Source organism: Pseudomonas sp. HP_01, assembly GCF_055284355.1.
In genome coordinates this window covers 1-57671 of the sequence record NZ_JBTOPV010000017.1, presented here as the reverse complement: position 1 = coordinate 57671, position 57671 = coordinate 1, and the positions used below count along the sequence as shown (strand labels likewise).

Here is a 57671-nt window from a genome sequence, read left to right as displayed (position 1 = left end):
GCGATCATTCGCGTCTAAGCTGTGTCCGCACAGTGGACCGGCGACAGCTGACCACAGGCCCAGCAACAAGATTGTGCCCGGCAACGCAACCCTCTTGCAGACAAGCAGCCCCAGCGCTGTTTTCACCCGCAGGGTTGTATCCAATCCCTCCCACTCACGCGCGCGATCCTGCTCGACCTGTCTTCCTTTCCCCCGGCCACTCAGCCAGAAACCTCCCACGCTTCGGCGACCGGGCGTCTGCGTGCACCGCATCTATCGTCCACGTCGATCCCACGCCACGCCACTGCGTGACGGGTGACGCGCGATCGAAGGTGCGGCTGTGACCACACTGATAAATACACACCGTGGAACCTGACATGAGCACTGCACCCAGCCCGACTGCTTATAACTACAAGGTCGTCCGCCAGTTCGCCATCATGACGGTGGTCTGGGGCATCATCGGCATGGGCCTGGGCGTCTTCATCGCCTGCCAGCTCGTGTGGCCTGACCTGAATTTCGGTTTGCCGTGGACGACATTCGGTCGCCTGCGCCCCCTGCACACCAATCTGGTGATTTTCGCGTTCGGCGGCTGTGCGCTGTTCGGCACCTCCTATTACGTCGTCCAGCGGACCTGTCAGACGCGGCTGATTTCCGACGGCCTGGCGGCCTTTCATTTTTGGGGCTGGCAGGCGGTGATCATCGGCGCCATCGTCAGCCTGCCGATGGGCTACACCACCACCAAGGAATATGCCGAGCTCGAATGGCCGATCGCGATCCTGCTGACGATTGTCTGGATCGCCTACGGCGCGGTGTTCTTCGGCACCATCGTCAAACGCAAGACCAGACACATTTACGTCGCCAACTGGTTCTACGGTGCATTCATCGTGGTGACGGCGATGCTGCACATCGTCAATCACATCTCGCTGCCGGTGAGCCTGTTCAAGTCGTACTCGGCGTATGCCGGCGCCACGGACGCGATGATCCAGTGGTGGTACGGACACAACGCTGTGGGCTTTTTCCTGACCACCGGCTTTCTCGGGATGATGTATTACTTCGTGCCGAAACAGGCCGAACGCCCGATCTATTCCTATCGTCTGTCCATCGTGCATTTCTGGGCGCTCATCACCCTGTACATCTGGGCCGGCCCGCACCATTTGCACTACACCGCCCTGCCCGACTGGGCGCAATCACTGGGAATGGTGATGTCAATCATCCTGCTGGTGCCGAGCTGGGGCGGCATGATCAACGGCATGATGACCCTCTCGGGGGCGTGGCATAAGTTGCGCACCGACCCGATTCTGCGCTTCCTCGTGCTGTCGCTGGCGTTCTACGGAATGTCGACGTTCGAGGGGCCGATGATGGCGATCAAGACCGTCAATGCGCTTTCTCACTACACCGACTGGACCATCGGCCACGTTCACTCCGGCGCGCTGGGATGGGTGGCGATGATTACCATCGGCGCCGTCTACCACATGATCCCGAAACTCTACGGCCGCCGGCAGATGCACAGCGTCGCGCTGATCAACACGCACTTCTGGCTCGCCACAGTTGGCACCGTCCTCTACATCGCCGCGATGTGGGTCAACGGCATTACCCAAGGGCTGATGTGGCGGGCGATCAACGACGACGGCACCCTCACCTACTCGTTTGTCGAGGCCGTGCAGGCCAGCCATCCGGGGTACATCGTCCGCGCGTTGGGCGGCGCGATTTTCGCCAGCGGCATGCTGTTCATGGCCTACAACGTGTTCCGCACCATTCGCGCAGCGAACACGGACGAAGCCGAAGCCGCTGCGCAGATTGCTGTCGTGGGGGCGCACTGATGATCAAGCACGAAGCACTGGAAAAGAACATCGGCCTGCTGTCGATCTTCATGGTCATTGCCGTTGCGATCGGCGGGCTGACCCAGATCGTTCCGCTGTTTTTTCAGGACGTCACCACCCAGCCCGTCGAAGGCATGAAGCCGCGCCCGGCGCTGGGGCTCGAAGGCCGCGACGTCTATATCGCCAATGGCTGCGTGGGTTGCCATTCGCAGATGATCCGCCCGTTTCGCGCCGAGACCGAACGCTACGGGCATTACTCGGTGGCCGGGGAAAGTGTCTGGGATCACCCGTTTCTGTGGGGGTCCAAACGCACCGGGCCGGACCTGGCCCGGGTCGGCGGTCGCTACCCGGATGACTGGCACCGCGCCCATTTAAACAACCCGCGCGACCTGGTGCCGGAGTCGATCATGCCGGCCTACCCCTTCCTCGCGGACACCAAAATCGACGGCCAACTGACCGGCAAGAAGATGGAAGTACTGCGCAGCCTTGGCGTGCCATACACCGATGCCGACATCGCAGGTGCAGCCGAGGCAGTGAAGGGCAAGACCGAAATGGATGCGCTGGTGGCCTACCTTCAGGGCCTGGGCACCCTCATCAAGAGCAAGCGGTGATCGCCATGGACATGGGAACGATTCGAGGCCTGGGCACCGTTGTCGTAATGGTGGCCTTCATCGGTCTGGCGTTGTGGGTGTACAGCCCGCGGCGCAAGGCGGAATTCGACGATGCGACGCTGCTGCCGTTTGCCGATGATCCCGAGGCGATCGCACAGGTCAGGCAGGCGCAGGACCAGAGCAAAGCGCACGCACACTCGAAAGCCGAAACGAGCCCGAAACCATGAGCACCTTCTGGAGCATCTACGTCGCGGTACTGACGCTGGGCACGATCTTCGCGATGGGCTGGCTGCTGATCGCCACCCGCAAAGGCCAACGCGCCGACACCACCGATGAAACCGTCGGCCACGCCTTCGACGGCATCGAGGAGTACGACAACCCGCTGCCCAAGTGGTGGTTCTGGTTGTTCATCGGCACGATCATTTTTGCGCTGGGTTATCTGGTGCTTTACCCGGGCCTGGGCAACTGGAAGGGCTTGTTGCCGGGTTATGACTACGCCGACGACGACAAGAAAACCCGGTTTTCCGACGGCACCACGGGCTGGACTGGCGTGCATGAATGGGAGAAGGAGATGGCGCAGTCCGAAGCGCGCTTCGGACCAATCTTCGCCAAGTTCGCAGCGATGCCCATTGAAGAGGTGGCCAAAGATCCGCAAGCGCTGAAGATGGGCGGTCGATTGTTCGCGTCCAATTGCTCGGTCTGCCACGGCTCCGACGCCAAGGGCGCTTACGGTTTCCCCAACCTGGCCGACGCCGACTGGCGCTGGGGCGGCGATGCGCAGAGCATCAAAACCTCCATCATGAACGGCCGTCATGCGGTCATGCCGGCATGGGGTGCGGTGATCGGCGATCAGGGTGTGCGCGACGTGTCGGCTTACGTGCTGACGCAAATGAACGGGCGCACACTGCCGGCTGATGCGAATGCCGATCCGGCGGCGGGCCAGAAACTCTACGCCACCACCTGCGTCGCCTGCCACGGCCCGGAAGGCAAAGGCGTTGCCGCACTGGGTGCGCCAGACCTGACCCACCCCGGCGCGTTCATCTACGGCGCCAGTTTTGCCCAGCTGCAACAGACCATCCAGTACGGCCGCCAGGGGCAGATGCCGGCCCAGGCGTTGCTGCAAGGTAACGACCGGGTGCACCTGTTGGCCGCTTACGTGTATAGCCTGTCCCATGGGGAAGAACCGGCGCAAAAGCAGGAGTAAAAGGGCAGCACCGTTAAAGGGGTATACGGTCGCGCTCTACTGTAGGAGCGTGGCTCGTCCCGCGATCTGGCGCGAAGCGGCAGCCCATAAGGCGCCCGAGGTATATGGGATAGCTAACGGCCTCAGGTTGACGACTGCTTCGCAGCCGATCGCGGGACAAGCCACGCTCCTACACGTGATGCAGCCAGTTCCTGGCACCGTATTAGAAAATTTCATTGCTCCACTGTGGTAGGACGCGTTCATGAGCAACCAGATTCCGCTGCACAACGTCACGCCGTCGACTGACAAGGACAGCGACACGGTTGACCTGTATGCCTCGCGGGAGAACATCTACACGCGCGCGTTTACTGGCATGTTCCGTAATCTGCGCATGGGCGGCGGCGCTGTGCTGTTCCTGCTGTATTTCGGCACGGTCTGGCTCAATTGGGGCGCGCATCAGGCGGTGTGGTGGAACCTGCCGGAGCGCAAGTTCTACATCTTCGGCGCGACGTTCTGGCCGCAGGACTTCATTCTGCTGTCGGGCATCCTCATCGTCAGCGCGTTCGGGCTGTTCCTCATGACCGTATTCGCCGGGCGCGTCTGGTGCGGTTATACCTGCCCCCAGAGTGTCTGGACGTGGGTGTTCATGTGGTGCGAAAAGGTCACCGAAGGCGATCGCCATCAGCGCATCAAACTCGACAAGGCGCCCATGCACGCCAACAAATTCGCGCGCAAGTTCGCCAAGCACAGCCTCTGGCTGCTGATCGGCCTGGTCACCGGCCTGACCTTCGTCGGCTACTTCTCGCCCATCCGTGAACTGTTGGTGGATTTCTTCACCGGCCAGGCCGATGGCTGGTCGTATTTCTGGGTCGGCTTCTTCACCCTCGCCACCTACGTCAACGCCGGCTGGCTGCGCGAACAGGTGTGCATTCATATGTGCCCCTACGCGCGCTTTCAGAGCGTGATGTTCGACAAGGACACGCTGATCGTTTCCTACGACCCACGCCGCGGCGAGCCACGGGGTGCGCGCAAGAAGGAAACGGATTACAAGGCTGAAGGCCTCGGCGATTGCATCGATTGCACGATGTGCGTGCAGGTCTGCCCCACCGGCATCGACATCCGCGACGGCCTGCAGATCGAATGCATCGGTTGCGCAGCCTGCATCGACGCCTGCGACGCGATCATGGACAAGATGGACTACCCCCGCGGCTTGATCAGCTACACCACCGAACACAACCTTTCCGGGCAGGTGACCCATACACTGAGGCCACGGTTGATCGGCTACGCGGTCGTGCTACTGGTAATGATCGGCGTGCTCACCAGTGCCTTTTATACGCGCCCGCTGGTGGGTCTTGATGTCACCAAGGACCGGGTGCTGTACCGGGAAAACGCAGAGGGCCGGATCGAAAACGTCTACAGCCTGAAGGTCATGAACAAGGACCAGGTCGACCACACCTATATGCTCGACGCCACAGGATTGCCGGACCTGAAGCTGCAAGGCCGGCGCGAAATCAAGGTACCGGCCGGCGAGATCATCAGCCTGCCGGTGGAGCTGTCGGTGGCGCCCGAGCAACTGCCCTCGAGCAGCAACGACGTCAGTTTCATCCTCACGCAAATCAAGAACAGCGACATTGAGCACAGCGACACTGAAGTCCACGCCAAGAGCCGTTTCATCGGCCCGCCCATTCGCTGAGAGAGGTCGGAAATGACCCCAGTCACTGCAGCAAGTCCCTGGCACCGGCACCTATGGCCGTGGATCATCATCGCCATTCTGACCGGCTCAGTGGCATTGACCCTGGCCATGGTCACCATCGCCGTCACCCACCCGGACAACCTGGTCACCGACAACTATTACGAGGCTGGCAAAGGCATCAATCGCTCCCTCGATCGCGAGTTGCTGGGCCAGTCCCTCAACCTGCAAGCGCGCGTGGGCCTCGACGAGGTGACCGGCGAAGTGGACGTGCAACTGAGCGGCGCCAGCCAGCCGGAAACCCTGGTCCTGAACCTGATCTCCCCGACCCAGCCGGACAAGGACCGCAAAGTGGTGCTGGCGCGCACGCCTTCGCAGCCAGGGCGTTACGTCGGGCAGTTGAGCGACAGGGTCGAAGGCCGGCGCTTCGTCGAATTGCTGGGGGTGGAAAACACCCAGACCTGGCGCCTGTTCGAGGAAGAACGGATCGTTTCAGGGCAGCCACTGACCCTGGGCGACGAGCCGATTCAGGGCGCGGACAGGCATTGATGTGAAAGCCACTCAACTGACAGCCACCGCCATATCAACCCTGCGATCTTGCTATCACTGCTCGCTGCCGGTCCCGCCGGGCGGACGTTTCGTGTCTTCGGTGCTGGGTGAAGAGCGTGAGTTCTGCTGCCCGGGTTGTCAGGCCGTGGCCCACGCCATCGTCGCCGGCGGCCTGGAAAGCTACTACCTGCACCGCAGCGAAGCCTCGGTCAATCCTCAGGCCTTGCCGACGCCCCTGGCCGATGAACAAGCCCTCTTTGATCGTCCCGACGTGCAGGCGCCGTTTGTTCACCATGACACCCCCGCTGGCGATGTCGCCGGCGCTGTGGCTGAAACGACGCTGATGATCGAGGGCATTACCTGCGCGGCCTGCGGCTGGCTGATCGAGCGTCATCTGCGCACCTTGCCCGCCGTGGTCGAAGCGCGGCTGAACCTGTCCAGTCATCGCCTGCACCTGCGCTGGCATGACGTGGGGTTGCCCTTGAGCGAGGTGCTGTCGGAGCTGCGCAGCATCGGTTACGCCGCCCACCTCTATCAGGCGGATAAAGCGACCGAGCATCTGGCCCGGGAGAACCGCCGCAGCCTCAGACAACTGGGCGTCGCCGGGCTGCTGTGGTTTCAGGCGATGATGGCGACCATGGCGACCTGGCCGGAATTCAACATCGACCTCAGCCCCGAGATGCACACGATCCTGCGCTGGGTGGCGATGTTTCTGACGACGCCCATCGTGTTTTACAGCTGCGCGCCGTTTTTCAAAGGGGCATTGCGTGACCTGCGCGCGCGCCATCTGACCATGGACATTTCGGTGTCCCTGGCAATTGGCGCGGCGTACCTGGCCGGCATCTGGACGGCGGTCACCGGCGTTGGCGAGTTGTATTTCGACGCGGTCGGCATGTTCGCGCTTTTCCTGCTCACCGGCCGCTACCTCGAACGCCGGGCCCGGGAACGCACCCGCTTAGCGACCGAGCAACTGGTCAATCTGCTGCCGGCGTCCTGCCTGCGACTGGATGCGGACGGTCAGACCGAGCGCGTATTGACCGATCAACTGCGTTTGCACGATCAGGTGTTGGTACACCCCGGCGCGATGTTGCCGGCGGACGGCCGAATCATCGCGGGTCGGTCGAGCATCGATGAATCGCTGCTCACCGGCGAGTACCTGCCGCAGCCCCGTCAGGTGGGCGACGCGGTCACCGCCGGCACCGCCAATATCGAAAGCGTGCTGACCGTGGAAGTCCTCGCCCTCGGCACTGATACGCGGCTTTCTGCCGTCGTCCGACTGCTGGAGCGCGCACAATCGGAGAAACCGCCCCTGGCGCAGATGGCGGACCGCGCGGCGCAGTGCTTTTTGCTCATTTCGCTGGTGCTGGCGGCGTGTGTCGGCGTGGTCTGGTGGCAGCTCGATGCCGGCCGCGCATTCTGGATCGTACTGGCGATGCTGGTCGCCACCTGCCCTTGCGCCTTGTCGCTGGCGACGCCGACCGCACTGACAGCCGCCACCGGGACGCTGCACAGACTGGGGCTGCTGCTGACCCGTGGCCATGTGCTGGAGGGGCTGAACCGGATCGACACGGTGATCTTCGACAAGACCGGCACGCTGACCGAAGGGCGGCTGACGTTGAGGGCGATTCGCAGCCTCGGCACTCTGAGCATTGACGACTGTTTAAGCCTGGCGGCGGCGCTGGAAAGCCGTTCCGAACACCCGATCGCCCGGGCGTTCGGCAAGACGCCGCTCACCGCTGATGGAGTTGTCGCTACGCCGGGACTGGGGCTGGAAGGGATGGTTAACGGGCGGCAGTTGCGCATTGGTCAGCCCGGGTTTGTTTGCGCTTTGAGTGGCGTCGCTGTGCCATCCATGCCGGATGAGCCCGGTCAGTGGTTGTTGCTGGGGGATGACACCCAGGCACTCGCCTGGCTGGTGCTGGATGATCGGTTGCGGGACGACGCTGCAGGGTTGGTCGAGGCGTGCAAACGGCGCGGCTGGCAGACGTTGTTGTTGTCCGGCGACAGCTCGCCCATGGTGTCCAGCGTCGCGACTCAGTTGCAGATTGATGACGCCCGGGGCAACCTGCGGCCGGATGGCAAGCTCGCTATTCTTCAACAGTTGCGCGCCGAGGGCCGGACCATTCTGGTGATTGGCGACGGGGTCAATGATGTGCCGGTGCTCGCAGCCGCCGACATCAGCATCGCCATGGGTTCGTCGACCGATCTGGCCAAGACCAGCGCCGATGCGGTGCTGCTGTCGAATCGTCTGTACGTGTTGGTGGAGGCATTTGGCCTCGCTCGGCGCACGCGGCGGATCATTCTGGAAAACCTGGCCTGGGCCGGGTTGTATAACGGGCTGGTGCTGCCCTTCGCGGCGCTGGGCTGGGTGACACCATTGTGGGCCGCGGCGGGAATGTCGGTGAGCTCGCTGGTGGTGGTGTTGAACGCGTTGCGTCTGACGCGGATGAAGCCGCTTTCTGCAGAATCCATGGCTGCCCATCAGACGGTGACCCCATGAACACACGACCCGATCCGGAGGCCCGATGTCTGCGCTCTACATCATGATTCCGGTGGCGCTGCTGATTGTCGCGGTCGCGATTTACGTGTTTTTCTGGGCGGTGGACAGCGGTCAGTACGACGACCTCGACGGCCCGGCCCACAGCATCCTGTTCGAAGATCAGGACGCAGGCCATCAGGCTGGGGTTGATGAAGCGTCGGGGAAAAGCAAAGCGGATCATAAGAGGGATCTGACCCAGTGAGTCAGTTGGCTTATGCAGCGCGTTTGAGTAAGCCATCGCGAGCAAGCTCACTCCTACAGGGGGATGCGTTCTCATGTAGGCGTGAGCTTGCTCGCGATGGCGTACTAACACTCACCGGAACGCTTTCGGATAACACCCATGCATGACCTCCTTCCCCAACTCCTCTCCGCCCTCGTGCTGGGCCTGCTCGGCGGCGGCCATTGCCTGGGCATGTGCGGCGGGCTGATGGGCGCGCTCACTTTTGCCATCCCCCCGGAGCAACGCGGACGACGCCTGCGCCTGTTAATGGCCTACAACATCGGACGTGTTTTCAGCTACGCCTGCGCGGGATTGCTGACGGGCATGCTCGGCTGGGCGGTCGCCAACAGCCCGGGGGCGATGCTGTTGCGGGTGATCGCGGGGTTGCTGATGATCACCATGGGCCTGTACCTGGCCGGATGGTGGAGCGGTCTGACCCGCATCGAAGCGCTGGGCCGCGGGGTCTGGCGTTACCTGCAACCGCTCACCCGCCGCTTGATGCCGGTGTCGACGACGCCCCGGGCTTTACTGCTGGGCGCGGTGTGGGGCTGGCTGCCGTGCGGGTTGGTTTACAGCACGCTGTTGTGGTCGGCGAGCCAGGGCAATGCATTGCACAGCGCATTGTTGATGCTCGCGTTCGGCATCGGCACCTGGCCGGTGCTGCTCGCCACGGGCCTGGCCGCCGAACGCATCACCGCCCTGCTCCGTCGGCGCAGCGTGCGCGTGGCCGGCGGGTTGCTGGTGATTCTTTTCGGCCTGTGGACACTCCCCGGCCCGCATCAACAGTGGCTGATGGGGCACACGCCTCACACGATGAATCACGGGATGAATCACGGGATGAATCCGGCCATGGATCATGCAGGCATGGCACACGAGTAATCGCACTCCTCATCCGTTGACCCAGATCAATGCCCTCACCTGCGGCTTCCCTACACTTCCCGCACCGCCAGCCTTATCGGGAACGCCCCCATGCTCGACGACCTTCGTTGGGATTCTGAACTCATCCGCCGCTACGATCTGGCAGGGCCGCGTTACACGTCCTACCCCACCGCCGTGCAATTTCATACGCAGGTTGGCGCCTTCGAACTGCTGGACGGGCTGCGTGACAGCCGCAAGGCGTCGCGGCCGTTATCGCTTTACGTGCACATCCCGTTCTGCGCCAACATTTGCTACTACTGCGCCTGCAACAAAGTCATCACCAAGGACCGCAGTCGCGCCCGGGCCTATCTGCAGCGCCTCGAACGCGAGATCAGCCTGATCGCCGCCCACGTCGATGATCGTCAGGTGGTCGAGCAATTGCACTTCGGCGGCGGCACACCGACCTTTCTCAGTCACGTTGAACTGCGCCAGCTGATGGCTCATTTGCGCCAGCACTTCACCCTGCTGGATGACCACTCCGGCGACTACGGCATCGAGATTGATCCGCGCGAGGCGGACTGGTCGACCATGGGCCTGTTGCGCGAGCTGGGCTTCAACCGCGTCAGCCTCGGCGTGCAGGACCTTGATCCGCTGGTGCAGCGGGCGATCAACCGCCTGCAGAGCCTGGAAGAAACCCGCGCCATCGTCGAAGCCGCACGCACCCTGCAATTTCGCTCGGTGAACATCGACCTCATCTATGGCCTGCCGCTGCAGACGCCAGAGGGTTTCGCCCGCACGGTCGAGCACGTAATCGCCCTGCAGCCCGACCGGCTTTCGGTGTTCAACTACGCCCACCTGCCCGAGCGTTTCCCACCTCAGCGGCGGATCGACACGGCGCAGTTGCCCAGCCCGGAACAGAAGCTGGACATGCTCCAGCGCACCATCGAGCAACTGACCGGCGCGGGCTATCGCTACATCGGCATGGACCACTTTGCCCTGCCCGATGACGACCTCGCCATCGCCCAGGAAGAAGGCACGCTGCAGCGCAATTTTCAGGGCTACACCACCCATGGGCATTGCGATCTGATCGGTCTTGGCGTCTCGGCCATCAGCCAGATCGGCGAGCTCTATGCGCAGAACACCAGCGATCTGACCGAGTACCAGACCCTGCTGGCCAGCGACCAGCTGGCAACCAAACGTGGTCTGCGTTGCGACGAGGACGATCAGCTACGGCGCACCATCATCAGCCAACTGATCTGCCACCTCCGCCTGGATTTCGCCCCGATCGAGAACGAATTTTCCATCCACTTCCGCGAATATTTCAGCGAGCAGTGGCCGCAATTGCTGACCATGGCCACGGACGGGCTGATTCATATCGACCCGACAGGCATCACCGTCACCCCGGCGGGACGTCTGCTGGTGCGCTCGATCTGCATGGTGTTCGACGCCTATCTGGGCGCGCAGAACCGTCAGCGCTATTCCCAGGTGATATAGGCCCGGGTCATATAGGCCCAGGTGATATAGGAAGTTTCAGCTCGATGCGGAGGAATGATTTCGGGCCAAGGAAGGCGCGTGGTAGTCGCACGGCTGACCCCTGAGTTACCCTTACGACTTATGTGTGTTTCTTCACAAGGAATTAACCCGATGTCTGAGCCAGTCAAACAGCGCGCTCACACCCAGGCTCACTGCAAGGATTGCAGCCTGGCCCCGTTGTGCCTTCCGCTTTCATTGAACATGGAAGACATGGATGCACTGGACGAAATCGTCAAGCGCGGCCGCCCCTTGAAGAAAGGCGATTTACTGTTTCGCCAGGGCGACACCTTCGCTTCCGTTTACGCCGTCCGCTCCGGCGCGCTGAAAACCTTCAGCCTCAGCGACAGCGGCGAAGAACAACTCACCGGCTTTCACCTGCCCAGCGAACTGGTCGGGCTGTCCGGGATGGACGCCGAGGCGTATCCCGTCACGGCGCAGGCCCTGGAGACTACGTCAGTGTGCGAAATCCCCTTCGACCGGCTGGACGAATTGTCGGTGCAACTGCCGCAATTGCGTCGCCAGTTAATGCGGGTGATGAGCCGGGAAATCCGCGATGACCAACAGATGATGCTGCTGCTCTCAAAAAAGAACGCCGACGAGCGCATCGCCACCTTTCTGGTCAACCTCTCCGCCCGCTTCCGCGCCCGGGGTTTCTCCGCCAACCAGTTCCGCCTGAGCATGTCGCGCAACGAGATCGGCAACTACCTGGGCCTGGCGGTGGAAACCGTGTCCCGGGTGTTCACGCGCTTTCAGCAGAACGAGTTGATCGCCGCCGAGGGCAAGGAAATCCACATCCTCGACCCGATTCAGCTCTGCGCGCTGGCCGGGGGATCGCTGGAAAGCTGATGCATGATGGTCCGGGCGGGCTTAGACTGGCGTCTTTTGAGTCATGTCCTGCCCGAGATCCTTATGATTTTCGACGAAGTCAGCATCAAATCCCTCATCCGCCCTGTGGTGGACTTTCCAAAACCCGGTGTGATTTTTCGTGACATCACCCCGCTGTTCCAGTCACCCAAGGCCCTGCGCCTGGTCATCGACAGCTTCATCCAGCGTTACATCGACGCCGAGTTCACCCACGTCGGCGCCATGGACGCGCGCGGTTTTCTGATCGGCTCGATCGTCGCCTACGAACTGAACAAGCCGCTGGTGCTGTTTCGCAAGCAAGGGAAATTGCCGGCCGACGTGCTGGCCGAGGCCTATCAGACCGAATACGGCGAAGCGCTGCTGGAAGTTCACGCCGACAGCCTGTGCGACGGGGATTCGGTGGTGATGTTCGATGACCTGATCGCCACCGGCGGCACGCTGGTTGCCGCCGCCAACCTGATCCGCCGCATGGGCGCCAAGGTTCACGAAGCCGCTGCGATCATCGACCTGCCTGAACTGGGCGGCTCACAACGCCTGCGCGACATGCAAATCCCGACGTTCTGCCTGACCGAGTTTGCATTGACGGATAAGTAAAGCCGCTGCCGCCTACGGCCATCGATCCTCTTGATCGTGCCCACGCTCTGCGTGGGTATGCATCCCGTGATGCTCCGCGTCACCTTGTGCAGGGATTGAAACGTCGGGCGTCTGCCCCGGCGCATTCCCGGCTAAAGCCGGTCCCACTCAGTGCGCGGGAAGTCAGTAGGACCGGCTTCAGCCGGGAATAGGCCGGTGTGCACACCCTGGATTTGAAGTGTGCCACCTGCCCCCTTCCCGGCTAAAGCCGGTCCTACATCCGAGCTCATTCCGATAGATACACAGTGTCTTGAAGAGCGGGATTTTGCCTACAACTGAATCGGCTTGCGCCCTGCGAACGAGTGCGCCAGGGTGCCGCCGTCGACCAGCTCCAGCTCGCCACCCAGCGGCACGCCGTGGGCAATGCGCGAGGTGACCAGACCTTTATTGGTAAGAAGCTGAGCGATGTAGTGCGCCGTCGCTTCGCCTTCAACCGTCGGGTTGGTGGCGAGGATGACTTCGGTGAACGAGCCCTGCTCTTCGATCCTAGCGACCAGCTGCGGGATGCCAATGGCCTCAGGCCCCAGACCGTCCAGCGGCGACAAATGGCCCTTGAGCACGAAGTAGCGCCCTCGGTAACCGGTCTGCTCCACCGCATACACATCCATCGGGCCCTCAACCACGCACAGCAGCGTGTCGTCGCGACGGACGTCCGAGCATTGCGGGCAGAGTTCTTCCTCGGTGAGGGTGCGGCATTGTTTGCAATGACCGACGCCTTCCATCGCCTGACTTAGCGCCTGGGAAAGACGCGAGCCACCGCTGCGATCGCGCTCCAGCAGCTGCAACGCCATGCGCTGGGCGGTTTTCTGACCGACGCCAGGCAGGATGCGCAGGGAGTCGATCAACTGGCGAATCAGGGGGCTGAAGCTCATTGGAGAAACGTCCGACAAAAACACGAGACGCGGTTTATACCCGCGCCTCCGATTACCGTCAAATCAGGGTCATGAGACCTTGACCACCAGCTTGCCGAAGTTCTTGCCGTCGAGCAGGCCAATGAACGCGTCCGGCGCGTTCTCCAGGCCTTCCACGACGTCTTCGCGGAATTTCACCTTGCCGTCCTTCACCAGCGGAATCATGGCCTGCATGAATTCGTCCAGGCGGTGGTAATACTCTTCGTAGACGATGAAGCCCTGAATCTTCGCGCGCTTGGTCAGCAGCGTACGCATCAACAGCGGGAGCTTATTCTGCCCTTCTGGCTCGCTCTGCGCGTTGTAATGGGCGATCAGGCCGCACAACGGCACTCGCGCACGCTCATTGAGCAGCGGTATGACCGCTTCCAGCACCTTGCCGCCGACCAGCTCGAAATAGATGTCGATACCGTTCGGAACGGCCGCTTTCAACTGCTCGGCGAAGTCATCACTGCGGTGATCGATGCAGGCGTCAAAACCGAGCTCGTCGACCACATAGCGGCATTTGTCTTCGCCACCGGCAACGCCTACCACGCGCAGGCCGTTGAGCTTCGCCACCTGACCTACCACTGAGCCGACCGCCCCGGAAGCTGCCGCGACGACCAGCGTCTCGCCGGCCTTGGGATTGCCGATGTCCATCAACCCCATGTAACCGGTGATCCCCGGCATACCGAGCACACCGACCGCCATTGACGGGCTCGGCAGGTCCTTCGGCGCCATCAACAGATTGCTGCCATCAGAAATGCTGTGGGTCTGCCAGCCGGTCTGACCGACCACCAGATCGCCTTCCTTGAACTTCGGGTTGCGCGACTGCTCGACCACGCTGACCGCGCCGCCTTCCATCACTGCGTCGATTTGCACCGGTGCCGCGTAGGACGGCGCGTCGCTCATGCGACCGCGCATGTACGGGTCAAGGGACAGATAGAGCGTGCGCAATTGCACTTGGCCGTCTTGCAGCTCAGGCAGCGCCTCGCGCTCGAGTCGGAAGTTTTCCGGGGTCGGTGCGCCCTGGGGACGGGACGCCAGGACGACACGCTGGTTGAGGATCAATTCTTGGGTCATCGGAATGGGCTCCATGTTGAAAGGTTGCGGGGGTATTCAAAGCAGACCTTCGGCAGCCGGACGGGTTCGGTCGGATGTGGGGTTCCATATGACGCAGGTAATCCGGGGCGGACTTGGCGCCATCTCCAAACAAAAATGCCAGGCACGAGGGCCTGGCATTCGGGTGTCGCAAAAGCCGTCCGATCAGAACGGCATTTTCATGCCCGGCGGCAACTGCATGCCAGCGGTCATGCTGGCAGTCTTTTCCTGGCTGGCCGCTTCGATCTTGCGCACAGCGTCGTTGACGGCCGCGGCGATCAAGTCTTCGAGAATGTCCTTCTCTTCCTGCATCAGGCTGTCGTCCAGGCTGACGCGCTTGACGTCGTGACGCCCGGTCATGACCACGCTGACCAGACCGGCGCCGGATTGGCCCGTCACTTCGGCGTTGGCCAGCTCTTCTTGCATCTTGGCCATTTTTTCCTGCATTTGCTGAGCCTGCTTCATCAGGCCTGCCATGCCACCTTTCATCATGGGAGTTACTCCTCGGAAGTCATTGGTTAGAAAGTCGTTGAACAATAAGGGCGCCCTGTCAGCTTAGCGCCCCCGGGAATCATCGGGCGTGTACTTAAGCCTGCGTCGGCGCATCCACCGGAACAATGGTGTCATCGCGAATCGAGGCACCGAACTGCTGCATCATCTGCTGGATGAACGGATCGCCGTGGATTGCCGCCTCGGCCTGCTTCTGCCGATCGGCACGCCGACGCGCCGCTGCCTGAGCCGGGGTTTCCTGCTCGGGCTTGATCAGTTCGATACTCAGGTTGAGGGTGCGTTCATGGTATTGGTTCAGCGCGTCATTCAAGCGGCGCTGCTGGGTCGAGTTGAACAGCGCGCTGTGGGCCGGATCAAGGTGCAGCAGCCAGTTGTCGCCTTCCACCGAAATCAGCGTGCAGTTGGCGGCGATGCTGCCGGTCATCCCGGAGATCGGCAGTTTCGGGAACAGCTCAAGCCAGTCCGCCGCCAGCCCGGTGGCAGGCTTGGCGGCCGGCAGCAGCTCGGGTTTCTTCTCCACCGCTTCGACGGCTTCGTGGGCCAGGTCATCGAGATAGGCGAACGAGGCCGGATCGATGTCGATGTCCGGCTCGTTGTAGTCGTCATCGGGCGGCGGCTCATCGTCGCGCTCCATGGGCGCCGGCACATAAGGCGTTGCGTCGGGCACATGCTCGATCATCTGCGGGGTCACCGCATCGGCGGCGGCTTGCCGTTGCTCTGACGACTCGACTTCGGGCGCTTCAGGAACAGGGCTCGCGGGGACTGGCGCCGGCATTGGCGTCAGATCAGGCTGCTCGGCCACGGTGTCGAGGACGGCCTCAGGAACCTCGGCGACGGACGCGGACTGTGGGGACGGCTCGTCCTCGGCTTCAGGCTCTGATTCGGTCTCGGGCTCGGCGGCAGTCGCTGGCGCCACGACTTTTGGCGCGTTCCACGGCAGATCGATGTCTTCTTCAGTTTTTGCCGCCGCAGGCTCGGGCACTGCGACAGGCGCCGGCGTGTCGATGACAGGAGCCGGGGCGGTCTGTGGTCGGGATGCTGCGGATGCTGAACTCGCCACCGCTGTTTGGGAATCAACCGTGGCCGGGTTGATCCCCACTGACTTTAACGGCTGCGTCGGCGCGTTGTCGGCGTCTGCGGGCCGGAACGCCAGCATGCGCAGCAGCACCATCTCGAAACCGCCACGGGGGTCCGGCGCCAGCGGCAGATCGCGGCGACCGATCAGGCCCATCTGGTAATAGAACTGCACGTCTTCGGCGGGTAACGCCTGGGCCAGCGCCAGCACGCGATCACGATCGCCGTGGCCGTTATCGACACCTTCAGGCAGCGCCTGGGCGATGGCGACCCGGTGCAGCACGTTGAGGATCTCCGACAGCACGCCGCTCCAGTCAGGCCCCTGCTCGGCCAGATGACGCACGGCCTCAAGCAACGAACGGGCATCGCCCTCGATCAACGCGGCCAGCACGTCGAACACCTGGCCGTGATCCAGCGTACCGAGCATGGCGCGCACATCGGACGCCAGCACCTTGCCTTCGCCGAAGGCAATCGCCTGATCGGTGAGGCTCATGGCGTCACGCATCGAGCCATCGGCCGCGCGACCCAGCAGCCACAGCGCGTCGTCTTCGAACGGAACGTTTTCGACGCCAAGGACGTGGGTCAAGTGTTCAACTACACGCTCAGGCGTCATGTTTTTCAGGGAGAACTGCAGGCAGCGCGACAGAATGGTCGCCGGCAACTTCTGCGGGTCGGTGGTGGCGAGGATGAACTTGACGTAGGGCGGCGGCTCTTCCAGCGTCTTGAGCAAGGCGTTGAACGAGTGGCTGGAGAGCATGTGCACTTCGTCGATCAGGTAGACCTTGAAGCGGCCGCGGCTGGGCGCGTATTGCACGTTGTCGAGCAGCTCGCGGGTGTCTTCGACCTTGGTGCGGCTGGCGGCGTCGATCTCGATCAGGTCGACAAAGCGGCCCTCGTCGATCTCGCGGCACACCGAGCATTCGCCGCAGGGCGTTGACGTGATGCCGGTTTCACAGTTCAGGCACTTGGCGATGATCCGTGCGATGGTGGTCTTGCCGACCCCGCGGGTGCCAGTGAATAAATAGGCGTGGTGCAGGCGCTGGCTGTCCAGCGCGTTGATCAAGGCCTTGAGCACATGGGTCTGGCCGACCATTTCGCGGAACGAGCGCGGACGCCATTTACGTGCAAGAACCTGATAACTCATTGAAAACCATCGCGACTGGGTTGCGGAAGACCGCCAATGCTAGCGGAGCAGGGGCAAAATTGCATCTGGTGTCCGACGCTTATCGCTTTATTATGGCTGGCCTGGCTCCGCAAGACGGCTCCGCGAGACGGTTCCCTCACAAGGTCCCACACCTGGATTCCGAAGACACAGCAGGCAGGAAGCGTCGCACTGTTACTTCGAGGGATCCGGATGCGAGTGTGGGTGAGTGGCTTGGGACTTTCCAGTGCCCTGGGGTTATGGAGCGCGTCGGCGCTCGCTGACGGTACGCCGTTGCGCTTTGCCGTAGCCGACAGTTGGTCGATGCCGCTGATGCAGGTGGGCAGCAACGGGCCCGAGGCCGGCATTCTTTTCGACATCATGGAAAGCCTGGCCCGACAGATCGGCCAGACCGCTCAGTACCGCGTTTATCCACGGATGCGCATACAGGCGGCGACTGAGCGCGGTGAAGTCGATGTGCGCTGCTACGCCGCGCAGTCCTGGTTGCCGGATATGTCAGGCGACTACACCTGGAGCCTGCCGCTGCTGACCCAGCGCAACGTGCTCGTCGGCAGTGCCTACGACACCGCGCCCTTTCAGTTGAGCGCGATTCTCGGCGATCGCATCGGCACGGTGCTGGGCTATGCCTATCCCGTGCTGGACCCGCTGTTCGCTACGCGGGATCTGATCCGCGAAGACGCGAGGTTGCAGGAGCAGGTGCTGCCCAAGCTGTCCGCCCACCGCTACCGTTACGCCGTGGACACGCAGTGGTCGCTGGACTGGTACAACCGCGAGCAGACAACCGACGAGAAGCTCAGAGCCGTCTGGGTCATCGATGAACAGCCGGTGGGCTGCGTCGCCCGCAACGACCCGAGCGTGCCGGCGCAACGCATCATGCGCACGCTGCTGAGGATGAAGATGTCCGGGGAGATCGAACGGATTGTCCAGCACTATCAGGTGCATTCGGGGAATGCGGCGGATCCGTATTGAGCCTGTGCCGTTTTCCTGTTGTGGGGCGGGCTTTAGCCGGGAAGGCGTCATGTGACACACCGCAAGACTGATGGCGTTCCCACTGCCCTCTTCCCGGCTAAAGCTGGTCCCACTAACTAGATCGCGCGCATTGTAGGACCGGCTTTAGCCGGGAAGGCGTCATGTGACGCACCGCAAGACTGATGGCGTTCCCACTGCCCTCTTCCCGGCTAAAGCCAGTCCCACTGAAGGCGTGGATCTCACTGTAGCAATCCCGTCATATTCCCTCGCTAGGCTCCGGCGACACATGTTGTAACAACTCGACCTGCGAGCGCCCGCCATGAGCAAGAAACCGGAAGATCCAGCACAGGCTTCAGCCCCCCACGCGCCAGTAGATGGCAGCCGCCGACGCTTCCTCGGTGGCGTTGCGGTGCTGGGCGCAGGCGCGACCCTCAGCGGCGTGGTGGGCGCTGCCGAAGCGGGCGTCGCAGGCAAGGCGGCAGCGGACACCCTGCTGACCGGCCCGGCGCTGGACAAAGCGCTGCAGGACAACGTCAAAACCATCGTGGTCATCTACGGCGAAAACCGCAGCTTCAATAACCTGTTCGCCAACTTTCCCGGCGTCGAGCACCCGCTTTCCGCCGTGAAAGCCGACCAGTACCGCCAGCGCGACCGTGACGGCAAGGTCCTCGACACCCTGCCGCAGTGCTGGGGTGGCGTCTGCCAGATCGGCCCGCAAAGCGTTGACGGCGTGACCTACGCGACGGGCGTGCAGTACCAGGAAAACCTGCCCAACGCGCCCTTCCCCCTCAAAGGCCCGAGCGGCGAGGACCTGCCACTCAGCGTCGTCACCCGCGACCTGTGGCACGTGTTCTACCAAAACCAGATGCAGATCAACGGCGGCAAGAACGATGCGTTCGTGGCGTGGGCGGACTCCGGCGGCCTGACCATGGGCTACTACGCCCAGACGCAATATTCCCTGCGTTTGTGGGACGTCGCCAAAGAGTTCGTGCTCTGTGACAACTTCTTCCAGGGCGCTTTCGGTGGCTCTTTCCTCAATCACCAGTACCTGATCTCGGCCCGGGCGCCCTTCTACCCGGACGCCACGAACTCCCCGGCCAAGTCGCAGATCGCCGTGCTGGAAAGCAGCGATCCTCTGGACTATCGGCTCAAACCCCTTGAGAAATCACCGGCCAGCGCCATGACCGGCCCGCCGCAATTTGGCCCGAGCGCATTGACGCCGGACGGCTACGGCGTCAACACCATGGCCCCGCCCTACTGGCCGACGTGGCTGCGCGACAAGGAAAAACCGGACTATTCGCAGCCGGGGTTGGCCAACGTGCTGGTACCGCAGACCCATGACCACATCGGCGACAAGCTGTCGAAGAAGAACGTCGACTGGGCGTGGTACGCCGGCGCCTGGCAGGTGACGCTGGACGAGTACAAGGACTCGACCGGTATCCCGAAGATCCCGAACTTCCAGTACCACCATCAGCCGTTCAACTACTTCAAGCAGCAGGGCCCCGACAATCCGGCAGAGCGCAAGAAGCGCCTGCGCGACGGCGGCCTGGGCGACGAGTCTTCCACCAATAAATTCCTGGCCGACGCCGAAGCCGGCAAGCTGCCTGCCGTGACCTTCTACAAACCCCAGGGCAACCTCAACATGCACGCCGGTTACGCCGACGTGGCGGCCGGCGACCGACACATCGATCGCACGATCAAGGTGCTGCGCAACAGCCCGCAGTGGAAGAACATGGTGATCGTCATCACGGTCGATGAGAACGGCGGCTGGTGGGACCACGTTGCGCCGCCGAAGGGCGACCGCTGGGGACCGGGGACGCGGGTGCCGGCAATCGTCATCTCACCCTTCGCGCGCAAAGGCACAGTCGACCACACGGTGTACGACACCGCCTCGATCCTGCGTCTGATTACGCGAGTGCATGGATTGGAAAAACTGGAAGGATTGACCGAGCGCGACAACGCCATGGCCGCCCGGGGTCAGGCACCGATGGGCGATCTGAGCAATGCGCTGCAGTTTCCGGGGTAGCGCGGGGCGAATCCGCCGTTGGCACACCGTCAATGACGGTACACAACACCCAGTAGGAGCGCGCTTGCCCGCGAATGCGGTGGATCAGATACGCAGGTATCGCCAGACAGCCTGCTTTCGCCAGCAAGCCGGCTCCTGCGGTGGATTTACGTCGAACACGCAAGTGTCGTCGGGCCTGGAACCTGTAGGAGCGCGCTTGCCCGCGATTGCGGTGGTTCAGACACGCCCGTATCACCAGACAGATTGCTTTCGCCAGCAAGCCGGCTCCTACGGTGGATTTACGTCAAGCACGCAAGTGGCGTCGGGCCTGGAACCTGTAGGAGCGCGCTTGCCCGCGATTGCGGTGGTTCAGACACGCAGGTATCACCAGACAGATTGCTTTCGCCAGCAAGCCGGCTCCTGCGGACTCGTGACGTGTTGACTGGCCCACGTAGGCAATGTCGAAACCCAAGCTGGGGCGCATGTCCGGCACCAGTTGAGCGAAGAGGTAGATAACGAAGCGGTAAGTAGCGGCCACCAGGTCCGTAAATAACAGCACCATCAGCGCATTGACACGCATCATCGACATCCTTGCTGAAGTCCGTCGCCAGCGCGGCGGCAGGGGGCGACCCGGATAATCAGTGCTGGATCAACCAACAGGCTAGCGTAAAACGTGAGGGTTACTGGCAGGGAAACGCGTTTTTCAACGCCGCGACCACCAACACGGATTCATTCAGATGCAAGCTCTCGGGATGCGCTTGCAGGGACTGCACAATGATGCGCATCGACTGAATCATCGGAATGCCGCCTTCGGGCACGCACACCAGCCGTGGCAGTCCGCCCGCTTCGTGGAACAGATCCAGAGTGTCCATCGTCGCTTGCAGCACCCCGACGCAATGCCCGACACCCACGCCATTCTGCGCCACGCCGCCGCTCATGCTGTTGATGCCGTCCTGGCATTCGAGCAGCAACTTGTTGCCGTCCGCCAGAGCGCCAGCGCTGACGCACAGCGCGAATAACGCCGACGCGCCCGCGATCGATTTACCCATCAGCGTAGCCACAATTCCTTCACCGAATGATCCGACGCCTTACGCACCACAAGGCTGGCGCGCTCGCGGGTCGGGAGGATGTTTTCCAGCAGATTGGGCCGGTTGATGTCGTGCCAGATCTTGCGCGCCGCGTCCGGGGATTTCTCCGGCGGCAGGTCGGCCAGTTCACGAAAATAGGCGCCTCGCGCGCGAAACGCGGTGCGTTGCAGCATCAGAAAACGCTCGACGTACCAGCGCTCAATGTCGCCCTCTTCGGCGTCCAGATAAATTGAAAAATCGAAGAAATCCGAAACGATGCTGCCCGGTTTCTGCCCGTCATTGCCCTCGGTCTGCAACACGTTCAGCCCTTCGAAAATCAGGATGTCGGGCTGGCTGACCTTGAAGAACTGGTCAGGGACGATGTCGTAGCTAATGTGGGAATAGACCGGGGCGGTGATTTCCGGCGTGCCGGCCTTGAGGTCAGAGAGAAACTTGACCATGCGCTTGCGATCGTAGCTTTCCGGAAAGCCCTTGCGGTGCATGATGCCGTCGGCGACGAGCCGTGCGTTGGGGTGCAGAAAGCCGTCGGTGGTGATCAGGTCGACCCGGGGATGATCCGGCCAGCGCGCCATCAGCGCCTGCAGCACTCGGGCAAAAGTGCTCTTGCCGACCGCAACGCTGCCTGCCACCGCGACCACGTAGGTCTGGCGTTTTGCGGGGCGCCCGAGAAAGGTGTCCTTGATGCTGTCGAGATTGCGCGCGGCGCTGACGTGCAGATTGATCAGGCGCGACAACGGCAGGTAGATATTGGCGACATCCTCCAGCGAGATGTCCTCGTTCACGCCACGCAATGCGGCGAGGTCTTCTTCGGACAACGTCAATGGCGTACTGGCGCGCAGCCCCGCCCACTCCGCGCTGCTCATTACCAGATAGTCATCAGGGGCCATCAATCGCGTTCCAGTCAGGTGTCCGTATCAACAATGGTGCGAAGACTATCGTATTGGTCCAAATGGAGGGCAGATTTATTTGAATCTGCCAGGGCGATTGGCTGACTTCGTTGCCGTCATTTCCGCCAGATCCGCCGCCAGGGTTTCCAGCGTAGGCCGCATGATCAGAGGCGCCGGCGCGCCTTCGGGCGCTGGCAGCCCGAGGCGGTTATGCCAGATCGTCGGCAGCCCCACCTTCGCCGTGCCGAACAGATCGTAGGCCGAACCCGCGACAAACACGGCATGGCTGGCATCGACACTCAAAGTGTCCAGCGCCAGACGATAAGGCGCGGGGTCCGGCTTATAAAAACCGGCTTTCTCCGATGTAACGACCACATCGAACGGGATACCCAACACGTCCGCCGCGAGTTGGCCCAGGCGCTCCGAACAGTTGGTGACGATACCGAGCTTGTAATGAGGCTTCAGGGATTCGAGGACCGCCTTGGCTTCCGGCCAGGGCTGCAACTCCCCGAAGCGCCGATCGAGTTCTGCGGCTGCATGCTTGCCAAGGCCGACTTCCAGAGCCGCCTCCTCGACCAGCGTGTCGTAAGGGCGATAGCGCCCGCAGCCATAGGTCGCCTTCAGGTAGGCCATGCGCCAGGTGCGGCCCAACTCTTCGGATCCGGCGACTGAATTCCACAGGGTCCAGGAGTCCAGCAAGGCGGTGAGCAGGTCGAAAAGTACGAGTTGGATGGGGGCTGTTGGGTGGAGGGGTGATGGGGTGTCGGTTGTCATTGTTGTTATTCCTGAGCCGAGGGGTGGCGTGCGATGGATGCCCGGCCAGTCGCCTTGACTGGGCGTCGGATACGTATCAGCGAGTGCCCCATTCTAAGCTGCGTATAAGGCGATGAACCGCACGTGGCTTAACTCTATGGTTCAGCGTTGCTTAAGGATCATTCGCTCAAGCTCGGGTTCCGACGAGCCACGCGATGAGAAAATAACAACGTTAAGACACGCAGCCAGTTGCCAACAAGACAGGGATGAGAAATTTGAGAGAGTTGAAGTGATCGAGACCGCCAGGAGTGCGGATGATCAATACTCGTCATGGCGACGAGGGTTCGTTATGGAGGCAACCCCACCAGCCACACCCCGGCACACAATGTTCCCGCTGTGGCTGCTGCCTTCCGGCTCTGACCAGGTTCACGGGTAATCGTTGCGGGGGGACCGATGGGGTCACCATAACGACGCTCGCCAGTGGCGAGCCGCGCCATTGTACCGGTCTCGCGCGAAGTTACAACCTCTTGTTTCAGATTAAGATTTTGAGCGTCGTCAGCCCCTCGCCGCCTGCGCGATGCAGCGGCTGAGTAGCCAAATGCGGCACAATGGCGCCTGGATTTTCACCTCCCGCAAGCAAGCGTCTGGCCCCTGCCCGGCCCCCGCCAGGGCGCAAGACACAGGAATCACCAATGCATTTCGCGCTCACCCGCCATGAATCCCTCTCCCCCACCCAACAGCGCCAACTGCTGGAGATCGAGCTGCTCCCGGAGCAGATCCGCCACGTGGGCGACATTCATGGCGGTCTGCACACGCTGACCGCACGTCCCGTTGCCGACAGGCAGGGCTTTGTGTTGCTGATGGACGACATCCCGCGGGGCTTTTTTGTGCTCAAGCGCGGCTCGCTGCTGCCGGATTGGGCACGCGAACGCGAGCACGTGACGACCACGCTGCACGCGCTGATGATCGATCGTCGGTTTCAGGGTCAGGGGTTGGGCAAGCAGTGCCTGCGCGCGCTGCCGGCGGTGGCGCGGGATTTATGGCCAGACACTGCCCAGTTGATGCTGGCGGTAGAGGCTGGTAATCACCCGGCGCGCCAGTTGTACCTGGCGCTGGGTTGGCAGGCGTTGCCCGAACGCGATGCGGATCAGCCCGGCTTTGAGCGGTTGATGCGTCTCACACTGTAACGCTCACTGCGCCAGTGATTGCAACTGCCGGATCCTGCTGCTGCGATCGACGCTCATCCAGTGTTCCAGAGCGCTGACGTTCATGGGCCGCGCTACGAGGAAGCCTTGCACTTCGTGGCAACCCAGCTCGCAGAGGATTTCGTAGACGCCTTCGGTTTCGGCGCCTTCCGCGACGACGCGGTAGCCAAGGCGCTTGGCCAGAACGACGATGGCTTCCACCAGGTCGCGATCCTTGTCGTTGCTGTCGATGTTTTCCACCAGTGACTTGTCGAGCTTGACCGAGGTGGCCGGCAATTGCCGCAGGTAGGTCCAGTTGCTGTAACCGGTGCCGAAGTCATCAATGGCGATGTCGATGTTCAATCCGCGCAAGCGCTCCAACTGCAACCGGGTCACTTCAGGGTTGTCGCACAAGGCGCTTTCGGTGAATTCAAGCTCGAAGCCACTCGGGTCGAGACCGCTGACCGTCAGTTGCTCGAACAGCGCGTCGCTGAACGATGAGTTGGCGAGATCGATTGCCGACACGTTCATCGCCACTTTGAAGGCATAGCCCTGCGCCTGCCAGATGGCTGCCTGGGCAACAGCCTTTTTCAACACCCAGAGGCTGAGCGAGCGAATCAACGCGGTCTTTTCCGCCAGCGGAATGAATTCCGCAGGACTGATCGCTCCCAGCACCGGATGCTGCCACCGCAGCAGCGCTTCGACGGTCACGATGCGACCGGTCGCCACTTCCAGTCTCGGCTGGTAGACCAGCGACAGCTGATCCGGGCTGCGCACGGCTTCGGCCAGCGAAGCCAGCAGCAGAAAAGCCCGTTGCTGGGCGAAGTCCAGGTGCGGCTCGTACCAGCGCCAACCTGTCGACTTGCCGCGGGCCTCGTCCGCCGCGCTGACCACCAGCCGAATCCAGTCGCGCTCTTGGCATCGGTCCAGGCCCAACGGCAGCACGCCGATGCCGACGTCCATCTGAATGGGGATGTTGCGGCAGATCAGCGGCCGCCGGAAATGCTCCAGCAACTGCCGAAACAGCAGCTCGGCCTCCTCCGGGCGGGCGTTGCGGGTGATCAGCGCGATACGCGTTGGACTGACCTTGTACAGCGCGGTGTTGGCCGGCAACTGGCTGCGGCAGTTCTCGATCATGCAGCGCACCAGCTCCTGGGCGAAGCTGTAACCCAGCGCTTTGACGATGCTGTCGAGAAACGCCGGCGCCACCATGTCCAGCGCGATCAGCGCATATTTGCGCCGATCGGCCAGCGCCGTAAGGTCTTCTTCCAGGCGCAGGCGATTAAACAGTCCAGTGGGCTGATCGACAAAGCTGGCACTGCGCAGGTTGTTGAGTCGTTGCATCACCAACTGGCCGTACATATCCAGCATGAGCCGATCACGCGCATCCAGCGGCGTCCGGGATTTGTTGTCGATGATGCACAGCGTACCCAGGGCCAGGCCATCGGCGGTCACCAGTGGCACCCCTGCATAGAAGCGAATGTGCGGCTCACCGGTCACCAGCGGGTTATCGCTGAAGCGCGGGTCAAGCATCGCGTCAGGGACCTGAAACATTTTGTTGCTGAGGATGGTGTAGGCGCAGAAGGCAACCTCGCGGGGCGTCTCCCGCTCTTCCATGCCTGCCCGTGCGCGAAACCACTGGCGATGCTCGCTGACGATGGAAACGAGGGCGATGGGGACCTCAAAGTAATGGGTCACCATCGTAATGACATGGTCGAGCACATCGTCCGCCGTCGCATCGATAAGCCCCATGTGGGTGATGCGCGACAGCCGGGAACGCTCGTTTTTGGGAAGTGGAGCACCAGTGGCCATGACTGAAATCCCTTTTAGACCGCTTCGCCAATCGCTTTGCCGGTAGTGTCAAAACGATATGTACAGGAAAAATAGCACTGCTTTCTCCGCGGTGCAGGCGTCGCGGACAAGCGGCGACATCCGTTCACCGCTTCGTACCAATGGCTTTTCAGCATTCAATCACATGAGTGAATCACTGCACCTGCAGCACTTCATCAGCCTTGCCGCCCGCGCCTTGTATGACCAGATGGATGAAGTGCAGCTTGGTGATGACCGCCGGGGGCAGCACAAACGGATAGAAATCCGCCTGGCCCATGGCGCGGGACAGCTCGTTAAGCATGCCGGCCAGTTCGATCCACGCATTGACGAACGAGAGGAACGCCGGACCGCCCGGATGCTGAGGGTCGTAGAGGGTTTCCAGGGGGAACGGCTGGTAGTCGAGGTCCATGTCCCGGGCGCTCATGCCCAGGCTCAGCGCGGTGTCGACGGCGTCCATCATGTGCAGGTAATGCGCCCAGGTTTCGGCCCAGTCTTCCCACGGATGCATGGTCGCGTAGGCGCTGACGAAACTCTGCTGCCAGTCGGCCGGCGCGCCGTTCTGGTAGTGATGATCCAGGGCGTCGGCGTAGCTGGCGCGGTCGTCGCCGAACAGGTTACGGAAACCGTCCTGCCAGTAGGTGTCGGCGATCAGGCGGTCCCAGTAGTAATGCCCCACTTCATGACGGAAATGCCCGAGCAGCGTGCGATAGGGTTCGTGCATCTGCACGCGAACCTTCTCACGAATCGCGTCGTCAGCTTCTTCGACATTGAGGGTGATGAGGCCATTGGCATGGCCGGTGGTTGGCAGGTTGCCTTCCAGGTCGACGCCCAGGAATTCGAAGGCGAGCCCGCGCTCTTCATCAACGCTTTTGGGGATGACCTGAAGGCCGAGGGTGATCAACTGCGCAACGAGCCGGCGCTTGGCGGTCTCGATCTTGCCCCAGCGCTCGGGGTTTTCCGGCACAGACAGGTCGGGGATGGTCTTGTTGAGGCTACAGGCGACGCAGAATTCTCCGGCGTTGAGCGCCGGGAATACCCAATTGCACGCCGCCGCTGTGTCGAGGTTGGCGCAACGGCGGTAGAGCCCGGCCTGGGGCTCGTCGGTGAGACGCCAGGTCTGTGCCTCGGGAGCCGGTTCCAGTGCGGCAATCTTGCTCTGCTCCGGGAGATAGCCCAGCGCTGCCGAGCAGGCCAGGCACTGGCTGTTGCGGAAAAACACCGACTGCCCGCAATGGCATTGCCAGACCTTGCTGTTGCGCTTGGTCTCTCCGGCGAACGGCGCCGCGATCCGTGTGCTGAGTTGCTCGAAGAACTGGAACATGGCGATATCCTGATGGGGCTGCAAGCACTAGATCGTCAAGGGTGGCGGGGGTTCCGTTTTTTGCGCAGTCTTCACTCCCGCCTAACGGCGGAACATTTCGCCTTCGGCGACTTACTTTTGAAAAGCACCAAAAGTAAGCAAAAGTGCCTGCTCCTGGTTTGGCCCTTCCTTCGTCAGGGTTCCCTCACTCCGACGACGCTCCGTGGACTCGCGCCGAACGGACATCCATGTCCTAGCGGCGCTCTCGCGGCATCCATGCCGCTCGGCCCACTCCGCGTCGTCTGCGTTCGGCCTGCACCCAAGTCGCGATTGGCGGTGTCTGGAACTTCGATGTAAGAAGATCAAAAAGCAGATCAGAAGCAGATCAGAAGCAGATCAGAAGCAGATCAGAAGCAGATCAAGGGCTTCCCGGCTAAAGCCGGTCCCACGGGGTGCGCGTTTGTTTCAGCTGATCGCTGATCGTTCCCACGCTCTGCGTGGTAACGCCGCCTCGGACGCTCCGCGTCCCTGGATGACGCGAAGCGTCTTGGGGATGCGTGCCCACGCGGAGCGTGGGTACGATCAACTGGTGAACTGCGAAATTGATGGTGGCTGAACCGGCCCCTTCCCGGCTAAAGCCGGTCCCACTAATAGCAGCGCGTACATTCCGCGAGAGTCGCGGCAGACCTCGACCGTAGGACCGGCTTTAGCCGGGAAGCTGTTGATCTGCTTTTGATCTTCAAATGCAAAAGGCTCAGTCACCACCAATCGCGACTTGGGTGCAGGCTGAACGCAGGTCTCGCGCAGTGGGCCGAGCCGCATGGATGCGGCGAGAGCGCCGTCAGGACATGGATGTCCGTTCGGCGCGGGCACACGGAGCGAGACCGGAGTGAGGGAACCCCGAGGAACGAGGGGCCCAACCAGGAGCACAAGCCCTTGGTTACTTGGGGCTTTATCAAGTAACTCGCCGAAGGCGAAACCGAGGCCGTTAAGCCGACGCCTTTGATCTTGATCTAGCTTAAATCAACGCCATGCTGCTTCAGAAACCCCACAAACGCTTCTTCGTCGAACACCTTCAAGCCCAGCTCGTTGGCCTTGGTCAACTTCGAGCCCGCCCCAGGCCCGGCCACCACCGTGTGGGTCTTCGCCGAGACCGAACCGGACACCTTCGCCCCCAGCCCCTCCAGCTTCTCCTTCGCCACATCCCGACTCATCAACTCCAGCGAACCGGTCAAGACCCACGTCTGCCCTGCCAGCGGCAGCCCCTCGACCACCTTCTTCTCGCTCTGCCAGTGCATGCCGAAATCCTTCAGCTGCTGCTCGATCGCCATGGCCCGCTGCGCATGCTCCGGCACATCGAAAAACGCCCTCACCGCCTGCGCCTGCTTCTCCGGCAGCGTCTGCCGCATATCCAGCCAGTCCGCCTTCACGACTGCCTCTAGGGTGCCGAACTTGTCCGCCAGCTTCTGCGCCGCACCCGGTCCCACCGACGGAATGTTCAGCTTATCCAGCATGCCGCCCAAGGTCGCACTCGCTGCGAACTCCGCGCCCAGATCGCCCGTGTCCTGCAGCTCCATCTGGCATTCGCCGAGCAACGCCCCGATCACGGTCTGGTTGTGCTCGTCTTCGAAGAAACTGTGGATCTCATGGGCGACTTCCAGGCCCACGTCCGGCAGATACGTCAGCACCTCCGGCAGGGCGACAATCACCCGATCCAGCGAACCCAACGAGCGCGCCAGCACCTTGGCTGTCTCCTCGCCGACATCCGGAATGCCCAGCGCATAGATGAAGCGCGCCAGCGTCGGCTGCTTGCTGTCGTCGATGGCCTTGAGCAGCTTCTTGCTGGAGATGTCGGCGAAACCTTCCAGATCGATGATCTGCTCGTACTTCAGCTTGTACAGATCGGCGGGCGAACCGATGAGCTTTTCGTCCACCAGTTGTTCGATGGTTTTGTCGCCCAGCCCCTCGATGTCCATCGCCCGGCGCGAGACGTAATGGATGATCGCCTGCTTTAGCTGCGCGCCGCAGGCCAGGCGGCCGACGCAGCGGTAGACCGCGCCTTCGCTGATGGTTTCCTTGCCCTTGCTGCGTTTGATCAGTTGCGTACGCTCGACCTGCGAGCCACACACCGGGCAGCTTTGCGGGATCTCGACGGCGCGGGCGTCTGTCGGACGGCGCTCCTGGACCACCTGCACCACCTGGGGAATCACGTCCCCTGCGCGGCGGATGACCACCGTGTCGCCGATCATCAGGCCCAGGCGCGCCACTTCATCCATGTTGTGCAGCGTCGCGTTGGCGACGGTGACACCGGCGACTTTTACCGGTCTCAAACGAGCCACCGGCGTGACGGCGCCAGTGCGGCCGACCTGGAATTCCACGTCGAGCAGCTCGGTGAGTTCTTCCATGGCCGGGAATTTGTGGGCGATGGCCCAGCGTGGTTCACGGGCGCGGAAACCCAGCTCGCGCTGGGCGGCAACGCTGTTGACCTTGAACACCACGCCGTCGATTTCGTACGGGAGCGTGAGACGTTTCTCGCCGATGTCGTGGTAGTACGTCAGGCAGTCTTCGATGCCGTGGGCGATTTTCATCTCGCGGCTGATCGGCATGCCCCACTCTTTCAGCTGCTGGAGGTTGCCGGTGTGGGTGTCGGCGATGTCGTGGGACACCTGGCCGATGCCGTAGCAGCAGAATTCCAGCGGGCGGTTGGCGGTGATTTTCGAATCCAGCTGGCGCAGGCTGCCGGCTGCCGCGTTGCGCGGGTTGGCGAAGGTCTTGCCGCCGACTTCCAGCTGGCTGGCATTAAGACGCTCAAAGCCGGCCTTGGACATGAACACTTCGCCGCGCACTTCGAGGGTCTCCGGCCAGCCCTTGCCGTGCAGCTTCAGCGGGATGTTGCGCACGGTGCGCACGTTGACGCTGATGTCTTCGCCGGTGGTGCCGTCGCCGCGAGTAGCGCCCCGCACCAACGCGCCGTTCTGATACAGCAGGCTGACCGCCAGGCCGTCGAGTTTCGGCTCGCAGCTGTATTCCACCTTCTTCGAAGCCGCTGGCAGGTCCAGCCCTTCGTTGACCCGACGATCGAACTCGAGCATGTCGTTTTCTTCGAAGGCGTTGCCCAGGCTCAGCATGGGGACTTCGTGACGCACCTGAGTAAACGCCGACAGCGCCGCGCTGCCCACCCGCTGAGTCGGCGAGTCAGGCGTCACCAGATGCGGGTTCTCCGCCTCCAGCGCCTTCAGCTCGTGGAACAGCCGGTCGTACTCGACGTCCGGAATGCTCGGCTCGTCGAGGACGTGATAGCGGTAATTGTGCTGATCCAGCTCAGCGCGCAGTTCAAGGATGCGGGTTTCGGCGGCTTTCATAAGTGTGTTCTCGAAATGCAAAAGAGCAGCCGAAGCTGCTCAATCGTGGTACGTGCATAACCTGTGGGAGCGTGGCTTGTCCCGCGATCGGCTGCGCAGCAGTCGCAACTCATCCAACGCGGTGTAGCTGAAATACCTCATCCGTCAGATCTACTGCCGCTTCGCGCCAGATCGCGGGACAAGCCACGCTCCTACAGGATTGCATCGTCCAATAAACGTGCAGCCAATCAGCGACGCTGGGTCAGGGCGCGGCGTTCGAACTCGACGATGCGCTGACGGTAATGCTCGATGGTCTGCGCGGTCATGACGCTGCGTTGATCGTCTTTCAATTCACCGTTCAACTCGTGGGCCAGCTTGCGAGCGGCGGCAACCATGACATCAAACGCCTGCTTCGGATGACGCGGCCCTGGCAGACCCAGGAAGAAACTCACAGCGCGAGTGCTGAAGTGGTCGATGTCGTCCAGATCGAACACGCCCGGCTTGACCGCATTGGCCATCGAGAACAGCACTTCGCCGTTGCCGGCCATGCTTTCGTGACGGTGGAAGATGTCCATCTCGCCAAAGCGCAGACCGCTCTCCAGAATGTTCTGCAACAGCGCCGGACCTTTGAAGCCGCTTTCGTCACGGGAGATCACGCTGATCACCAGCACTTCTTCCACCGGTGGCAGGTCCTTGTCTTCGGTGATGCGCTGGTTCGGCTTGTCGTCCGGGAAATCGTCGTCGCGGGCACTGAACAGATCAGGGCCGGCGCTCAGGTTCAGGTCACCCTGATGCGGCTCGTCCTTGCGCTTGCCGCGTCGCGGTTCACGTTCGGCGCGCTCGCGGGGTGCTGCGCTCATCGTGGGCAGGTCATGCTCGTCGAGTTTGGGTTCTTTATGGGTGTCCAGGACGCGCGCAGGGCCCAACACTTCGGCGGACGTCGGTTCGTCGTCGTCCGGCGCATTGGAGAAGCTGCGGTCCAGCCTGAATTTCAATTTGCCCTTGCCGCCGCGCATACGGCGCCAGCCGTCAAACAGAATACCGGCAATGACAATAATGCCGATGACGATCAGCCACTCTCGCAGACCGATTTCCATGTAGTCCCGTGCCTCTAATGAAATTCTGAAAATTAAGGGCGCAAACCCCTTTAAAACGTGGAGCCAACTCTATGTTCTGAATGGCCTTTTACCCACGCGAAATGGAAAAGTGGACATTAAGCTAGCACGACCAAAGGCAACTTTACACCGTCTGTTACATCTGGCAGGTCACAAGCATCTGTCACGCCGCGACGATGGTTCCTGTACTGGACGTCCGTGCGCCACTTTTCCCTGCAAATCTGCATGATCGCCACGCGATCAACTGCGCATCCCGCTACGACTCCACCAGCGCCATCGCCTCCTCTACGTCCACCGCCACCAGCCGTGAACAACCCGGTTCGTGCATGGTGACCCCCATCAACTGATCAGCCATTTCCATGGCGATCTTGTTGTGGGTGATGTAGATGAACTGCACCGTCTGCGACATCTCTTTGACCAACCGGGCGTAGCGCCCCACGTTGGCGTCGTCCAGCGGTGCATCGACCTCGTCGAGCATGCAGAACGGCGCCGGGTTGAGTTTGAAGATGGCAAAAACCAGCGCCAGCGCGGTCAGGGCTTTCTCACCCCCGGACAGCAAATGGATCGTGCTGTTTTTCTTGCCGGGAGGGCGCGCCATGATTGTCACCCCTGTATCGAGTAAATCTTCGCCCGTCAGTTCCAAGTAAGCGCTGCCACCACCGAAAACTTTTGGAAAAAGTGCCTGAATTCCGCCGTTTATCTGATCAAAGGTCTCCTTGAAACGGTTGCGGGTTTCCTTGTCGATTTTGCGGATCACGTTTTCCAGGGTGTCCAGCGCTTCGACCAGATCGGCGTCCTGGGCGTCCAGATAGCGTTTGCGTTCGGACTGCTGTTGATACTCGTCGATGGCGGCTAGGTTGATCGCGCCCAGACGCTGAATCCGCGCGGCGATGCGTTCCAGCTCTTCTTCGGCGGCCTTCTCGTTCGCCTCGGGGGTGAGCGTCGCCAGCACGCCATCCAGATCGTAGCCGTCTTCGTGCAGTTGCTCCTGAAGCGCCTTGCGTCGCACGGTCAGCGATTGCCATTCCAGGCGCTGTTGTTCCAGTTGCCCACGCAGCAACTGCGATTGCTGCTCGGCCTGGGTACGACGTTTTTCCGCTTCGCGCAGTTCGCGGTCAGCGTCTTCCAGGGCGTTCTTGGCGGTGCGCATCTCTTCGTCGACGACCATGCGCTTTTCCAGCAGCTCTTCGAGCTTCATGCGCAATTCTTCCAGCGGCGCAGCGCCCTCCTCCAGATTCAGGCTCAGTTGCTCGCGCTTCTCGGTCAGGCGCTCGGACTGCATCTCCAGCCGCTCCAGGGCCTGACGCGTGGAATCATGCTGCGCGCGCAGCGATCCCAGGCGTACGGCCAGCTGGTTGGCGTGATCCTTATGCTGGCGGGCTTCCTGACGCACCCGGTCCAGCCGCTCGCGCAGACTGTCGCGCTGGGCGAGCAGCAACTCGCGCTGTTCGGTGTCCAGCGCCATGCTGTCGAGGGCGTCCTGCAACTGCAGGCGGGATTCGCCGAGGGTTTCCTGCTCCATGGCCCGCTGTTCGGCGAGCTCCGTCAACTCTTCGTCGAGCCGCGTGCGGCGCAGGGTCAACTGCTCGACCTTGGCTTTGGCGGCGGACAACTGCGCCTTGAGCTCGCTCTGCTGGCGGGCTTCGTCCTGCAAGCGGCGGCGCAATTGCTCACGGTTGTCTTCCTGAGTGCGTTGCTGTTCGCGCTGCGTTAACAGTTGCTCATCCAGCGCGGCCAGGGTCGCCTCACGTTCGTCGCGCTCGGCTTCCAGGCGCTGCAATTCCTGCCCCCGCGCCAGCACGCCGCTTTCGGCTTCGCTGGCGCGGCGCACACGGAGAAAATCCCGCCCGACCCAATAGCCGTCGCGGCTGATCAAGCTTTCACCGGCGCCCAGTTGGCCGCGCATCGCCAGGGCATCGTCGAGGGTTTCGACGGGTTTGACCTGGCCCAGCCAGTGGGTCAGATCGACCTGCGTATCGACCTTGTCCAGCAGGCTGCCAGGGATGCGCGTGACATCAGCGCCGGGACTCACCAGGCGCAGGTCGCCCTGACTGAATCCGGCCAGATCCAGCCCGGCGAAATCATCCACCAGCACCGCATTCAGGTCGGCGCCCAGCACGGTTTCCACGGCCATTTCCCAGCCCGCCTCGACCCGCAGCCCTTCGGCCAGACGCGGACGCTCACTGAGTTGATGATCGCGCAGCCATTCGGCGGTGCCTGTGCCCGGATCAAGTGCCGCCTGTTGCAGCGCCTCCAGCGAAGCGAGGCGGCCGTTCAAGCGTTGCAGATCGCCCTGGGCCTGCTGTTGCGATTGGGTGGCCTGTTGCAGATCCACGCGCAGTTGCTCAAGGCGCTCGATCAGCTGTTCTTCTTCGGCGGTCAGCTCTTCAAAGGCCATTTCCCGCGCCGCGAGGTCCTCGCTGAGTTCGAGAATTGCTGCGTCTTCAGGGTCCGCCGCGAGCAATTGACGCTCTTCACCCAGACGCCGCTGACGCTCGGCCAGACGCTCCAGGCTGGTTTCCAGCTGCTGAATGCGCGACTGCTGCACTTCTGCCTGACGCCGGGGTTCGGCGGACGTGAGGTTGAAGGCGTCCCACTGCTCCTGCCAGCCGTGCATGGCGGTTTCGGCGTCTTCCAGCGCGGCGGCGGATTCTTCGGCGGCCGCGAGGGTGATTTCCTGCTCCGGCTCGAGCATTTCCAGCTCTTCGCCAAGCGTCGCCAGCAGCGTGCGGTCGTGGCCCAGATGGGATTCGGTTTCCAGGCGCGCACGCTCGGCTTCGCGCAGGTCGTCCTGCAACTGGCGCAGACGTTGCTGGCCGTGCTGAATGCTCTGTTCGACCCGGGCGATATCGCCGCCCACGGAATAGAAACGCCCCTGCACCAGATTGAATCGTTCAGACAGCTCGTGATGACCGTCGCGCAGGCGCTCGATGGCCGCATCGGCGCTGCGCTGGTCGGCGACCAGCGACTCGAAGCCGACCTCCTGATTACCGATCACCGACTCGCGCTGGGCCACTTGTTCGTTCAGCGCCTGCCAGCGCAACGCCGACAGTTGCGCCTTGAGCTGACGTTCCTCGGCCTTGTATTCCTGATACTTCTCGGCCGCCTGGGCCTGACGCTGCAATCGCTCCAGCTGCCTACCCAGCTCGTCGCGCAAATCGGTCAGGCGCGCGAGGTTCTCGTGGGTACGACGAATGCGGTTCTCGGTGTCGCGGCGGCGCTCCTTGTATTTGGAGATGCCGGCGGCTTCTTCGATGAAATTACGCAGGTCTTCGGGCTTGGCTTCGATCAGCTTGGAGATCATGCCCTGTTCGATGATCGAGTAGCTGCGCGGACCCAGGCCGGTACCGAGGAAGATGTCGGTAATGTCGCGACGGCGGCATTTGGTGCCGTTGAGGTAATAGCTGTTCTGGCTGTCGCGGGTGACTTTGCGGCGAATGGAAATTTCCGCGTAGCTGGCGTATTCGCCGACCAGGGTGCCGTCGGAGTTATCGAAGACCAGCTCGATGCTCGCCTGGCTCACGGGTTTGCGGCTGGTGGAGCCGTTGAAGATGACGTCGGTCATCGACTCGCCGCGCAGGTTCTTGGCCGAGCTCTCGCCCATGACCCAGCGCACCGCGTCGATGATGTTGGATTTGCCGCATCCATTGGGGCCGACCACGGCCGCCATGTTGCTGGGGAAGTTCACCGTCGTCGGGTCGACGAACGATTTGAACCCGGCCAGCCTGATGCATTTGAGGCGCATGAATCAGCTGGCCGCCAGGGCAGACAAAACCGATTGGCAGCTGCGCTCGGCGTAGCAGGTCAGCACGTCGCGGATGCGCGCCAGATCCCGCGCCACCACCGCTTCGAGCAACTGGCCGAACAGGGTCAGGTATTCGCTCATTTCCGCCTGGCGTTGATCCAGGGCGAGGAAGTAGAAGCGGCTCATGGAGGGCTGCAGGTTCTCGACGGTCTCTTCCAAGTACGGATTATTGGCAAATGGATAAGCCGCGCGCATGACGTTGAAGCTCTCTTCGACGAAGCCCTTGACGTCCTGGCGCTCGCAATTGGCCATGAGCCGGTGCTGAATCTGCTGGAACGGCGCCAGGTCGACGGGCTCCTTCCAGCTGCGCGCCACCGCCAGACCGAGGAGGATGTACATCTCACTCATCAAGGCGCAGAGGCTGGTGATGTTGTGCGGGGTCAGGACCGACACCTGCGCGCCGCGACGGGGCAGGATCACGATCAGATGGCGGCGCTCCAGAATCAGCAACGCCTCGCGCACCGAGCCCCGGCTCACGTTCAGCGCGGCCGTGACCTTCTGCTCCTGAATCCGCTCCCCCGGCTTGAGCTCGCCGCGGATGATGCGCTCGGCAAGGTGATGAGCGATCTGCTCGGCGAGGCTGTCAGGTGCCTTGAACGTCATTTCTTACCTTCAACTTCTTTGGTCGCAAACAAGCGGCGGAGTGTATCGCACTGCATGTCTGTGGCGCAGGGCCATAGTGGGGAAACTGGCACGAATTAAGCAGAAACACGGACATGTTCTGATCATGAGCACCCAGTCTTTAAACATCGTCGTCAGGCGGGTTATCGGCAATTTCCGGAAATAATGAATTTCTTGACCTTTGAGTCAGATATTAATTGACCCAATAGTCAGAGCTGATAGATTCATCGACATGTTCGATGACCCCTCCGCCGGCACCTGTGACCAGTGCTTTTTAACGACAAGAACGAGGCGCGACCCGTGATCCAGTTTCTCTTGAACCAAGAGCTGAAAACCGAGCAGGCGCTGGACCCCAATGTGACGGTGCTGAATTACCTGCGCGAGCACTTGCACAAGTCCGGCACCAAAGAAGGCTGCGCCAGCGGCGATTGTGGCGCGTGTACCGTGGTCGTTGGCGAGCTGACCACCGACGCGGCGGGCCGGGAGCAACTGAGTTATCGCAGCCTCAATTCTTGCCTGACCTTCGTGGCCTCGCTGCACGGCAAGCAATTGATCAGCGTTGAAGACCTCAAGCATCAGGGCCGCTTGCACAGCGTGCAGCAGGCGATGGTCGACTGCCATGGTTCCCAGTGCGGCTTCTGCACGCCGGGCTTCGTCATGTCGCTGTTCGCACTGCAAAAGAACAGCGCTGAATCCGCTTCCCCCGAAACAAGGCACGCCCAGGCCCATGAAGCCTTGGCCGGCAACCTGTGCCGCTGCACCGGCTATCGCCCGATTCTCGCGGCGGCCGAGCAAAGCTGCAGTCAACCGCCAGCGGACCAGTTCGACGCCCTGAAGGCTCAGACCATCGCCCGCCTGAAGGCCATCGCACCGGCGCAAACCGGCGAGCTCAACAGCGGCGACAAGCGTTGCATGGTGCCGCTGACCGTCGCCGATCTGGCTGATCTCTACGATGCCTACCCGCAAGCCCGGCTGCTGGCCGGCGGCACCGACCTGGCCCTTGAAGTGACGCAATTCCATCGTCCGCTGCCGGTGATGATCTACGTCGGCAACGTCGCGGCGATGAAGAAGATTGAGCATTTCGAGGATCGCATCGAGATCGGCGCCGCCACGGCGCTCACCGATTGCTACGAAGCGTTGAGCCGCGAGTACCCGGACTTCGGTGAATTGCTGCACCGTTTTGCATCGCTGCAGATCCGCAATCAGGGCACCCTCGGCGGTAACATCGGCAACGCTTCGCCGATTGGCGACTCCCCGCCCCTGCTTATCGCACTGGGCGCGAAGATCGTGCTGCGCAAGGGCGAGCAGACCCGCACCCTGGCACTGGAAGATTACTTCATTGATTACCGCGTGACGGTGCGCCAGGAGAGCGAGTTCATCGAGCGTATCCTCGTGCCCCGCGCCAATCCTCGGCAGACGTTTCGCGCGTACAAGGTCTCCAAGCGGCTGGACGACGACATTTCAGCGGTCTGCGCTGCGTTCCGCGTGCACGTCGAAAACGGCGCCATCGTCGACGCCCGCGCGGCCTTCGGCGGCATGGCGGCGATCCCCAAACGCGCGGCCCATTGCGAGCAGGCGCTGATCGGCCAGCCGTGGACATCGGCCACCATCGAGCGCGCCTGCGCCGCACTGGCCGAGGATTTCACGCCGCTGACGGACTTCCGCGCGAGCAAGGAATACCGCCTGCTCAGCGCGCAGAACCTGCTGCGCAAATACTTCATTGAAGTGCAAACGCCCCACATCCAGACGCGGGTGACAGCATATGTCTAATCATCATTCAGCCAGGTCCCAGGAAGAAATGGTCGCCCTGTTTCAACAGGACCTGACCACCGGCGTCGGCCGCAGCGTCAAGCACGACAGCGCCGACAAGCACGTCTCCGGCGAAGCGATCTACATCGACGACCGTCTCGAATTCCCCAACCAACTGCACGTGTATGCGCGGCTGTCCGACCGTGCCCACGCGCGCATCGTCCGCGTCGACGTGTCGCCCTGCTACGCCTTCGACGGCGTGCGCATCGCCATCACCCACGAAGACATTCCCGGCCTCAAGGACATCGGCCCGCTGCTGCCCGGCGACCCGTTGCTGGCCATCGACACGGTGGAGTTCGTCGGTCAGCCGGTGATTGCCGTGGCCGCTCGGGATCTGGAAACCGCGCGCAAAGCGGCGATGGCCGCAATCATCGAATACGAAGACCTGGAACCGGTGCTCGACGTGGTTCAGGCCTACCGCAACAAGCATTTCGTGCTCGACAGCCACACCCACCAGCGCGGTGATTCGGCAACGGCGCTGGCCTCCGCTCCCCACCGGATTCAGGGCACGCTGCACATTGGCGGTCAGGAACACTTCTACCTGGAGACGCAGATTTCGTCGGTCATGCCCACGGAAGACGGCGGCATGATCGTCTATTGCTCGACGCAGAACCCGACTGAAGTGCAGAAGCTCGTCGCCGAAGTGCTGGATGTGTCGATGAACAAGATCGTCGTCGACATGCGCCGTATGGGCGGCGGCTTCGGCGGTAAGGAAACCCAGGCCGCGAGCCCCGCGTGCTTGTGCGCAGTGATTGCGGGCCTGACCGGTCAGCCGACCAAGATGCGCTTGCCGCGCATGGAAGACATGATGATGACCGGCAAGCGGCATCCGTTTTACGTCGAGTACGACGTGGGCTTTGACGACGACGGACGCTTGCATGGCATTCAGCTGGAGCTGGCGGGCAACTGCGGTTATTCGCCGGACCTGTCCGCGTCCATCGTCGACCGCGCGATGTTTCACGCCGACAATTCGTATTACTTGGGCGACGCCACGATCAATGGCCATCGCTGCAAGACCAACACCGCGTCGAATACAGCCTATCGCGGCTTCGGCGGCCCCCAGGGGATGGTCGCCATCGAAGAAGTGATGGACGCCATCGCCCGGCATCTGGCCAAGGACCCGCTGGCGGTGCGCAAGGCCAACTACTACGGCAAGACCGAGCGCAACGTCACCCACTACTACCAGACGGTCGAGCACAACATGCTCGAAGAAATGACCGCCGAACTGGAAGAAAGCAGCGACTACGCCGAGCGACGCAAAGCCATCACGGCCTACAACGCCCACAGCCCGATTCTGAAGAAAGGCCTGGCCTTGACGCCGGTCAAGTTCGGCATTTCCTTCACCGCCAGCTTCCTCAATCAGGCCGGCGCGCTCATCCACATTTATACCGACGGCAGCATCCATCTCAATCACGGCGGCACCGAGATGGGCCAGGGCCTGAACGTCAAAGTGGCGCAAGTGGTGGCCGAGGTGTTTCAGGTCGACATCGATCGCGTGCAGATCACCGCGACCAACACCGACAAGGTGCCGAACACGTCGCCGACGGCGGCTTCCAGCGGCGCTGACCTGAACGGCAAGGCCGCGCAGAATGCAGCGGAAATCCTCAAGCAGCGGTTGGTGGAATTCGCGGCGAAGCATTACCAGTGCGACGAGTCGCAGGTCGAGTTTCGCAACGGCCACGTAAGGGTCGGCGAGCAGGTCATCAGCTTCGACACCTTGGCGCAGCAGGCGTGGATGGGCCAGGTGTCGCTGTCCAGCACGGGCTATTACAAGACGCCGAAGATCTTCTACGACCGCAGCCAGGCGCGCGGCCGGCCCTTCTATTACTTTGCTTTCGGCGCGGCCTGCACCGAAGTGCTGGTCGACACCCTGACCGGCGAATACAAAATGCTGCGCACGGACATTCTCCATGACGTCGGCGCCTCGCTGAACCCGGCCATCGACATCGGCCAGGTCGAGGGCGGCTACATTCAGGGGATGGGCTGGCTGACCACCGAGGAACTGGTCTGGAACGACAAGGGCAAGCTGATGACCAACGGACCGGCCGGCTACAAGATTCCGGCCGTGGCGGACATGCCGGCGGACCTGCGCGTGAAGCTGGTGGAAAACCGCAAGAACCCCGAAGACACGGTGTTTCATTCCAAAGCCGTGGGCGAGCCGCCGTTCATGCTGGGCATCGCTGCGTGGTGCGCGATCAAGGATGCGGTGGCAAGTCTGGGCGATTACAAGCATCAACCGAAAATCGACGCGCCGGCGACCCCGGAGCGGGTGTTGTGGGGGTGCGAGCAGATGCGGGCGTTGCGTCGGGATCCGGGGTTAGCTGCCGAGAACGCTGCCGAGATCGTTCCCGCGCTCCGCGTGGGAATGCAGCCCGCGACGCTCCGCGTCGATTAAACAGTGGCGACCTGTGCTGCCGCTTTCGCGAGCAAGCTCGCTCTTACAGTCCAAGTGCGATCCCTGTAGGAGTGAGCTTGCTCGCGATGAGGCCGGCACGGGCAATGACGATGTTTGATCTGCCAACCCGCCGATCAGGAGAATCACATGAATAACTGGATCAGCGCCCTCGCCGACTTGCAGCAGCAGGGCGAGGCCTGCGTGCTGGTGACCATCATCGAGGAGCGTGGCTCGACGCCGCGCAATGCCGGCTCGAAAATGGTCGTCAGCGCCGGGCGCATCTTCGACACCATCGGCGGCGGACATCTGGAATACAAGGCCATGGAAATCGCCCGGGAGATGCTCGCCAGCGGCAGCCAGCAAACCCGTCTGGAGCGCTTCAGTCTCGGCGCCAGCCTGGGTCAGTGCTGCGGCGGCGTGAATGTGTTGCTGTTCGAACCCATGGGCCAGCCCCAGGCGCACATTGCCGTTTTCGGCGCCGGCCACGTCGGTCGCGCGCTGGTGCCGTTGCTCGCCAGCCTGCCCTGCCGCGTGCGCTGGATCGATTCCCGCGAAGCAGAATTTCCCGCGCAGTTGCCGGAAGGCGTGACGCAAATCCTCAGCGAGGACGTCATCGAAGAAGTGGATAACCTACCTGCCGGCAGCTATTGCATCGTCATGACCCACAATCATCAACTGGACCTTGAACTCACCGCCGCCATTCTCAAGCGGGGGGATTTCAGCTATTTCGGCCTGATCGGCTCGAAAACCAAGCGCGTGAAATTCGAGCATCGCCTGCGTGATCGTGGCTTCGAAGCCGCACTGCTGCAGCGCATGCGTTGCCCGATGGGCCTGACCGAGGTCAAAGGCAAGCTGCCCATGGAAATTGCCGTGTCCATCGCCGGTGAAGTGATCGCCACCTACAACGCTCATTTCGGCGAGCAAAGCACCACTGCCGAACCTGTCGCCAAGCTGCTGCCGGTGTCCCGCCGCAGCCAGGCCCAATGAATCCCGGAAGAACGATCAACTGACATGACTCTTGATATCAGCAACGCCAAAAAGGCCTACCGCGCCGCCATCATTCACAGCATCGCCGACCCTGCCGAAGTGGCCCTGGAAGCGTCGTACGAGTATTTCGAAGACGGCCTGATGCTGGTCGAAAACGGCAAGATCGTCGCCCTCGGCAATGCCGAAGACCTGCTGAAGACCCTCGCCGACGACGTCGAAATCGTCAGCTATCAGGACGCGCTGATCACCGCCGGTTTCATCGACACCCATATCCATTTGCCGCAGACCGGCATGGTCGGGTCGTACGGCGAGCAGTTACTCGACTGGCTGAATACCTACGTGTTTCCCTGCGAGAAGCAGTTCGAAGACCCTGAGCATTCGGCGCAGGTGGCTGACATCTTTCTCAAGGAATTGCTGCGCAACGGCACCACCACAGCACTGGTGTTCGGCAGTCGGCACAAGGAGTCGGTGGAAGCGCTGTTCAGTGCCGCCGAGAAGCTCAATCTGCGCCTGATCGCCGGCAAGGTGATGATGGACCGCAACGCGCCGGATTATCTGGTGGACACCGCCGAATCCAGCTACGTCGACAGCAAGGCGCTGATCGAACGCTGGCATGGCAAGGGCCGTCTGCATTACGCCGTGACCCCGCGCTTCGCCCCGACCAGCACCCCTGAACAATTGACCCGTGCCGGGCAGCTGCTGACTGAATACCCCGACCTGTACATGCAGACGCATATCAGTGAAAACCTGAAGGAAGTCGAATGGGTCAAGGCGCTGTTCCCGGAGCGCAAGAACTACCTGGACGTGTACGACCATTTCAACCTGCTCGGCGAGCGCTCGATGTTCGCCCATGGTGTGCACCTGTGCGACGAAGAGTGTGAACGCCTGGCGGAAACCGGCTCAGCCATCGCCTTCTGCCCGACCTCCAATCTCTTTCTAGGCAGTGGCTTGTTCAATCTGCCGATGGCGGAAAGGCACAAGGTCAATGTCGGCCTGGGCACCGATATCGGCGCTGGGACGAGCTTCTCGCTGCTGCACACGTTGAACGAGGCGTACAAGGTGATGCAGCTGCAAGGCGCCAAACTGAGCCCGTTCAAATCGCTGTATCTGGCGACACTGGGCGGCGCACGGGCGCTGCGGCTGGAAGACAAGATCGGCAATCTGCAGCCGGGCAGCGAAGCGGACTTCGTGGTGCTGGATTTCAACGCCACCCCGCTGCTGGCCTACCGCATGAGTCAGGCCACGAGCATCGAAGAGCGGTTGTTTGTGTTGATGACCCTGGGCGATGACCGGACCGTAAGCGAAACGTATTCGGCGGGGGCGCTGGTGCATAAGCGCTAAAGCGTCGCGGCACCCGTAGGAGCGTGGCTTGAAAGCGCCGCTGCACCTGTAGGAGCGTGGCTTGTCCCGCGATCTGCAGGGAACCGGCAGCAAATCCGGCTCTGACTCAGTGCCGCAACGGGTATACGACGGGTTCCCCGCCGATCGCGGGACAAGCCACGCTCCTACAGGAGACTTGCGTTCGACACGGATTTTGGAGGCGGGTAAGAAATGGTGGGAGTGAGCTTGCTCGCGAATGCGGTGTGTCAGCCGAGACGGATGTCACTGGCTCGCCGCTTCGCGACCGTCGTAACCTCCGATTGCTCCTACAGGAGATTTGCGTTCGACGCCGATTTTGAATGCGGTTAAGAATTTGCGTTCGACGCGGATTTTGGAGCCGGGTGAGAATTTGCGTTCGACGCAGATTTTGGAGGCGGGTAAGAAATGGTAGGAGTGAGCTTGCTCGCGATGCGGTGTGTCAGCCGAGACGGTTGTCACTGGGCCGCCGCTTCGCGACCGTCGTAACCTCCGATTGCTCCTACAGGAGATCTGCGCTCGACGCGGATTTGGAGGCGGGTACGAAATTGTAGGAGTGAGCTTGCTCGCGAAGGCGGACTGTCAGTCAGCTTAAATACTGCTGGCCCACCGCATTCGTAAGGCAGCTCACTCCCACATTCAGACCGAGGTGCTGCGCCCTGCTTTTTTCTTCGGCAGCATCAGGTGCGAGAACACGGCGTGGAGGTCGTCGGAGGCGCTGTCTTCGTCGAGGTTGAGCTTGCTGTCGATATGATCCATGTGATGCATCATCAGGCTCACCGCCAGCGTGGCGTCGCGGGCTTCGATGGCGTCGATCAGTTGGTTGTGTTCATCGTATGAGCAGTGCGAGCGGTTGCCGCTTTCGTACTGGGCGATGATCAGCGAGGTCTGTGACACCAGGCTGCGCTGGAAGCTGATCAGTGGCGCGTTCTTCGCCGCTTCCGCCAGCTTCAGATGAAATTCCCCCGACAGGCGAATCCCCGCCCCGCGATCCCCTTTCGAGAAACTGTCGCGCTCGTCGCTGACCATCTGGCGCAGCTCGCTCAGCTGTTCCGCCGTGGCGTGCTCGACCGCCAGTTCAGTGATCGCCTTCTCCACCAGACGCCGGGCGAAAAAAACCTGCCGTGCCTCTTCGACGCTCGGGCTGGCCACCACCGCGCCACGGTTCGGACGCAGCAACACCACGCCTTCGTGGGCCAGACGCGAAAGTGCGCGACGAATGATGGTGCGGCTGACGCCGAAGATTTCACCGAGGGCTTCTTCGCTCAGCTTGGTGCCGGGCGCCAGACGCTGTTCGAGAATCGCCTCGAAAATATGCGCATAGACGATGTCGTCCTGGGTACCGCTGCGGCCGGATTTGGCCGTGCGTGAGTGTTTCTTGAGGGGTTGCAGCTGATCGTTCATGGGCACTCGTGGTAACAGAATCCGGCGCTGGGCCTTGCCGTGATCAGGGCGGGTACGACCACTGTTGGAGCAACCAATAGCAGATATCCCGGCAAAGTCACAGTAAAAGCAATGGCGCATTGTACACAGCCGGCGATGTCTGCACAGACCTCGAAATGATGGGGCGTTATGCACACAATCCGGTAAATATTCCGCACAGGATAGAAAACATTATTTGCATTATTTGTATACAAAAGCATAATCCCTTGGCGCACGTTTCTGACCTTTCAGTCAACAAATCAGCCTGACAAGTGCACCCGCCTCCCGGAGCCCGCAACCGGCTTTGAATAACAACAAAAACGTCCCGAGGATTTCACTGTGGAAAGTCGCAAAACCGAAGCCACGCCGCTGGATCTCACGCTGCCGCGCAAAGGCCTGCTTGAACGCCTCTTCAAACTGAGCCTGCACGGCACTACCGTCCGAACCGAGCTGCTGGCGGGGATCACGACCTTCATCACCATGGCCTACATCATCTTCGTCAACCCCAACATCATGGCCGACGCCGGCATCGACCATGGCGCAGCCTTCGTCGCGACCTGCATCGCCGCCGCGCTGGGTTGCCTGCTGATGGGGCTGTACGCCAACTGGCCGGTGGGCCTGGCGCCGGGGATGGGCCTGAATGCGTTCTTCACCTACACCGTGGTCGGCACCATGGGTTACAGCTGGGAAACGGCGCTGGGTGCGGTGTTCGTCTCGGGCGTGATTTTTATGTTCCTGACCCTGTCACGCATCCGGGAATGGCTGCTCAACAGCATCCCGGTCAGCCTGCGTTACGCCATGGGCGCGGGGGTCGGGCTGTTTCTCGGGCTGATCGGCCTGAACACCGCCGGCATCGTGGTGGACAGCCCGGCGACGCTGATCAAGCTCGGTTCGTTGCGCGAGCCCGGTCCGCTGCTCGCCGCCATCTGCTTTCTGATGATTGCCGTGCTCAGTTATCACCGGGTGTTCGGCGCGATCCTCATCAGCATCATCGCGGTGACGCTGGCCGGCTGGGGCCTGGGCCTGGTGCATTACAACGGCATCTTCTCCACGCCGCCGAGCCTGGCGCCGACCTGGATGGCGATGGACCTGGCGGGCGTGTTCAATGTGAGCATGATCAGCGTGGTGCTGGCGTTTCTGTTCGTGCACATGTTCGACACGGCCGGGACGCTCATGGGTGTGGCACAGCGCGCCGGTTTGGTGCGCGAAGACGGCCGCATCGAGAACCTTTCACGGGCATTGAAGGCAGACAGCGCCTCCAGCGTGTTCGGCGCAATGGTCGGTGTACCGCCGGTGACCAGCTACGTGGAGAGCGCCTCGGGCGTGGCGGCCGGGGGTCGGACTGGTCTGACCGCCGTGACCGTGGGCGTGCTGTTTGTGGCGGCGATGTTCTTCGCCCCGCTGGCTGGCATGATTCCCGCTTACGCGACCGCAGGGGCATTGATTTACGTGGCGATGCTGATGATGGGCGGCATGGCCCACATCGACTGGGACGAAGCCACCGACAGCATTCCTGCGATCGTCACGGCCATCATGATGCCGCTGACGTTTTCGGTCGCGGACGGGATTGCCCTAGGGTTCATCACTTACGTGGTGCTCAAGGCCGGGACCGGCCGCCATCGGGAAATCTCAATCAGCCTGTGGGTGCTGTGCGCGATCTTCATTGCCAAGTTCGTGTTTTTGTAAGACTGCGTAGATCACAAACTGGTCCTGAATGGCCGGGTGATACACACGCCCCGTAGGAGCCGGCTTGCCGGCGAATGCGGAGGATCAGACGGCACATTTGTCACTGACCCATCGAATTCGGGGCAAGCGCGCTCCTACAGTGGATTTGCGCCCGATGATGAATCACGGTCGTCAGCAAGATTCCTGATTTTCTGAATAGACAAGGAGAACACCCCATGACACTGGAAACCTGGCTGCTGTTCAGCGGCGCCGCCCTGGTGGTCATTCTGATTCCGGGGCCGCTGTCGCTGCTGATGATCGGCAACAGCCTGAATTACGGCCTGCTGCGTTCCTACCCTGCTTTCCTCGGCGGCGTCTGCGCGTCTATCTGCCTGCTCAGCGCCTCGGCCCTCGGGCTGGGCGCCTTGCTGCTGGCGTCCGAGCACGTGTTCAGTGCCCTGAAAATCGTCGGCGGCCTGTACCTGTTTTACCTGGCCTGGCAGAGCTGGAAACAGTCGCGCCTGCCCGCCACCGCCACCGAAGTGCCCGAGGCGTCCAGCAGACCGGCGTTTGGCTCACTGTTCTGGCGCGCCTTCGTGCTGGGCGGCAGCAACCCGAAAGACATCCTGTTTTTCGCCGCCTTTTTGCCGCAGTTTCTCAAGGCCGATGAGCCGTTCTTCGGCCAGTTGATCACCATGATCATCACCTGGACCGTCCTCGACCTGAGCTGCAAATTGTTCTACGGCCTCAGCGCTCAGGGCGCGGCCCGCTACCTGCGCACCGGCAAGGGCCAGACCTGGTTCAACCGCATCAGCGCTGGTCTGTTCGGCACTGCCGGCACCGTCGCGCTGATCAGCCGCTGATTTCAACCGTACGAACTCAGGGCGAAAAAAAGCCCGCAGTGTGGGCGGGCGAGAGGAATGCTTTTTACCTTGCAGGCTTTGGGGTAAAGCAGGAGGCGGCAGCGATCTAGCTGCCGCGGTAGGTCGAATAACTGTAGGGGGAAATCAGCAGCGGCACGTGGTAGTGGTCTTGCCCGGCGTCGATGCCGAAGCGCAGCACCACTTCATCGAGAAACGCCTGTTTGCCGGACTGCACGCCTTTGCCGCGAAAGTATTCGCCGGCCTGAAACTGCAGTTGGTAGACGCCAGACTGGTAGTCATCGCCCTGCAACAGGGGAGCGTCGCAGCGACCGTCGCTGTTGGTGACTGCCTCGGCGACTTTCTTCAACGCGTCGCCCTCGACCCGATAAAGTGCGACGCGGATCGAGCTGCCGGGGCAGCCATGTGCAGCGTCCAGCACGTGAGTGGTGAGTCGTCCCATGGCGTGTCGTTGCCTCGTTCAGTGAGAGATAAAGAGAGGGCCTGCACCCAAAAAGGGCAACAGCGGTAAGGCATGAGCAGGATTAAGACATTTTTAGGTCGGATTGTACACAATAAAAATCCTCTGGATTTTCACCGCGCAATCATCGCCGCCCCATGCCCCGTACAGCAGCGCAAGACGCAGAATTACAACGTGAGGAGCGCTTTATCTGACCACTCAGGCAGGTTTCTTGCACAGTGTTCCGGTGAAGCTGCGAGCGGCGCTAAACGAAAAAACAGGGTTACAGGTTGTCAATAAGGTTGTATACAATCCAACCATCGCAGCGACTGTCGCAGTACCCGAATGTCTCGGCCTGACGACCACCGCCACAGAACACAGGCTACATAAGGAAGATTGCAGTGAGCGCCGACTACCCACGCGACCTGATCGGTTACGGCAGTAACCCGCCCCATCCCCACTGGCCAAGCAATGCCCGTATCGCGCTGTCGTTCGTGCTCAATTACGAGGAAGGCGGCGAGCGCAACATTCTGCATGGCGACAAGGAATCCGAAGCGTTTCTCTCTGAAATGGTCGCCGCGCAACCGCTCCAGGGCCAACGCAACATGAGCATGGAATCGCTCTACGAATACGGCAGCCGCGCCGGCGTGTGGCGTGTGCTCAAGCTGTTCAAGCAATTCGATATCCCGCTGACCGTCTTCGCCGTGGCCATGGCTGCACAACGCCACCCGGACGTGATCCGCGCCATGGTCGACGCCGGCCATGAGATCTGCAGCCACGGCTATCGCTGGATCGACTACCAGAACATGGACGAGGCCCAGGAGCGCGAGCACATGCTCGAAGCCATCCGCATCCTCACCGAGCTCACCGGCGAACGGCCGCTGGGCTGGTACACCGGGCGCACCGGCCCGAACACCCGGCGGCTGGTGATGGAAGAAGGCGGTTTTCTCTACGACTGCGACACCTACGACGACGACCTGCCCTACTGGGAGCCGAACAACCCCACCGGCAAGCCGCACCTGGTGATCCCGTACACGCTGGACACCAACGACATGCGCTTCACCCAGGTGCAGGGTTTCAACAAGGGCGACGACTTTTTCGATTACCTGAAGGACGCCTTCGACGTGCTTTACGCCGAAGGGGCCGAGGCACCAAAAATGCTTTCGATCGGCCTGCACTGCCGGTTGATTGGCCGCCCTGCCCGGCTGGCCGCGCTGCAGCGCTTTCTTGAGTACGTCAAAGGCCACGAGCAGGTCTGGTTCGCCCGCCGCGTGGAAATCGCGCGGCACTGGCATGACGTCCATCCCTTCAATGGAACCGCCGAATGAGCCGCTTTCAAACCCTCACGCCCTCCTCCCTCAGCCGCGACGAATTCGTTCACGTTTTTGCTGACATCTACGAACACTCGCCCTGGGTCGCCGAACAGGCCTATGACCGGGGCCAGCTGCACGAGCTCGACGATATCGAGACGCTGCACGCACGCATGAGCGACATCCTGTTGAGTGCCGATCACGCCGCGCAACTGGCGCTGATCAATGCTCACCCGGACCTTGCCGGCAAAGCCGCCGTGCAAGGCCAACTGACCGAAGCCAGTACCTCTGAGCAGGCTGGCGCCGGTATCCACCAATGCACGGCCGAAGAGTTTCAGCGCTTCACCGAGCTGAACGATGCCTACAAAGCGACGTTCGCGTTCCCCTTCATCATGGCGGTGAAAGGCAGCAACCGGCATCAGATCCTCGCGGCCTTCGAGACGCGCATTCACAACACGGCCGACGTCGAGTTCGCCTGCGCCCTCGCCGAGATCAACAGGATCGCGATGTTCCGGCTGCAAGCCCTCTGACCGACCGTTCCCACGCCCCTTATCAAAGGCAGACAAAAAGAATGAAAGCTTACGCCGCACCCTTCGAGAAGTTCGTCAACCTGGCCGATGCGCGCTTGGGGACGAAGATCCTTTCCGTCACCGATGACTGGTTCGCCGACGCCAACCGTCTGTTCCAGCCGACACCTGCGGTCTGGAAAGAAGGCGTGTTCGACGACAACGGCAAGTGGATGGACGGCTGGGAATCGCGCCGCAAGCGTTTCGAAGGTTACGACAGTGCGGTGATCCGCCTGGGCGTCGCCGGTTCGATCAAGGGCGTGGACATCGACACCTCGTACTTCACCGGCAACTACCCGCCATCGGCTTCGCTGGAAGCGTGCTTCCTGGCGTCGGGCGAGCCGGACGAGCACACCGACTGGACCGAAGTGCTGCCGGCCGTGGAGCTCAAGGGCGACAGCCACCATTACCACGAGATCGCTGACGCAAAGCCCTACAGCCACTTGCGTTTCAACATTTACCCGGACGGCGGCGTGGCGCGTCTGCGGGTGTACGGCGTGCCCCATCGGGACTGGTCGGCGGTGGCCGACGACGAGCAGATCGACCTGGTCGCTGCGCTGAATGGCGGTCGTGCGCTGGCCTGTTCCGACGAGCATTACGGGCGCATGAGCAACATCCTCAACCCGGGCCGTGGCGTGAACATGGGCGACGGTTGGGAAACCGCACGTCGCCGCACGCCGGGCAATGACTGGGTGATCGTGGCGCTGGGACATGCAGGCGAGGTCGAGCAGATCGTCGTCGACACCCTGCACTTCAAGGGCAACTACCCGGACAGCTGCTCGATTCAGGCAGCCTTCGTCAAAGGCGGCACCGACAGCCAGATCGAAACCCAGAGCCTGTTCTGGCGCGAACTGCTGCCGAGCCAGAAGCTGGAGATGCACGCCGAACACACCTTCGCCGAGCAGATCAAGGCGCTGGGGCCGATCACTCATATCCGCCTGAACGTGTTCCCGGATGGCGGCGTGAGCCGGCTGCGGGTGTTGGGCAAGGTTGCGAAATAAACGCTTGGCCTCTGATAACCGATGGTTCCCACGCTCCGCGTGGTAACCCCTTTGCGGACGCTCCGCGTCCAGGGTGACGCAGAGCGTCAGGGGATGTATTCCCACGCGGAGCGTGGGAACGATCACCAATCCACCAAACATGAACAGAAGACCCCGCATGCGCACACTGATCATCGAGCCGTTGACCAAGGCAGCCTTCGCCCCGTTTGGCGATGTCATTGAAACCGATGGCAGCGATCATTTCATGATCAACAACGGCTCGACCATGCGCTTTCACCGTCTGGCCGAGGTTGAAACGGCCACGCCGGACGACAAGGCGATCATCAGCATCTTTCGCGCCGAGGCGCTGGACATGCCGTTGACCATCAGCATGCTGGAGCGCCATCCGCTGGGCAGCCAGGCGTTCATTCCGCTGCTCGGCCATCCTTTTCTGGTCGTGGTCGCGCCATTTGGCGATGCACCTGAACCCGAGTTGACCCGCGCCTTCATCACCAATGGCAGGCAGGGTGTTAATTACCATCGCGGCGTCTGGCACCACCCGGTGCTGACGATCGAAAAGCGGGATGACTTCCTGGTGGTTGATCGCAGTGGCAGTGGCAATAACTGCGATGAGCATTTCTTCGAAGAGAGTCAGAAGATGGTTCTCGATCCCCAACTATAAGAAGGGTCTGACCACCCGCCAAAGGGTGGAAGGCAAAGGGTAAGACTGTGGCTGCACATCTGATGGAATGGATGAATCTGGGCGTGCGCTGGATTCACATGATCGTCGGGATCGCCTGGATTGGCGCGTCCTTTTACTTCGTCTGGCTGGAAAACAACCTCAACCGCGCCAACCCCCGTGACGGTCTGTCGGGCGACCTCTGGGCGATTCACGGCGGCGGTATTTACCACCTGGAAAAGTACAAGCTGGCCCCGCCGACCATGCCGGACGACCTGCACTGGTTCAAATGGGAAGCCTACTGGACCTGGATGTCAGGCGTGGCGCTGCTGTGCATCGTGTTCTATTCCAACCCCACCCTTTACCTGCTGGCACCCGGCAGCACGCTGAGCGGCGGCGCAGGCATCGCCATCGGCGTCGGCTCATTGATCGCCAGCTGGACGATCTACGACATCCTCTGCGATTCGCCGCTGGGCAAGCGTCCTGCCCTGTTGGGCCTGGTACTGTTCGTGCTGGTCATCGCGGCCTGCTTTGGCTTCAGCCAGGTGTTCAGCGGGCGGGCGGCGTACCTGCACACGGGTGCGATCATCGGCACGATCATGGTCGGTAACGTGCTGCGCATCATCATGCCGGCCCAGCGCGCGCTGGTTGCCGCCATCGCCGAAAACCGCACGCCGGACCCGTCGCTCCCCGCCAAAGGATTGCTGCGCTCACGGCACAACAACTACTTCACCCTCCCCGTGCTGTTCATCATGATCAGCAACCACTTCCCGAGCACCTACGGCAGCCAGTACAACTGGCTGATCCTGGCCGGGATTGCGGTGTGTGCGGTGCTGGTCCGTCACTACTTCAACACCCGTCACAACAGCCACAAATACGCCTGGGCCTTGCCGGTCGGCGCGCTGGGGATGATGTGCCTGGCGTACGTCACAGGTCCCGCGCAAATGCCGCGCGGCCCGGATGTAGCGGCGAAGATCCAGTACCAGCCACTGCCAGGCACGGCCATCGGCGGTCATCGCGCTGATGAACCGAAGCCTGAGGTCGCGCCAGCACCTGTCGCCGCTGCCCCTGAAACTGCAACTGTGCCCGCCACTGCCCCCGCTGCCGCGCAACCGGCGCAAGCCAGCACCGGCGGCGTGGATTTCGGGAAGGTCCACAGCGTGATTCAGGAACGCTGCACCGTCTGCCACTCCGCCAAACCCACCAGTCCGCTGTTCAGCAGCGCGCCGGCCGGGATCATGTTCGACACGCCGCAACAGATCCAGCAACTCGCCCCGCGCATTCAGGCCCAGGCGGTGACCGCGCAGATCATGCCACTGGGCAACATCACCCAGATGACCCAACAGGAACGCGACCTGCTGGGGCAATGGATCGATAAAGGGGCGCAGGTGAACTGACTGACTGGCTGCAGGTTCATGAACGAATGAATCTCCTGTAGGAGCGTGGCTTGTCCCGCGATCTGGCGCGCAGCGGCAGCAATTCGTCTGCTGCGTTACACCAGGTTCACCGAGTTGCCCGATGTTACGACCGGTTCCCGGCCGATCGCGGGACAAGCCACGCTCCTACAGAAACAGCGTTCCTCCGCCCTGCCACACCGGGCGTACTCATAAAATAAAAACAATGAGGTGTTGCATGTCCGACTCAACTGACGCGCGCATGCCTGCCGCGTCGCCATGACTGAAGGGTTGCCCTGTTTTCGACGGGAGTGCGCTGTCACAGAGCACTTGAGCACAGGTGCGCGAGTCAGTATCCTCCGCCGCCGCTCGAATTCAGTCCAATAACAACACTGCAACTAACCTGACTGACCGGACAACTCTCCGATCAGCCTGTGCATCTTCCAAACGGCATCGATAAAACGACCAATCGACTGTTCTTCAAACAGCCGACAGGGTTTTTTTGTCTTTTTTCAAGGTGTTGGCTCAGCTCTTGCTATCCATACAAAGCTGATCAAACAGACAACTTAGTCGGTTAAAACCAAGGCGCCACAACAGAGCGTCAGTTCGCAAAAAACAACGACGTCAATCCAAGGGAGTATTTACATGAACCGCACGCTTTCCAGCCTGATGGCCGCCAGTAGCCTGCTTGCCGCCGCGCCGGCCATGTCGGGTGATCTGTTGCAGTGGCAGAGCAACAGCCTGACGTACCTCAACGGTAAAAACTTCGCCGTGAACCCTGAGAATCAGCAGACGTTCACCTACGAACATGCCGATGGCTGGAAATACGGCGATAACTTCGTCTTCCTCGATTACATCAGCTACAACGGCAAAAAAGACGCGGGCGTTGGCAATGCAACCACGTACGGGGAAATCTCCCCTCGCCTGTCCATGGGCAAGATCTTCGATCAGAAGTTTCAGCTGGGCCCTATTACCGATGTGCTCCTCGCCACCACTTACGAGTTTGGCGAAGGCGATGTCGAGTCCTATCTGATCGGTCCCGGTTTTGACTTGAAGATTCCCGGCTTCGATTACTTCCAGCTGAACTTCTATAAACGTTACAACGACGGCCACCGCGCCGGTTACGGCGCCTGGCAGATTACCCCGGTCTGGTCTTACACCATCCCGGTGGGCAAGTCCGACATTCTCATCGACGGTTTCATGGACTGGGTCGTGGACAACAAACAGTCCAACAGCAAAGGCGACTACCACTCCAACCTGCACTTCAACCCGCAGATCAAATACGACCTGGGCAAGGCGCTTAATCTTCCGGACCGGCAGTTGTATGTGGGCGTCGAGTACGACTACTGGAGCAACAAGTACGGCATCAACGACACGCGCTCGTTCGACACCGACCAGAACACCGCCAGCTTGCTCGTGAAAGTGTTCTTCTAAAGACGGGTTGATCTGCCGCCGGTTAATGGCCGACCGGCAAGATCCTCATCAACCCGCTGGGAGCGCAGCGGATCAGACACCCGGCGGTGCCTGATCCGACGCTGTTACCTTCTGAAGACCTGCCAGCCGTACCCCGCTCAGGAATGCCCTTCCCAGGGCAGCGGCTTGCCCGCTCGCACCCTTGCGTTCAGCGAGCGCAGCAGGTCGAGGGGATCACGGTCTTTCATCGCATGACTCTGCTCGTCGACCCAGGTCATGACCTGCTGCCGGTCGAGCGTTGGCCGGCGGTGCAGGATTTCCACCAACTGCCGTTCGCAATGCTGGGCATACGCAACGACGCTGGAAAACAATGGGCTGTTCATGCTGCCGACACCTCGCCACCGAATACGCGTTCAGCCTTGATAAGGCGCCAGTTGTGATAGTGCTGCTCTGCTACTGCTCCCGGTACTACTCTCGGTACAGCCACCCGCCACACAATACCACTGGCGCGCCATTGAGACAGCGGCAAGCCGATGCGGGAAAGGGACGGGGTTGCGTGGCAGTGGCAATGTTGAGCCTGCAGCGAGGCCGGTGCTAACATTCGCCACCGCCGAGCAGGCAAGGACATACCGGTTTATGAGCAGCATCCGCGAGCGCAACAAAGAACTGATCCTGCGCGCAGCCAGTGAAGAATTTGCCGATAAAGGATTCGCCGCCAGCAAGACCAGCGACATCGCCGCCAAGGCGGGTGTGCCCAAGCCCAACGTCTATTACTACTTCAAATCGAAGGACAACCTGTACCGCGAGGTGCTCGAAAGCATCATCGAGCCAATCATGCAGGCGTCGACGCCATTCAATCGCGAGGGTGTGCCGGCTGAAGTGTTGACGAGCTATATCCGCTCGAAGATCCGCATCTCCCGCGAACTGCCCTTCGCTTCAAAGGTATTCGCCAGCGAGATCATGCACGGCGCGCCGCATCTGACGCCCGAGCAGGTAACCCAGTTGAATGGCCAGGCCCGGCATAACATCGAGTGCATCCAGGGATGGATCGATGACGGTCTGATCGCGCCGATCGACCCCCATCATCTGATGTTCAGCATCTGGGCCGCGACCCAGACTTACGCCGATTTCGACTGGCAAATTTCAACGGTCACGGGCAAAGCCACTCTGGACGACGCTGACTATGAAGCGGCCGCCCAGACCATTATCCGGCTGGTGCTCAAAGGGTGTGAGCCGGACCGCTGAGGGTCACTGGCCTTCAAGCCTGTCGTAACCCAAGGCCTTGTTGACGCCCTGAAGAAGCTGGCCGAAGCTCCACGGTTTACGAATGAACACGACCGGGTGCACGACGCCAGAGCTCTCGGGCGTCTCGTGACCTGACATGATCAGGATCGGGATGTGCGGATACTTGTTGCCCGACAGGTTCGCCAGATCGGCACCGTTCAACTGACCCGGCATCAGGATATCGGTAAGCAGGAGGGCCACGTCGTCCGAGTTGCTCTCGAGGTACTTCGCGGCCTCGTCGGCACTCTCCAGTGCAAAGGTCTTAAAGTCTTCGTCCTGGAGGATCTCGCAGACGAACTCGCGAATGATTTGCTCGTCCTCAACTACCAGAATGAGTCTTTTGTTCGGTACGTCTGCTGCCATTTGCGCCACATCCACAATAATTATTTCCCATGCCTGCCCGGCCGGCCCTGTCCTGGACTCGGGTGTAGTCCGTACTGTGAGCGACGCAAGCGCCGGAAATTCCATTGGGAAACAACATTTGGTCGAAACGTCGTACAGATTGGGCAAATGACTGCCTACAAAAAGGCCTATACCAAATCCCGGGCAATAAAAAACCCGCCGAAGCGGGTTTGTGCAACACCGTCCAACTTCCTGTTGGCCGCCAATGCCTGGCAACGGTCGATCATCCTTGATCCTGCAGCGGTCCGTTGCTGCAGTTGATGGATCCAATGTACCGCGCGGACGTGTTTCAACCTAGAGCCAAGTTCCTCAGCTCGTGTAAGCCTTTCGCTATACCTGTGTCGGATCTGACGCCAGGCGAAGGCATTACTTACAGCTGATAGGGCTCCGGCGCCTACAATTCCAGATATATCCCTGCGCCACTCTCACGTTTGTCACCGGCAAGCCGAGACGCTTAATGACACCGCGTCCTCTGTCCGTCGTTTGACGGTCGTCGGTCCGCTGTCGCGCACCCGGTTTGCCCGGCGCGCGGCCTCGATACGCCTGGTCCAATAAAAAGAACAAAGAAACGGAGTGACGATCATGAATATGCGCAATCTTTCGATCAGCCGGCGCTTGTGGCTGATTCTAATCGTCGCGGTAGTGATGCTGTTTACGCTGGCGGGGGCGATGCTCAAGCAGATTCACGACGATCTGTACGACGCCAAAACCGTCAAGACCATGCATGTGGTGCAGACCGCCAGCGGCCTGCTTGACTACTACCATGGCCTGGAAACTGCAGGCACCCTGACCCGCGAGCAGGCACAGCAGCAGGCGATGGATGCCATTCGCGGCCTGCGCTACAACCAGACCGATTACTTCTGGATCAACGACCTGCGCCCGGTGATGATCATGCACCCGGCCAATCCCAAGCTGGTGGGTCAGGACCTGTCCGGCATCAAAGACCCGGACGGCTTCCAGGTCTTCAACGAGATGGTCACGCTGGCCAAGGCCAAAGGCGCCGGCATGGTCAACTACCGTTGGCCCAAGCCCGGAACCAGTGACGCGGTCGGCAAGACCTCTTACATCTCGCTGTTCTCACCGTGGGGCTGGATCATCGGCTCCGGCGTTTACGTCGATGACGTGCAGGCCGAGTTCTACAAGCAAGTGGTCAAGGCGCTGTCGATCAGTGCCGGCATCATTCTGGTGATGGCGCTTGTGCTGATTCTGATTGCCCGCAGCATCGCCGGCCCGCTTAAAACCACCGTCGAGGCGATGGCGAATATCGCCAGCGGCGAAAGCGATCTGACCCGTACCCTGGAAACCCAGGGCAACGACGAGGTCACACAACTGGCCCGGCACTTCAATGCGTTTACCGCCAAGCTTCGGGGGGTGGTCAGCGAGCTGCAGTCGTCTGCGGTCGGCCTCGGGCAGGCGTCGAGTGAGCTGGGCAGCAACGCCATTCAAGCTCAGGAGCGCAGCCAGCAGCAGTCGTTGCAGATGGAACAGGTGGCCACCGCTGTCAATGAAGTGACCTATGGCGTGCAGGACGTGGCGAAGAACGCCGAGCACGCCGCCAGCGAGATGCGCAACGCCGAATCCCAGGCGCAGCAGGGTCAAGCCAACATCGACAGCAGCCTGAAGCAGATCGGGCACCTGTCCGGCACCATCGACCAGGCTGTGGAAGTGATTCGCACTTTGGCCAGTGAAAGCACGCAGATTGGCGGGGTGCTGGAGGTGATCAGTTCGATCGCCGAGCAGACCAACCTGCTGGCGCTGAACGCTGCCATTGAAGCCGCGCGCGCCGGTGACCAGGGCCGTGGCTTCGCCGTGGTCGCAGACGAAGTACGCCTGCTGGCCCAGCGCACGCAGAAATCCACGGCGGAAATCCAGGCGATGATCGAGCGCCTGCAAGCCCATTCGGACGCTGCGGTGAAAGTGATCGCCGACAGTAGTCGTTCGTCGCAACTGACCATTGAGCAGGCCAACCTGGCCGGCAAGAGCCTGACCTCGATCAGCCAGGCACTGCGCAACCTCAACGGCCTCAACGCCTCTATTGCCAGCGCCACCCTCGAGCAATCCCACGTGGTGGAAGACATCAACCAGAACGTCACCCAGGCGGCGCAGTTGTCCCAGAGCACGGCGGTGGCGGCGGAACAGTCCAGCGCGGCGAGCAATCAGCTCAAGGGGTTGAGTGAACAGCTTAACCGGTTGTTGCGGCAGTTTCGGGTTTAAGCGACTGACGCCTTCCCGGCTAAAGCCGGTCCCACAGGGGTACGCGGTGTTAGTGAGACCGGCTTCAGCCGGGAAGAGGCCCGTTTTGACGCCATCAATTTTGCGGTGTGTGCAGCCATCAGATGTGCGATGTGAATGCCGACGCCTTCCCGGCTGAAGCCGGTCCTACTGTTTGACCGCATATCCATAGTGGGACCGGCTTTCGCCGGGAAGAGCCCCGTGTGTTCGAAATCAGATTTAGGGTGTAACGACCGACGCCTTCCCGGCTGAAGCCGGTCCCACTGTTTGACCGCATATCCATAGTGGGACCGGCTTTAGCCGGTAAGAGGCCGGCGTGCTCGCCATCAGATGTGCGGTGTGACGA

47 protein-coding genes and 1 other RNA gene are annotated in these 57671 nt (G+C 61.5%); 29 read left to right on the top strand and 19 right to left on the bottom strand.

Annotation, left to right across the window (positions count from 1 at the left end):
* Window positions 1-356: 356 nt before the first annotated feature.
* The 12 genes from ccoN to ACYAR8_RS11880 all read left to right on the top strand — a co-directional run bounded on the left by ccoN (window position 357) and on the right by ACYAR8_RS11880 (window position 12440).
* A complete protein-coding gene (ccoN, locus tag ACYAR8_RS11935; RefSeq protein WP_463579987.1) occupies window positions 357-1799 on the top strand; it encodes a cytochrome-c oxidase, cbb3-type subunit I in 1443 nt (480 codons plus the stop codon).
* Entirely contained in the window at window positions 1799-2410 is a 612-nt protein-coding gene (ccoO, locus tag ACYAR8_RS11930) for a cytochrome-c oxidase, cbb3-type subunit II (protein WP_463579986.1), read from the top strand. The genes ccoN and ccoO overlap by 1 nt, the downstream gene beginning before the upstream one ends.
* 5 nt (window positions 2411-2415) lie before the next feature.
* Window positions 2416-2637: a CcoQ/FixQ family Cbb3-type cytochrome c oxidase assembly chaperone gene (locus ACYAR8_RS11925; protein ID WP_074889385.1), complete on the top strand. Its 222-nt coding sequence runs from the start codon at window positions 2416-2418 to the stop codon at window positions 2635-2637.
* On the top strand, window positions 2634-3614 hold the full coding sequence (gene ccoP, locus ACYAR8_RS11920) for a cytochrome-c oxidase, cbb3-type subunit III (protein WP_463579985.1): 981 nt from the start codon (window positions 2634-2636) through the stop codon (window positions 3612-3614). Before ACYAR8_RS11925 ends, ccoP begins: the two co-directional genes overlap by 4 nt.
* A 241-nt stretch (window positions 3615-3855) precedes the next feature.
* Complete coding sequence (gene ccoG / locus ACYAR8_RS11915; RefSeq protein WP_463579984.1) at window positions 3856-5286, top strand: cytochrome c oxidase accessory protein CcoG; 1431 nt, start codon at window positions 3856-3858, stop codon at window positions 5284-5286.
* Between the two features lie 12 nt (window positions 5287-5298).
* The gene (locus ACYAR8_RS11910; RefSeq protein WP_074889388.1) at window positions 5299-5832 is read left to right on the top strand and encodes a FixH family protein; all 534 of its coding nucleotides are present in this window, start codon (window positions 5299-5301) and stop codon (window positions 5830-5832) included.
* Between the two features lie 31 nt (window positions 5833-5863).
* A complete protein-coding gene (locus ACYAR8_RS11905; protein ID WP_463580001.1) occupies window positions 5864-8332 on the top strand; it encodes a heavy metal translocating P-type ATPase in 2469 nt (822 codons plus the stop codon).
* Between the two features lie 25 nt (window positions 8333-8357).
* Window positions 8358-8573: a cbb3-type cytochrome oxidase assembly protein CcoS gene (gene ccoS / locus ACYAR8_RS11900; protein ID WP_463579983.1), complete on the top strand. Its 216-nt coding sequence runs from the start codon at window positions 8358-8360 to the stop codon at window positions 8571-8573.
* Window positions 8574-8711: 138 nt separating this feature from the next.
* On the top strand, window positions 8712-9470 hold the full coding sequence (locus tag ACYAR8_RS11895) for a sulfite exporter TauE/SafE family protein (RefSeq protein WP_463579982.1): 759 nt from the start codon (window positions 8712-8714) through the stop codon (window positions 9468-9470).
* Window positions 9471-9560: 90 nt separating this feature from the next.
* On the top strand, window positions 9561-10943 hold the full coding sequence (hemN, locus tag ACYAR8_RS11890) for an oxygen-independent coproporphyrinogen III oxidase (protein WP_463579981.1): 1383 nt from the start codon (window positions 9561-9563) through the stop codon (window positions 10941-10943).
* Between the two features lie 150 nt (window positions 10944-11093).
* Window positions 11094-11828 carry a fumarate/nitrate reduction transcriptional regulator Fnr gene (gene fnr / locus ACYAR8_RS11885; RefSeq protein WP_463579980.1) on the top strand — a complete coding sequence of 245 codons (735 nt, stop codon included), beginning with the start codon at window positions 11094-11096 and terminating at the stop codon, window positions 11826-11828.
* A 63-nt stretch (window positions 11829-11891) separates the two neighbouring features.
* Window positions 11892-12440 carry an adenine phosphoribosyltransferase gene (locus ACYAR8_RS11880; protein WP_074889219.1) on the top strand — a complete coding sequence of 183 codons (549 nt, stop codon included), beginning with the start codon at window positions 11892-11894 and terminating at the stop codon, window positions 12438-12440.
* A 308-nt stretch (window positions 12441-12748) separates the two neighbouring features.
* Here the strand turns inward: ACYAR8_RS11880 and recR are convergent, their stop codons facing one another.
* The 4 genes from recR to dnaX form a co-directional block, all read right to left on the bottom strand.
* On the bottom strand, window positions 12749-13351 hold the full coding sequence (recR, locus tag ACYAR8_RS11875; protein ID WP_065988697.1) for a recombination mediator RecR: 603 nt from the start codon (window positions 13349-13351) through the stop codon (window positions 12749-12751).
* A 69-nt stretch (window positions 13352-13420) separates the two neighbouring features.
* The gene (locus ACYAR8_RS11870) at window positions 13421-14449 is read right to left on the bottom strand and encodes an NADP-dependent oxidoreductase (protein WP_074889227.1); all 1029 of its coding nucleotides are present in this window, start codon (window positions 14447-14449) and stop codon (window positions 13421-13423) included.
* A gap of 183 nt (window positions 14450-14632) precedes the next feature.
* Window positions 14633-14959, bottom strand: coding sequence for a YbaB/EbfC family nucleoid-associated protein (locus ACYAR8_RS11865; RefSeq protein ID WP_074889230.1), 327 nt, complete (start codon window positions 14957-14959; stop codon window positions 14633-14635).
* Between the two features lie 94 nt (window positions 14960-15053).
* A complete protein-coding gene (gene dnaX, locus ACYAR8_RS11860) occupies window positions 15054-17195 on the bottom strand; it encodes a DNA polymerase III subunit gamma/tau (RefSeq protein ID WP_463579979.1) in 2142 nt (713 codons plus the stop codon).
* Between the two features lie 231 nt (window positions 17196-17426).
* Here dnaX and ACYAR8_RS11855 point away from each other — a divergent pair, with 231 nt between their 5' ends.
* Together ACYAR8_RS11855 and ACYAR8_RS11850 are read left to right on the top strand one after the other, a co-directional pair.
* On the top strand, window positions 17427-18182 hold the full coding sequence (locus ACYAR8_RS11855) for a substrate-binding periplasmic protein (RefSeq protein WP_463579978.1): 756 nt from the start codon (window positions 17427-17429) through the stop codon (window positions 18180-18182).
* Window positions 18183-18501: 319 nt separating this feature from the next.
* Window positions 18502-20208: an acid phosphatase gene (locus tag ACYAR8_RS11850; protein ID WP_463579977.1), complete on the top strand. Its 1707-nt coding sequence runs from the start codon at window positions 18502-18504 to the stop codon at window positions 20206-20208.
* 283 nt (window positions 20209-20491) lie between these two features.
* Here ACYAR8_RS11850 and ACYAR8_RS11845 read toward each other — a convergent pair whose 3' ends face one another.
* The 5 genes from ACYAR8_RS11845 to ffs all read right to left on the bottom strand — a co-directional run bounded on the left by ACYAR8_RS11845 (window position 20492) and on the right by ffs (window position 23371).
* Window positions 20492-20770, bottom strand: a complete 279-nt coding sequence (locus ACYAR8_RS11845; protein WP_463579976.1) for a hypothetical protein — start codon at window positions 20768-20770, stop codon at window positions 20492-20494.
* 97 nt (window positions 20771-20867) lie between these two features.
* Window positions 20868-21236 (bottom strand): Rap1a/Tai family immunity protein, encoded by a 369-nt coding sequence (locus tag ACYAR8_RS11840; RefSeq protein ID WP_122537289.1) that lies wholly within the window; start codon window positions 21234-21236, stop codon window positions 20868-20870.
* Window positions 21236-22162: a type I pantothenate kinase gene (gene coaA, locus ACYAR8_RS11835; protein WP_074889248.1), complete on the bottom strand. Its 927-nt coding sequence runs from the start codon at window positions 22160-22162 to the stop codon at window positions 21236-21238. The genes ACYAR8_RS11840 and coaA overlap by 1 nt, the downstream gene beginning before the upstream one ends.
* Window positions 22163-22237: 75 nt before the next feature.
* Complete coding sequence (locus tag ACYAR8_RS11830; RefSeq protein ID WP_463579975.1) at window positions 22238-22936, bottom strand: HAD-IA family hydrolase; 699 nt, start codon at window positions 22934-22936, stop codon at window positions 22238-22240.
* 338 nt (window positions 22937-23274) lie between these two features.
* Window positions 23275-23371: signal recognition particle sRNA small type (gene ffs, locus ACYAR8_RS11825), an RNA gene on the bottom strand.
* 236 nt (window positions 23372-23607) lie between these two features.
* On the opposite strand from ffs, the gene ACYAR8_RS11820 reads away from it, so the two are divergent.
* Window positions 23608-24102 (top strand): GNAT family N-acetyltransferase, encoded by a 495-nt coding sequence (locus ACYAR8_RS11820; RefSeq protein ID WP_463579974.1) that lies wholly within the window; start codon window positions 23608-23610, stop codon window positions 24100-24102.
* Between the two features lie 3 nt (window positions 24103-24105).
* Here the strand turns inward: ACYAR8_RS11820 and ACYAR8_RS11815 are convergent, their stop codons facing one another.
* From ACYAR8_RS11815 to ACYAR8_RS11790, 6 genes are all read right to left on the bottom strand, one after another.
* On the bottom strand, window positions 24106-25911 hold the full coding sequence (locus ACYAR8_RS11815) for a sensor domain-containing phosphodiesterase (RefSeq protein WP_463579973.1): 1806 nt from the start codon (window positions 25909-25911) through the stop codon (window positions 24106-24108).
* A gap of 172 nt (window positions 25912-26083) precedes the next feature.
* On the bottom strand, window positions 26084-27250 hold the full coding sequence (locus tag ACYAR8_RS11810) for a zinc-binding metallopeptidase family protein (protein ID WP_463579972.1): 1167 nt from the start codon (window positions 27248-27250) through the stop codon (window positions 26084-26086).
* Between the two features lie 992 nt (window positions 27251-28242).
* Window positions 28243-30591 (bottom strand): NAD-dependent DNA ligase LigA, encoded by a 2349-nt coding sequence (gene ligA / locus ACYAR8_RS11805; protein ID WP_463579971.1) that lies wholly within the window; start codon window positions 30589-30591, stop codon window positions 28243-28245.
* A gap of 227 nt (window positions 30592-30818) precedes the next feature.
* Entirely contained in the window at window positions 30819-31667 is an 849-nt protein-coding gene (zipA, locus tag ACYAR8_RS11800) for a cell division protein ZipA (protein WP_108119868.1), read from the bottom strand.
* A gap of 274 nt (window positions 31668-31941) precedes the next feature.
* Window positions 31942-35430, bottom strand: a complete 3489-nt coding sequence (gene smc / locus ACYAR8_RS11795; protein WP_463579970.1) for a chromosome segregation protein SMC — start codon at window positions 35428-35430, stop codon at window positions 31942-31944.
* Window positions 35431-35433: 3 nt separating this feature from the next.
* Window positions 35434-36093 carry a GntR family transcriptional regulator gene (locus ACYAR8_RS11790; RefSeq protein WP_074889313.1) on the bottom strand — a complete coding sequence of 220 codons (660 nt, stop codon included), beginning with the start codon at window positions 36091-36093 and terminating at the stop codon, window positions 35434-35436.
* A 318-nt stretch (window positions 36094-36411) separates the two neighbouring features.
* On the opposite strand from ACYAR8_RS11790, the gene xdhA reads away from it, so the two are divergent.
* From xdhA to guaD, 4 genes are all read left to right on the top strand, one after another.
* Window positions 36412-37881, top strand: coding sequence for a xanthine dehydrogenase small subunit (gene xdhA / locus ACYAR8_RS11785; RefSeq protein WP_463579969.1), 1470 nt, complete (start codon window positions 36412-36414; stop codon window positions 37879-37881).
* Complete coding sequence (gene xdhB, locus ACYAR8_RS11780; protein WP_463579968.1) at window positions 37874-40315, top strand: xanthine dehydrogenase molybdopterin binding subunit; 2442 nt, start codon at window positions 37874-37876, stop codon at window positions 40313-40315. The genes xdhA and xdhB overlap by 8 nt, the downstream gene beginning before the upstream one ends.
* 147 nt (window positions 40316-40462) lie before the next feature.
* On the top strand, window positions 40463-41302 hold the full coding sequence (gene xdhC / locus ACYAR8_RS11775; RefSeq protein WP_463579967.1) for a xanthine dehydrogenase accessory protein XdhC: 840 nt from the start codon (window positions 40463-40465) through the stop codon (window positions 41300-41302).
* A 24-nt stretch (window positions 41303-41326) separates the two neighbouring features.
* The gene (gene guaD / locus ACYAR8_RS11770) at window positions 41327-42643 is read left to right on the top strand and encodes a guanine deaminase (protein ID WP_463579966.1); all 1317 of its coding nucleotides are present in this window, start codon (window positions 41327-41329) and stop codon (window positions 42641-42643) included.
* Between the two features lie 654 nt (window positions 42644-43297).
* Here guaD and ACYAR8_RS11765 read toward each other — a convergent pair.
* Complete coding sequence (locus ACYAR8_RS11765) at window positions 43298-44062, bottom strand: GntR family transcriptional regulator (protein WP_463579965.1); 765 nt, start codon at window positions 44060-44062, stop codon at window positions 43298-43300.
* A 357-nt stretch (window positions 44063-44419) separates the two neighbouring features.
* On the opposite strand from ACYAR8_RS11765, the gene ACYAR8_RS11760 reads away from it, so the two are divergent.
* Together ACYAR8_RS11760 and ACYAR8_RS11755 are read left to right on the top strand one after the other, a co-directional pair.
* The gene (locus ACYAR8_RS11760; protein WP_463579964.1) at window positions 44420-45766 is read left to right on the top strand and encodes an NCS2 family permease; all 1347 of its coding nucleotides are present in this window, start codon (window positions 44420-44422) and stop codon (window positions 45764-45766) included.
* A gap of 215 nt (window positions 45767-45981) precedes the next feature.
* Window positions 45982-46608 carry a LysE family translocator gene (locus ACYAR8_RS11755; protein WP_074889333.1) on the top strand — a complete coding sequence of 209 codons (627 nt, stop codon included), beginning with the start codon at window positions 45982-45984 and terminating at the stop codon, window positions 46606-46608.
* Window positions 46609-46714: 106 nt separating this feature from the next.
* Here ACYAR8_RS11755 and uraH read toward each other — a convergent pair whose 3' ends face one another.
* A complete protein-coding gene (gene uraH / locus ACYAR8_RS11750) occupies window positions 46715-47068 on the bottom strand; it encodes a hydroxyisourate hydrolase (protein WP_074889336.1) in 354 nt (117 codons plus the stop codon).
* 398 nt (window positions 47069-47466) lie between these two features.
* On the opposite strand from uraH, the gene puuE reads away from it, so the two are divergent.
* From puuE to ACYAR8_RS11720, 6 genes are all read left to right on the top strand, one after another.
* Window positions 47467-48393 (top strand): allantoinase PuuE, encoded by a 927-nt coding sequence (gene puuE, locus ACYAR8_RS11745; protein WP_463579963.1) that lies wholly within the window; start codon window positions 47467-47469, stop codon window positions 48391-48393.
* A complete protein-coding gene (uraD, locus tag ACYAR8_RS11740) occupies window positions 48390-48905 on the top strand; it encodes a 2-oxo-4-hydroxy-4-carboxy-5-ureidoimidazoline decarboxylase (RefSeq protein WP_463579962.1) in 516 nt (171 codons plus the stop codon). The genes puuE and uraD overlap by 4 nt, the downstream gene beginning before the upstream one ends.
* Window positions 48906-48946: 41 nt before the next feature.
* Window positions 48947-49942, top strand: a complete 996-nt coding sequence (alc, locus tag ACYAR8_RS11735; protein ID WP_463579961.1) for an allantoicase — start codon at window positions 48947-48949, stop codon at window positions 49940-49942.
* A gap of 157 nt (window positions 49943-50099) precedes the next feature.
* Entirely contained in the window at window positions 50100-50603 is a 504-nt protein-coding gene (locus ACYAR8_RS11730; protein ID WP_463579960.1) for an ureidoglycolate lyase, read from the top strand.
* A 47-nt stretch (window positions 50604-50650) separates the two neighbouring features.
* Window positions 50651-51997: a urate hydroxylase PuuD gene (locus tag ACYAR8_RS11725; protein ID WP_463579959.1), complete on the top strand. Its 1347-nt coding sequence runs from the start codon at window positions 50651-50653 to the stop codon at window positions 51995-51997.
* Between the two features lie 642 nt (window positions 51998-52639).
* Window positions 52640-53428, top strand: coding sequence for an outer membrane protein OmpK (locus ACYAR8_RS11720; RefSeq protein ID WP_463579958.1), 789 nt, complete (start codon window positions 52640-52642; stop codon window positions 53426-53428).
* Window positions 53429-53565: 137 nt separating this feature from the next.
* On the opposite strand, the gene ACYAR8_RS11715 is transcribed toward ACYAR8_RS11720, so the two are convergent.
* Window positions 53566-53790: a hypothetical protein gene (locus tag ACYAR8_RS11715; protein WP_065988731.1), complete on the bottom strand. Its 225-nt coding sequence runs from the start codon at window positions 53788-53790 to the stop codon at window positions 53566-53568.
* A 253-nt stretch (window positions 53791-54043) separates the two neighbouring features.
* On the opposite strand from ACYAR8_RS11715, the gene ACYAR8_RS11710 reads away from it, so the two are divergent.
* Window positions 54044-54652 (top strand): TetR/AcrR family transcriptional regulator, encoded by a 609-nt coding sequence (locus ACYAR8_RS11710; protein WP_108122517.1) that lies wholly within the window; start codon window positions 54044-54046, stop codon window positions 54650-54652.
* 3 nt (window positions 54653-54655) lie between these two features.
* On the opposite strand, the gene ACYAR8_RS11705 is transcribed toward ACYAR8_RS11710, so the two are convergent.
* Window positions 54656-55054: a response regulator gene (locus tag ACYAR8_RS11705; protein ID WP_108122634.1), complete on the bottom strand. Its 399-nt coding sequence runs from the start codon at window positions 55052-55054 to the stop codon at window positions 54656-54658.
* Between the two features lie 621 nt (window positions 55055-55675).
* On the opposite strand from ACYAR8_RS11705, the gene ACYAR8_RS11700 reads away from it, so the two are divergent.
* Complete coding sequence (locus ACYAR8_RS11700) at window positions 55676-57307, top strand: methyl-accepting chemotaxis protein (protein ID WP_463579957.1); 1632 nt, start codon at window positions 55676-55678, stop codon at window positions 57305-57307.
* Window positions 57308-57671: the final 364 nt, after the last annotated feature.

What these genes read in the sequence shown, in the direction of transcription:
- ccoG (WP_463579984.1), top strand. Translation starts at nt 3,856, where the DNA reads ATGAGCAACCAGATTCCGCTGCACAACGTCACGCCGTCGACTGACAAG.
- ACYAR8_RS11715 (WP_065988731.1), bottom strand. Translation starts at nt 53,790, where the DNA reads ATGAACAGCCCATTGTTTTCCAGCGTCGTTGCGTATGCCCAGCATTGC.
- zipA (WP_108119868.1), bottom strand. Translation starts at nt 31,667, where the DNA reads ATGGAAATCGGTCTGCGAGAGTGGCTGATCGTCATCGGCATTATTGTC.
- ACYAR8_RS11730 (WP_463579960.1), top strand. Translation starts at nt 50,100, where the DNA reads ATGCGCACACTGATCATCGAGCCGTTGACCAAGGCAGCCTTCGCCCCG.
- ACYAR8_RS11870 (WP_074889227.1), bottom strand. Translation starts at nt 14,449, where the DNA reads ATGACCCAAGAATTGATCCTCAACCAGCGTGTCGTCCTGGCGTCCCGT.
- ACYAR8_RS11815 (WP_463579973.1), bottom strand. Translation starts at nt 25,911, where the DNA reads ATGGCCACTGGTGCTCCACTTCCCAAAAACGAGCGTTCCCGGCTGTCG.
- ACYAR8_RS11895 (WP_463579982.1), top strand. Translation starts at nt 8,712, where the DNA reads ATGCATGACCTCCTTCCCCAACTCCTCTCCGCCCTCGTGCTGGGCCTG.
- ACYAR8_RS11700 (WP_463579957.1), top strand. Translation starts at nt 55,676, where the DNA reads ATGAATATGCGCAATCTTTCGATCAGCCGGCGCTTGTGGCTGATTCTA.
- coaA (WP_074889248.1), bottom strand. Translation starts at nt 22,162, where the DNA reads ATGGCCCCTGATGACTATCTGGTAATGAGCAGCGCGGAGTGGGCGGGG.
- uraD (WP_463579962.1), top strand. Translation starts at nt 48,390, where the DNA reads ATGAGCCGCTTTCAAACCCTCACGCCCTCCTCCCTCAGCCGCGACGAA.
- ACYAR8_RS11720 (WP_463579958.1), top strand. Translation starts at nt 52,640, where the DNA reads ATGAACCGCACGCTTTCCAGCCTGATGGCCGCCAGTAGCCTGCTTGCC.
- ACYAR8_RS11705 (WP_108122634.1), bottom strand. Translation starts at nt 55,054, where the DNA reads ATGGCAGCAGACGTACCGAACAAAAGACTCATTCTGGTAGTTGAGGAC.
- ACYAR8_RS11765 (WP_463579965.1), bottom strand. Translation starts at nt 44,062, where the DNA reads ATGAACGATCAGCTGCAACCCCTCAAGAAACACTCACGCACGGCCAAA.
- ACYAR8_RS11710 (WP_108122517.1), top strand. Translation starts at nt 54,044, where the DNA reads ATGAGCAGCATCCGCGAGCGCAACAAAGAACTGATCCTGCGCGCAGCC.
- xdhC (WP_463579967.1), top strand. Translation starts at nt 40,463, where the DNA reads ATGAATAACTGGATCAGCGCCCTCGCCGACTTGCAGCAGCAGGGCGAG.
- uraH (WP_074889336.1), bottom strand. Translation starts at nt 47,068, where the DNA reads ATGGGACGACTCACCACTCACGTGCTGGACGCTGCACATGGCTGCCCC.
- ACYAR8_RS11845 (WP_463579976.1), bottom strand. Translation starts at nt 20,770, where the DNA reads ATGATGCGTGTCAATGCGCTGATGGTGCTGTTATTTACGGACCTGGTG.
- ACYAR8_RS11810 (WP_463579972.1), bottom strand. Translation starts at nt 27,250, where the DNA reads ATGTTCCAGTTCTTCGAGCAACTCAGCACACGGATCGCGGCGCCGTTC.
- alc (WP_463579961.1), top strand. Translation starts at nt 48,947, where the DNA reads ATGAAAGCTTACGCCGCACCCTTCGAGAAGTTCGTCAACCTGGCCGAT.
- ACYAR8_RS11910 (WP_074889388.1), top strand. Translation starts at nt 5,299, where the DNA reads ATGACCCCAGTCACTGCAGCAAGTCCCTGGCACCGGCACCTATGGCCG.
- ligA (WP_463579971.1), bottom strand. Translation starts at nt 30,591, where the DNA reads ATGAAAGCCGCCGAAACCCGCATCCTTGAACTGCGCGCTGAGCTGGAT.
- ACYAR8_RS11790 (WP_074889313.1), bottom strand. Translation starts at nt 36,093, where the DNA reads ATGACGTTCAAGGCACCTGACAGCCTCGCCGAGCAGATCGCTCATCAC.
- ACYAR8_RS11820 (WP_463579974.1), top strand. Translation starts at nt 23,608, where the DNA reads ATGCATTTCGCGCTCACCCGCCATGAATCCCTCTCCCCCACCCAACAG.
- ACYAR8_RS11830 (WP_463579975.1), bottom strand. Translation starts at nt 22,936, where the DNA reads ATGACAACCGACACCCCATCACCCCTCCACCCAACAGCCCCCATCCAA.
- xdhB (WP_463579968.1), top strand. Translation starts at nt 37,874, where the DNA reads ATGTCTAATCATCATTCAGCCAGGTCCCAGGAAGAAATGGTCGCCCTG.
- fnr (WP_463579980.1), top strand. Translation starts at nt 11,094, where the DNA reads ATGTCTGAGCCAGTCAAACAGCGCGCTCACACCCAGGCTCACTGCAAG.
- ccoO (WP_463579986.1), top strand. Translation starts at nt 1,799, where the DNA reads ATGATCAAGCACGAAGCACTGGAAAAGAACATCGGCCTGCTGTCGATC.
- ACYAR8_RS11880 (WP_074889219.1), top strand. Translation starts at nt 11,892, where the DNA reads ATGATTTTCGACGAAGTCAGCATCAAATCCCTCATCCGCCCTGTGGTG.
- guaD (WP_463579966.1), top strand. Translation starts at nt 41,327, where the DNA reads ATGACTCTTGATATCAGCAACGCCAAAAAGGCCTACCGCGCCGCCATC.
- ACYAR8_RS11850 (WP_463579977.1), top strand. Translation starts at nt 18,502, where the DNA reads ATGAGCAAGAAACCGGAAGATCCAGCACAGGCTTCAGCCCCCCACGCG.
- dnaX (WP_463579979.1), bottom strand. Translation starts at nt 17,195, where the DNA reads ATGAGTTATCAGGTTCTTGCACGTAAATGGCGTCCGCGCTCGTTCCGC.
- ACYAR8_RS11865 (WP_074889230.1), bottom strand. Translation starts at nt 14,959, where the DNA reads ATGATGAAAGGTGGCATGGCAGGCCTGATGAAGCAGGCTCAGCAAATG.
- ACYAR8_RS11840 (WP_122537289.1), bottom strand. Translation starts at nt 21,236, where the DNA reads ATGGGTAAATCGATCGCGGGCGCGTCGGCGTTATTCGCGCTGTGCGTC.
- hemN (WP_463579981.1), top strand. Translation starts at nt 9,561, where the DNA reads ATGCTCGACGACCTTCGTTGGGATTCTGAACTCATCCGCCGCTACGAT.
- ACYAR8_RS11755 (WP_074889333.1), top strand. Translation starts at nt 45,982, where the DNA reads ATGACACTGGAAACCTGGCTGCTGTTCAGCGGCGCCGCCCTGGTGGTC.
- smc (WP_463579970.1), bottom strand. Translation starts at nt 35,430, where the DNA reads ATGCGCCTCAAATGCATCAGGCTGGCCGGGTTCAAATCGTTCGTCGAC.
- ccoS (WP_463579983.1), top strand. Translation starts at nt 8,358, where the DNA reads ATGTCTGCGCTCTACATCATGATTCCGGTGGCGCTGCTGATTGTCGCG.
- ccoN (WP_463579987.1), top strand. Translation starts at nt 357, where the DNA reads ATGAGCACTGCACCCAGCCCGACTGCTTATAACTACAAGGTCGTCCGC.
- recR (WP_065988697.1), bottom strand. Translation starts at nt 13,351, where the DNA reads ATGAGCTTCAGCCCCCTGATTCGCCAGTTGATCGACTCCCTGCGCATC.
- ACYAR8_RS11925 (WP_074889385.1), top strand. Translation starts at nt 2,416, where the DNA reads ATGGACATGGGAACGATTCGAGGCCTGGGCACCGTTGTCGTAATGGTG.
- ccoP (WP_463579985.1), top strand. Translation starts at nt 2,634, where the DNA reads ATGAGCACCTTCTGGAGCATCTACGTCGCGGTACTGACGCTGGGCACG.